We start from the raw sequence: 53,531 nt of genomic DNA, 5'->3' as shown, positions 1-53,531 counted from the left end.
AAAGTCGCGGCAGAGGGCTTCGAGATCCAGGGTTTCTTGGCCCTCGGGGCCGACGTGCTCGGTGCTCACCACCGTGGCCTGGACGAAGAAGAGGTCAGCTCCGGCTTCGGCGATGGCCTTTCCGAATTTGAGGGCCGCCACCGGAGTGGCACTCACCGCGGCGATGCCGCCCTTCTCCTTGATCTCGGCAATGCGCTGGCGGATCAGGTCTTCCCGCACCGGTTGGCTGTAGAGCTCCTGCATCAGGGGAACGAACTCGTCCTTGCCAACCGCGGCAATGCGGTCCAGCGCTGGGTTGGGGTCGTCGTAGCGGCACTGGACACCCTCCAGGTTGAGGACCCCTAGGGCCCCCTGCTTGGTGAGTTCCACGCACATGCCCCCGTCCACCACGCCATCCATGGCACTGGCAATGATCGGGATCTCGCGAGTGATGCCGCCCAGGGTCCAGCTGCTGTCCGTTACAGCAGGATCCACTGTCCGGCCACCCGGCACTAGGGCAATTTCATCGATGCCGTAGGCGCGGCGAACGGTACGGGAGCGGCCGAGCTGAATGTCCACCGGAGACCTTGACGCAATCGGGCCAAGCTATCAACCGGCCCGACCAGCCACTCCCTGCCAGGGGAGCTGTTCTCAGCGATTGCCGCGAAACGCAGCCCAGCGGCCTTTCACGTTGGCGATCACCTTCCCGCGGTCGCTACTGCGCACCAGATTGCTGAGGCTGAAGCGCACCACGGCCACCAGGCCGGCGAGTTCCAGCAGGCCTGGTAGCAGCGGCAGGCTATCCAACACCCCCAGCAAAGCGCCGTAGATGCGTAGCACCAGCAGCAGGCCGATCAGGCCGGCGGCGGCTGTGAGTGGTGTGCGGGATGTCTGCCAGATCTGCTGCAGCTGGCCGCTGGCGATCCACTGGCGCAGCTTGTCAAGCAGCAGGTCCCATTCGCCTCCTTCCGCGTCGCCGCCGCTGGGCCGTTCCAGGGCTGGCACCTCCATGGTGCTCACCACCGTGGGCACCTCGGGCACGGCCACGGGTTCAGGAGCCGGTTCCGGAGTGGGTTCAGAGGCGGGCTCTGCCTCCGCCGTAGGGCCACCCAGGTGCACAACCTCCATGGCTCGAGCTGTCTCGGTGGCGAAGGGCTGCTGGAGGGTCGGTTCAGGCTGCGGGTCTGCCGGCTGCTCCACCAGTTGCTCCGGCTCTTGCTGCGGCTGCGGCAACGGGGAGGAAGCGTCAGCCATGGGTCCGCAGTGGATTCAACGATGGGGGAGCTTACGGCCGTTTCCGTGCTGAGGGTGGTGCGGAGAGCCGGTGCTTCAGTCTGTTCATCCCTCCAGGGGCACCAGGGCGGGCCGCTGGCTCAGGGGAAGCAGGGGGAGGCGCAGGGGGAACTGTCCGGATTGCAGCTGGTTGCACAGTTCGGCGGCGATGGAGGCGGCCAGGCGCGGACTGTGGGCCGGAGCGCAGCGCAGCGGGTGCCCATTCAGCAGCAGGTTGCCCTGCTTGAGCTGGGCGTAGCTGATGGAGCCAAAGCTGGGTTTGATCCGGCGCGGGATGGCGAAGTCCAGCACCGGGGCTTCCAGGTCTGCATTCGTGCTGGCCACCTGCTGGGCCACGCTCGGGTTGATCAGGGGAATCGGAGCGGCGATGGCCACCAGCAAACTGGTGCCGTGGCCCTCCATAGCAGCGGCGCGCACCCACTCCGGCCGCAGGGCATGCAGGTTGACCTCCAGGCTGCAGCTCATGCCCGGGCTGGCGGCATGGCCGCTGACCAGGCGCCGGACAGCCGGATTGTGGCCGCTGCCGCAGCCGGTGACCCAGCCGATCGCTCCCCCCACCAGTACCGGTGAACCGGGGCCTAGCAGCGAGAGGCCCGGCATGGCCAGCCCGATGCTGCCGCTGCCGCCGCAGCTGTAAAGGGCCGTGGCGAAGGGCCCCAGCAACGGCCCCCAGGGGGTGCGGGTGAGCCCTTCGGCGCTGCTCACCGCTACCACGCCGTTTTCGCTGATGCCGCGGTGGAGCAGCAGCCGGCCTGCGCCGATGCGATCCAGGCTGAGCCTGGTTTCCAGCTCTTGACGCGGCTGCAATGCCGTGGGGTCTCCGCTGGCACTCAGGGGGAGATCGTGCCCCGCCAGCAGCGAGGCCAGCACCTGGGCGCCTCCTCTCCCCAGGGGCAGCACCAGATCCGTGCTGCCGTGCCCGCCGATGCCCTCGGCTCCGCCCAGACGAAAACGGCGGATGCGGATCGGGGGATCGCTGGGCCCCAGCTGCAGCACCAGGCTGGCTTGGTCGTGGAACTCCGCATTGGCGGCCACCACCACATCGGTGGCCTCGAAGGCCGCCGTGATCCCCGCTGCGGCCACCAGCTGCTGGAAGGCCGCCACCGTGCAAACCCGCAGCGTTCCCTGCCGCTGGCGATCCTGCAGGTCAACTTCAGTCCGCGGTGACGAGGTCATTGGCGGAACAGTCGATAAAATGCGTTCTAACGAAGGCGGTCTTGAATGGCGGATCCAAGCGGACCCGGAGAACTCACTCCCGGAGACTCCGACGGGCGGATCATCCAGGCGGACCTGCGCAACGAGATGTCGCGCTCCTATCTGGAGTATGCGATGAGCGTGATCGTGGGCCGGGCCCTGCCCGATGCCCGCGACGGCCTCAAGCCGGTGCATCGCCGCATTCTGTACGCGATGTACGAGCTGGGCCTCACTAGCGACAGGCCCTACCGCAAATGCGCCCGTGTGGTGGGTGAGGTGCTGGGTAAGTACCACCCCCACGGCGACACGGCGGTGTACGACGCCTTGGTGCGGATGGCGCAGGACTTCTCCATGCGCATGCCCTTGATCGATGGGCATGGCAACTTCGGCTCGGTGGACAACGATCCGCCGGCGGCCATGCGCTACACCGAGTCGCGGCTGCGGGCCCTCACCACCGACAGCCTGCTCGAGGACATCGAGAGCGAGACCGTCGATTTCATCGACAATTTTGATGGGTCCCAGCAGGAGCCCACGGTGATGCCTGCCCGCATCCCCCAGCTTTTGCTGAACGGCTCCACGGGCATCGCCGTGGGGATGGCCACCAACATCCCACCCCACAACCTCACTGAGCTGATCGACGGCCTCTTGGCCCTGATCGCCAACCCAGGCCTTGAGGACCGGGCACTGACGGCACTCATCACGGGGCCGGACTTCCCTACCGGGGGGCAGATCCTCGGCCGGCGGGGGATCCGCGAGATGTACAGCACCGGCCGCGGTTCGGTGACCATGCGGGGCGTGGCCCAGATCGAGACCGTGGAGGGCAAGGGCCGCCCCGACCGCGATGCGGTGATCATCACCGAGTTGCCTTACCAGACCAACAAGGCGGGCCTGATCGAGCGCATCGCCGAACTGGTGAACGACAAGAAGCTCGAGGGCATCGCCGACATCCGCGATGAATCTGATCGCGATGGCATGCGGATCGTGATTGAACTGCGGCGGGATGCCTACCCGCAGGTGGTGTTGAACAACCTGTTCAAACTCACTCCTCTACAGAGCAATTTCAGTGCCTACATGCTGGCGCTTGTGAAGGGGGAGCCGGTGTTGCTCACCCTGCGCAAGATGCTCGAGGTGTTCCTTGAGTTCCGCGTTGAGACCATCGAGCGCCGCACCCGTTATCTGCTGCGCAAAGCCGAGGAACGCGACCACATTCTGCTCGGCCTGCTGATTGCGCTCGATAACCTCGACGCGATCATTGCCCTGATCCGCAGCGCGGCGGACACCGCCACCGCCCGCCAGGAGCTCCAGGACCAGTTTGGCCTCAGTGAGATCCAGGCCGACGCCATCCTGCAGATGCAATTGCGGCGGCTCACGGCCCTGGAGGCCGACAAGATCCGCCTGGAGCACGAGGACCTGCTCGCCAAGATCACCGACTACAAGGACATCCTGGCCCGCAAGGAGCGGGTCCTGGCCCTGATCACCGAAGAGCTGCAGTCGATCCGCACCCGCTACGACTCGCCCCGTCGCACCGAGATCCTCGACCTCGAGGGTGGGCTCGAGGACATCGACTTGATCGCCAACGAGCGCTCAGTGGTGCTGCTCACCGAGAACGGCTATCTCAAGCGGATGCCGGTGAGTGAGTTTGAGGCCACGAGCCGCGGTACCCGTGGCAAGGCCGGCACCAAGAGCCATGGTGAAGAGGCCGTGAAGCTGTTCATCAGCTGCAACGACCACGATTCCCTGCTGCTGTTCAGTGATCGCGGTGTGGTGTACTCCGTGCCGGCCTACCGGGTTCCGATGTGTAGCCGGGCGGCCAAGGGCACGCCGATCGTGCAGTTGCTGCCCATCCCGCGGGAGGAGTTGATCACCTCGCTGCTGGCAGTGAGCGCCTTCGAAGACAACATGGTGCTGGTGATGCTCACCAGCGGTGGCTATGTGAAGCGCACGCGGCTTTCCGCCTTTGGCAATATCCGCTCCAACGGTTTGATCGCCATCTCCCTCGAGGAGGGCGATGCCCTCACCTGGGTGCGCCTGGCCCTCCCAGGCGACAGCGTGTTGATCGGCTCCCGCAATGGGATGACCATCCACTTCCGCCTCAGTGATGAGGAGCTCCGTCCCTTGGGCCGCACGGCCCGCGGCGTTCGTGCCATGAACCTGCGGCCGGGCGATCAGTTGGTGAGCATGGATGTGCTGCCGGTGGAACTCGCCGATCGGGTGGAAGGTGCCGCCGCTGGCGAGGATGACGAGGGCGACAGCGAGGAGCTGGCTCCCAGCGAAGGCCCCTGGGTGCTGGTGGCCTCGGCCAGCGGCCTGGGCAAGCGGGTGCCGGTGGATCAGTTCCGGCTGCAGAAGCGGGCGGGTATGGGCCTGCGCTGCATGAAGTTCCGGCGCGATGGCGACGTGCTCGTGGGCCTCAAGGTGCTGGGGGCCGGTGAGGAGCTCCTCTTGGTGAGCGAGCGGGGTGTGATTGTGCGCATGCAGGCCGATGCAGTGCCCCAGCAGTCGCGAGCGGCCACCGGCGTTCGGCTGCAGAAGCTGGATTCCGGCGACCGCCTCTCCGAAGTGGTGCTAGTGCCCCCCGCTCCCGAGGAGACCGAGCTGGAAGCCCCTGCGGCTGCCAGCGCCAGCACCGAGGCCTGATCGCGGATGGCGGTCGAGTTCTGGAGCGCCAACACAGTGAGCGACCTGATTCAGCGGGACGTGCTGGGCCTGGCCACCACCAGCATCGACAAGGGCGAGCTCACCTTCTCGCAGCAGCCTTGTGGCGATACCACGATCTGGAAAGGCCAGGCCAGTGATAGCGGCATCCGGGCCCTCCGCTCCCGCGATGCCAGTGTCCACTTTCCCTATTTGTGCTTCTGCGGTGACGCCACCGCCGTGTTTACGCCCGTGGATCTTGCAGCCCTGGGCACAAGCCAGGGGCGGCCCTTGCAAGAGCTGGTGGCGGAGGCGGCGAGCCTGCAGGCCAACAACAGAGCCGTATGGGAGCTGGCCCTGTGAGGCAGCCTGCTGAGCCTGTTGAGGTGCTGGTGATCGGCGCAGGGCCTGCTGCCCTGTGCATTGCCGGCGCTTTGGCTGAGCGCGGTCTGGCCGTGCAGGGTCTGGCCCCGGACGACCCTGCCGCTCCTTGGCCCAACACCTATGGGGTTTGGGGGCCTGAGGTGGATGCGTTGGGCTTGCAGCATCTCTTGGGCCATCGCTGGAGTGACACCCGGAGCTACTTCGGCGATGCCGTCGCCAGTTCCGCCGTGCAACACGGCATCGACTACGGCCTGTTTGATAAAACCGCCCTGCAGCAGCACTGGCTTGCGCAGTGTCTGCGCGGCGGTGTGGATTGGCAGCGTGGTGTGGCGGCATCCATTGAGCACGATGCTCGCGGCTCCAGGGTGCTCACCGCGGATGGCGCGTTGATCGCGGCCCGTTTGGTGATCGATGCCAGTGGCCACAGGGCGGCCTTTGTGCAGCGTCCCGATGAGGGGCCGGTGGCAGGCCAGGCTGCCTACGGCATCGTGGGCCGCTTCTCACTGCCACCGGTGAATCCCGGGCAGTTCGTGCTGATGGACTATCGCTGCGACCACCTCAGTGAGGCGGAGCGCCGCTGCGGCCCTCCCACCTTCCTCTATGCGATGGATGTCGGTGAGGGGATGTTTTTCGTGGAGGAAACGTCCCTGGCGCTGGCGCCAGCGGTTCCTTACGACCTGCTCAAGGACCGACTGCTGCGGCGATTAGCTCACCGCGGTGTCGATGTCCTGGACGTGCAACACGAGGAGCACTGTCTGTTTCCGATGAACCTGCCGCTGCCGGATGTTCGGCAGCGGGTGCTGGCCTTTGGCGGTTCCGCCTCGATGGTTCATCCTGCATCGGGCTATATGGTGGGTTCGCTGTTGCGCCGAGCTCCTGCCCTGGCTGAGGCGATCGCCGCTGGATTGAGGCAGCCTGAGCTATCGATTGATCAGCTGTCGCACCAAGCCTGGCAGGCCCTTTGGCCCCTCGAGCTGCAACGCAAGCATGCGTTGTATCGCTTTGGCCTGGAGAAGCTGATGCGATACCCCGAGGATCAGCTACGGGCCTTTTTCGCCACCTTCTTCAGCCTCCCGGCGGAGCAGTGGTTTGGCTTCCTCACTAACACCCTCAGCCTTCCCCAGCTCATTGCTGCCATGTTGCGATTGTTCGTCGTGGCCCCCTGGCGTGTGCGCTGGGGGCTGATGCAGCAGCAGGGACGCGAGCTGGCGCTTCTGGGGCGCTTGATCAGGCCATAAGGTCCCCAGTTGGCTTTTCTCTTGGGGAGGGTTGGTGGTGTTTTACGACCTCACGCTGTCCACCGATTGGGTTGAGCCCGCACACGAGCTCCCTTGGCCAGCCGTGCAGCCAAAGCAGTGGTTGCCCCACGCAATGGCGCGGTCCTCGAGATGGTCGGCTGTGATGGTGGCAATCGTTGGATGCGTTGTGTTGCCGAGCGGGCTGATTGGCAGATGCAGCATCTGGTTGAAATCGCAGTCATACAGATGACCGTCGGGTGCTACGGAGAGGGTGTCGCGGCACATCAGCCCGCAGAGCGCCAAGGGGTTAAAGGCTTCTTGCAGCACGCTTAGGTAGTTCGATACTTGGCCTTCGCTGTCCAGTTGTTGCAGGAAGCGGGCAATCGGCATGTTGTTCAGGCCGATCAAGTTGTCGAAGCTCACGCCAGCCTCGGCCTGGAGACGCTGTTTCCAGGCCTGTTCATCGCAGGCCGTGAGGTGTTGCAATTGGGTGCCGCTGGGATTGCTCATCAAGGTGAGCGGCAGGTTGGGATGGCCCAGGCCATAGCCCAGGGCATTGAGCCGCCGCAGCGCTTCAATTGAGGACTCCCAGGTGCCCTCACCCCGCTGGGCGTCGGTGGCGGCGGCCTCGGGCTTGGGCAGGCTGGCCACGATCTCCACCTGCTGCTCCGCCAGGAAGCCGGCCAGATCGGCCAGTGCCGGCAGTAGCAGAACCGTGAGGTTGCAGCGGTCGATCACGTGGCAGCCCTGGTCGCGTGCAGCCCTCACCAACTGCCGAAACTGCTGGTGGAGCTCCGGCGCTCCGCCGGTGAGGTCCACCACGGCGGGCCGCAGGCGTTGGATCGCCGCGATGCACTGCTCCACCACCACTGCGGGCATCTGGGTATGCCCCTGATGGGGCCCCGCCTCCACGTGGCAATGGCTGCAGGTCATGTTGCAGAGCTTGCCCAGGTTCAGCTGCAGCACCCGCAAGCGGCCCCGGCGGGGCACCTGCAGGTCCCGGTCCTGCAGATGGGCAACAAATCCGGCCCCAGGGGGAAGCCCCGCTCCCAGCAGAGCTCGTTGCTCCTGGGGTTCCAGCACGGGCCGGGGGATCGTGGTCATGGGGCAGGCAGCCGGGCCCAGTCGGCCGCGTTCACAAGGGGGAACAGACCATCTTCGCGGGCCACGGCTTCCAGCCAGTCCGCGGGGGGAGGATTGTTGGTGTCGATCGCCTCCAACAGCCGCCAGAAGCGGGTGAGGTGCCGCTGGATGCGTTCGCGGGCCAGTTCGGTGGTGGTGCCGGCCCGCAGGATGAAGCTCCAATCCGAGCTCTGGGATAGCAGAAGTTCGCGGGCCGCCTGATGCAGCAGGTTGCGGGCTTCGGCACTGCCGACTCCCTTGGCCACCCGCGCCACCATGGCTCGGGATGCACGGTGCCACTCGGGGATCACCCAGGCATTGCTCTCGTTTAACCAGTAGTGGTGGTAGCCCCCTTGCCCCCAGCTGGAGGGGGAGGGCTGGCAGAGCTGCAGGGTATCGCCGCGGCTGAGGCTCTCCCGCAGGGTCACCAGGCCCACACCGGCTGCCGGGGCCTGACGGAACAGTTCCCCGAGGAATTGCGGTCCTTCAAACCACCAGTGGCCAAAGAGCTCCGCATCGAAGGGGGCCACCAGCAGGGGGCGGCGCTCCATGGCGGTGCCCAGCGCCTGCAGGTGCTGGGACCGACCCTCCAGGTAGTGGGCCGCGTCGCGGCGGACAGCGGCTAGGGCAGCCGCGGGGTCGTAGGCCTGTTTCTGATCGAGGGGGCACTGACGCCCGCTCACCCGGTGCAGCTTGAGGCCGAGGGGCCGGGGGCAATCGATGCCGCGCTGGCTGAGTTCGTCTGGGGGTAGATCCCAGCCCAGGTCGCGGTGGAACTCGCGGTAACTGGCATCGCCGGGGTAGCCCTCGCGAGCGCTCCACACCGGCAGGGTGGATTCGCTATCGCGGGCGAAGAACGCCATGCTCGCGGGGGTGCAGATGGGTGCATACACCCCGTAGCGGGGACGCGGCAAGCCGTGCAGCAGGCCGTGGGCGTCAAGGATGGCGTAGCGCAGCCCGCAGCCCACCAGCAGCCGATCGAGCCCCTCGTAATAGGCACATTCCGGCAGCCAAATCCCCTGGGGGCGTGCCCCCAGCAGGCGTTCGTGCTCCCGCACTGCCGTGAGCAGCTGGGCCCGCACCGCTTCAGGACAGTCGCGCAGCAGGGGCAGGTAGCCGTGGGTGGCGGCACAGGTGAGCAGATCGAGCACGCCCGCCTGTTGCAGCAGGCGGAAGCGGGGCAGCAGATCGCCGTTGCAGCTTTGCCAGATGGCGGCCGTGTGCTCCAGCCGCTCGGCCAGGGCGGTGGTGGCCGCGCCATGGCTGCTGGGAGCTTGCTGCAGCAGCTCCAGCCGCACCGTGAGCCACGGCCCGAAGCGGCGGCTGAGCTCCCCGCTGCTCAACAGCGACAGCAGGGTTGGCGAGAGGCCCAGGCTCAGCCGTGGGCTCTGGGCGGGATCGGCAGCTGCCGCCTCCAGGGTTTCCAGCAGGGGGATGTAGCACTCGAGCAGGGCCTGGAAGTACCAGTCCTCCTCCAGGGAGCCAGGCTCGCTGGAATGCACATAGGGGAGGTGCGCGTGAAGCACCAGGGCCAGGTCGCCGGCGGCCAAGGGCCCACCTCGCAGTTCAGCAACTTTAGGTGCAGCTTCTAGGCTCAACTTCAGTAATGGGGTGCCGATGCAGCTGGCTCTGGCGGTCGATGGCCACAGCATGTTCTACGTCCAGCAGAAGCTGGGCTGGTTCTTCGACCCGCGCCGGCTGCTGGAGTACGCCACGGCCACTCCTGGTCTGGAGATCGGCAGTGCCTTCTGGTACACCGGCCTGAAGGATCCCACCGACCAGCGGCCCTTCCGCGATGCCCTCACCAGCCTGGGCTTCACGGTGCGGGCCAAGCCCCTGCGGGAATTCGGCAACGACCCGGAGCAGCGCCAGTTCGCCAGGGCCAACTTGGACGTGGAGATCGCCATCGACCTGATGGCCGTGGCCCACCGCACCGATGAGGTGTGGTTGCTGAGCGGCAGTCGCGACCTAGAGCGCCTGGTGGAGGTGCTGCGGGCCCGGGGCCTCAAGATCGTGGTGATGAGCACCGATGGCATGGTGCCGCGCGAGCTGCGCAACGCCGCCGATCGATTTGTGGATCTGGCCAGCCTGCGGCCCCAGCTGGAGAAAGCTGAGGCCCTCCAAGCACCCGTGTTCAGCCGCTCCAGCTGACCACAGCAGGCCGGAAGCACGCCACACCCCTAGACTGGGGCTAACTCATAACCATTCCGACTTGTAGCCGCCATGGCCCGCGATCCCGGCCGGGTATTGATCTTCGATACCACCCTGCGCGATGGGGAGCAATCTCCGGGCGCCAGCCTCAATCTTGAGGAGAAGCTGGCGATCGCTCAGCAGCTGGCTCGCCTCGGGGTGGACATCATCGAGGCGGGCTTTCCCTTTGCGAGTCCCGGTGATTTCAACGCCGTGCAGCGCATCGCCGCCGCGGTGGGCACGGCCGATGGCCCGGTGATCTGCGGCCTGGCCCGGGCGGCCCAAGGCGACATCAAGGCCTGTGCCGATGCCGTGGCCCCCGCTGTGCACAAGCGGATCCACACCTTCATCGCCACCAGCGACATTCACCTCGAGCACAAACTGCGCAAGAGCCGCGCCGAGGTGCTGCAGATCGCTGGCGAGATGGTGGCCTACGCCTGCTCTCTGGTGGACGACGTGGAGTTCTCCTGCGAGGACGCCGGCCGCTCCGATCCGGAGTTCATGTATCAGGTGATCGAGGCGGCCATTGCCGCTGGGGCCACCACCATCAACATCCCGGACACGGTGGGTTACGCCACCCCCGTTGAATTCGGGGCCCTGATCGATGGCATCAACCACCACGTGCCGAACATCGATCAAGCGGTGATCTCGGTGCACGGTCACAACGACCTGGGCCTGGCCGTGGCCAACTTCCTCGAGGCGGTGAAGAACGGTGCTCGCCAGCTGGAGTGCACCATCAACGGCATCGGCGAGCGGGCTGGGAATGCCTCTCTCGAGGAGCTGGTGATGGCCCTCTATGTGCGCCGCAGCTACTTCAATCCCTTCCTGGGCCGTCAGGCTGAGAGCAGCGAGCCGCTCACGGGTGTGCGCACCGAGGAGATCACCAAGACCTCCCGGCTGGTGAGCAATCTCACCGGCATGGCGGTACAGCCCAATAAGGCGATCGTGGGGGCGAATGCCTTTGCTCATGAGAGCGGGATTCACCAGGATGGTGTGCTCAAGAACCGCCTCACCTACGAGATCATCGACGCCCGCACGATCGGCCTGGCCGATAACCGGATCTCCCTGGGCAAGCTGAGCGGTCGCAGTGCCTTTCGAGCTCGCCTGGAGGAGCTGGGTTACACACTGGAGCGCCAGGCCCTGGATGATGCCTTCGCCCGGTTCAAGGAGCTGGCGGATCGCAAGCGCGAGATCTCCGATCGCGATCTCGAGGCGATCGTGAGTGAGCAGGTGCAACAGCAGGATGAGGCCGTCTACAGCCTCAAGCTGGTGCAGGTGAGTACGGGCACAAATCTGCAACCCACGGCCACTGTCACCCTGGTGAACAGCGATGGCGCTGAGCTCACCGAGGCTGCCATTGGTACAGGGCCCGTGGATGCGGTCTGTCAGGCCCTCAACCACCTGGCGAGGGTGCCCAATGAGCTGGTGGAGTTCTCAGTGAAGAGCGTCACCGAGGGCATTGATGCCATGGGCGAGGTGACCATTCGCCTGCGGTCCGATGGAGTGCTCTATTCCGGACACGCCGCTGATACCGACATCGTGGTGGCTGCGGCCCAGGCTTTCGTGAATGCCCTCAACCGCTTGGTGGCAGGTAGCCAGCGAACGCCCTTGCATCCCCAGAAGGGGCCCCTGCCGGTGGGGGATCTGGCGCCCGCCGACCGACCCAGGCTCTGAACCGGTCCGAGAGTCTGTCGTTATGAGCGAACTCACCAGCGGGAGATCCCGCAGCCTCGCGGCCAGTGCCCTGCAGCTGGTGCTGTTGTTGCTGGTGGCCCTGGCCATGCTGGTGCCCCTGTTCTGGCTGGTGAGCACCTCGCTGAAGGGCCCCGCCGAGGACATTTTCACCACGCCGCCGGCCCTGCTGCCCAGCCAGCCCAGCCTGGAGGCCTACGGGCGCTTGTTCCGCGATAACCCCATGCTGGGCTACATCGTGAACAGCACCATCGTGAGCGGGCTGGCGGTGCTGGCCAACCTGTTGTTCTGTTCCCTGGCGGCCTACCCCCTGGCGCGGATGCGCTTTGCCGGCCGAGGGTTGGTGCTGGCCCTCGTGGTGGCCACGATCCTGATTCCTTTCCAGGTGGTGATGATCCCGCTCTACCTCTTGATGGTGCAGCTGGGGTTACGCAACACCCTCTGGGCCCTGATCTTGCCCCAGGCGGCCACGGCTTTCGGCATCTTTCTGCTGCGTCAGAGTTTCGCTGGCGTGCCGGTGGAGCTCGAGGAAGCGGCCCGCATCGATGGCTGCACCCCTGTAGGGGAGTGGTGGAACGTGATGATCCCTGCTGCCCGGGCCGATCTCATCACCCTGGCGATGTTTGTGTTCATCGGCACTTGGAGTGATTTCCTCTGGCCCCTGGTGATCCTCGACGACCCCAAGCTCTACACCCTGCCCCTGGGGCTGCAGCAGTTGGCCAGTAGCTTCTCGCTCGACTGGCGACTGGTGGCGGCGGGATCGGTGGTCTCGATTCTGCCGGTGCTGCTGCTGTTCATTGGCCTGCAGCGCTACATCCTGCCCAGTGCCAGCGGCGATGCCGTGAAGGGCTGAGGGCTGAGGGCTGCGCTGCGCAGAGCATCTTCATTCGTTGTGGCTCGGATCAGCGCTGGGCCCAAGCCCACACCAGCAACACTGCATAGCCCCCCAGGCTGGCCAGTTGTAACAGCACCTCCAGTCGCTCAGCCCGCCGTTGCATGGGAGCGGTGTTGCCTGTGGCGTACCGGTCCATGACGTTGGCGCACCAGATGAATTCGCAGAAAAAGATCAGCGTCGCCAGATAGGAAAACGCATACAAGCCGTCGAGCACCGTGAGGTATGGCAGGGAGGGCAGGCTGTCGCGGTAGGCCTGTTGCATGAACACCAACGTCAGCAGGACGACCGGTGGAATGGCGAGGCGCTCTGAGCTGAAGCTGGAGCGCAGATTTGGGGTGAGCAGCATCACGGTCATCGTGATGGCCAGGGGCATCAGCCACTTCACCAGGGCTGCCCAGCCAATCGGCTGGTAGGTGAGCTCCATTCTGACTCCCTCGGTCTCGTTGTAGAGGCGCCAGCTCGCGAGTTTGTAGCCATTCATGTTAGTGCGCTTGCTAACGCCGGAGCCCTCTTGGATGGCCTCTAGGCGAATGGCTGGTGGATCGGCAATGGCAGTGGGAAAACTCGGATCAGGTGCTAGGTGGAGTGTCAGTGGTAGGGCGCCAAAGGGATAGCTGCGATAGTCGATCTCGTCAGAATAAAAACTGCCGTTGAAGCGATAATTCTTGCCCAGATTGCTTCCCGCACGAATTGCGCTGCTTGTTGGTTCCACCGCAGAGTTCCATGGCTGCACCATGTTCTGAAAGCGCAGCAGGCTGATCGGATCGATTCCGGCTGCGAGCCACTGCCCCATCTCTGTTTCTGGCGCTGTCACCTGCAGGGTGCCTTCCACCGTGTAGGTCTTGTCACGGGAGGAGAAGCCGTAGACGTTGTCCACATCCATCGACACGGACAAGGGGACCAGGCGCGGCTGAGAGGGTGGCGGTGCTGCGGCCTCAGAGGCCTGTGGCCATGCCAGTAGGAGTGTCAAGGAAAGAGCCACAAACCATCCTGCTGCCCAATGCCACCAGGATGGTTTGTGGGGCTTGATGACCCGTGGTTGGTGCTGGAGCACGCCTGCTGTCTGGGATCTCACGCTTGTGCTGACGGTTGGCTGAGCAGGGCCAGGGCCCGTCGATGGTCCCATGCTGCCAACGTCTTGAGGCGTTGGCCTCGCTTGCTCTGCTGGGTGTCTATCTTCTGGATAACATTTTCAGTGGTCTGGCTGACGATAGCTTTACCGCCGTGGTGCTGTTCAGTTCAGTGCTCGGGGTGCTGCTCTAGGGTGTCGATAACAAGGGCCGGCTGCTCGAGCCTCTGGAGGTGATGCGCCAGCTGTTTGCGCGCCTTAGCAAGCTGGTGGCACTCGTCATTCTCTACGGCATTTTTCCCATTACGGCTCTCAATGTGGTGCGGCTTGACTGGCCGCAGCTGTTGCGTATTCACGGCTTTTTCAGCACTCGCTGGTGGCCTTTCTGCTGCTGAGCCTGCTGTGCGTTCGAGCGGTTCTGGTACTGACCCCCTGGCGCTCAAAGCCAGCAGTGCGAACTTGCTGATGGCCCTGCCGCTGTTGGTCGCCAACCTGCGCCAGGAGTTGCCGGTGGCACTGGATCCCCAGCAGCATCATCCCGAGGCTGTTGATGAAATCGTTCCCCTGGTGTCGCTCGGATTTGCCCTGCCCACCTTGGGGCAGGTGGCCGCCCTGTGGTTCATCCCGTTTGCGGGCTGGTACGTGGACCAACCGCTTCAGCCCAGCGAAACAGCTCGTATGTTGCTCACGGCCATCCCCGCTGCTGTGTTAAGCCTGAAGGCGGTAATGCGCCAGGAGTTGCAGACCCGTGGTTTGTCCATGGACCTACTCCAGCTCGTGTACATCAATGGTGAGTGGCTCTACCGCTTCGAGAAGGTGTTGGCCCCCGAGGGGTTGGTGGTGCTTGCGGTTCTGCTGTACGCACGCGTAGTGGGCGCCCTGCGGCTCAATCCCCTCCGGCCTCGGCGCGGCGGCCCGTGCCTATTTGGCGCGTTCCCTTCAGGGCACCTACCGCAACGACCAGAAACTCCTGGGTCTGCGTTCCGCAGCCGCTCGCCCGCAATCGGCTGCGCTCCGCCAGCTCATCCCTGAGCCTGTTTCCCTGGCGGCGATCCTCAAGCGCGGTGTGCTCCGGGTTGGGGTGCGGGCCGATGGTTTGCCCTGGGCGTACCGCAAAGCCCGCGGTGAGCTGGTGGGCTACGACATCGATCTGGTGGAAGGCCTTGTGCGCAGCCTGGGGGTACGGCTCGAGGTCCGTGAGGCCTGCCTGGAGGCCCTCGAGAGCTGGCTGGATTCCGGCCGCATCGAGCTGGCGGTTGGCGGGATCCAGACCAGCCCACAAAGGGCGGTGCGCCATCAGTTAAGCCAGGGCGACCAGCGGGTGCATCTGGTAGGCAGGCCGCTGGTGCTGGCGGTGAGTGATCCGCAACTGCTCACGGGCGACCTCAGGGATCAGCTCCGCAGTGAGCTGGTGGGACCCTCGGGCCAGCTCAGCCTGCAGCTGTTGCCCCTGGCCGACAAGCGCCAGTTCTTCTCCGCCGCCGGCCCGGCCTGTTTCGATGGGTTGCTCATCTCGGCGGAAGCTGGATCGTCCTGGGCCGTGCTGCACCCGCGGACCAGCTTGATCGCTCCCTTTGCAGATCGCCTTGCCGGGGAGTTGGTGTGGGCGATTGCCGGGGATGACGTTGCCCTGTGCCGTTACATCAATGCCTGGCTGGCCCGCGGCCAGATGGAGGCGCTGTTCAGCCACTGGGTGCGCATTGAGGGCTGAGCCTTACGCCTGTGCCATCGCCAGCAGTCCCTGGGTGAGCCGATCCAGGGCCTCCTGCAACTGGGCCTCATCGAGCATGCCGTAGCTGAGTCGCAGGCAGCAGCCGCGCAACCCGAAGCTGCTGCCGCTTACCAGGGCCACCCGGTGCTCCCGGATCAGTCGTTCCATGGCCCCATCGCTGCTGAGGGGCGTGCTCACATTCAGCAACGCATAGAAGGCCCCCTCCGGTGGGGCCATCAACCGCCAGGGTGCTTCGGGTTGCTCGAGAGCGTGAAGCACCTGGGTCCGCCGCTCCGCCAGGGTGGCGATCCGTTCCAGGCACCAGCCATTGCCGGCCTCCAGGGCGGCCAGGCCGGCGTGCTGGCTGAGCTGGGGAGCGCAGATCAGGATCGTGTCCTGCACCTTGGCCAGCTCCGCCATCAGCGTTCTGGGGGCCGCGGCGTAGCCCAGGCGCCAACCCGCCATGCCGTGGCTCTTAGACAGCGAGCCGAGGGTCACGGTGTGGGCGCCGCTGCCAGGGGTACTGCCGGGGCTCCAGTGCTCGGCGGTGCCGTAGCTGAACAGGGCATAGGCCTCGTCGCTGATGTGCAGCAGGCCGCGCTCAGCGCAGAGCTGGTTGATCGCCTTCAGCACCTCACGGGGAAACACGGCCCCGCTTGGGTTGTTGGGTGACACCGTCACGATGGCGCGGCTGCGCGGGGTGATCGCGGCCGCCAGCCGCTCGGGATCCGGGATCACCCCTGCTTCCACCGCCACCGGCACGCCGCCCGCCAGGCGGATCGCCATCGCGTGGTTGAAGTAGTAAGGCACCGGCAGGATCACTTCATCGCCGGGGTCGCACAGCACCTGCACCACGGCGTTGAAGGCCATGTTGCTGCCGGCGGTCACGAGCACCGCGCTGGCCTCGAGGTCGAGCCTGTGCTGGTGGTGCAGGTGGTTGGCGATGGCGGCCCGCAGGGGCGGCAGCCCCTCCACCGGGCCATAGCGATGGATCTGGGGATCGCTCTGCAGGGCCTGCAGGGCGGCCGAGATCACCGTGTCCGGTGGGCCCCAGCCCACCATCCCCTGGCCGAGGGAGAGGGTGCCCGGGGTCTGGGCGATCAAGGCCCCCATCACGGGAATCACGGGGCTCTGCACCGCCGCCAGGCGCTGGGCGGCGGTGGGGGCGGTGCCACTCATTCCGGACTGAGGGGCTGGGGGGGAGCTTTGGGTTTGGCGGGAGTGGGCGCCGGCAGCAGCCCGGCATCCGCCGGCGGCAGGCTCAGCTCGGGGCGACTGCTGATCTGCTGTCGCAGGGCCTCTTGCTCCCGGCTCAGGGCCTGCACGGTGGTGTCGAGGGTCTCGAGCCGCTGCAGCCGCTGCACGGTGCTGCGCAGCTGCTCCTCGAGGGCATTGGTGCGGCCAAGGTCGTTGGCGTTTTCGAGGGTTTGCAGACGGTTTTGCAACGTTTGAAGCCGTTGGCCCTGCTCGCGCACCTGCAGCAACAGCACCACAAACAACACCGCCACCAGGGCGGTGAGGCCCGCCCCTCCCCAGCGCATCCAGTTGGGCAGGGACCTGGCCAGCTCAGGCGTCTGCGGGCTGGATGCCATGGTTCGGCAGATCTGCTGATCCAAGTCTGCGGGCTCATGGCCGGCTTGGCGAGCCCTCATCCCTGGGCCCCGCCCGCTAGGACAGATGGAACCGATCGCAGCTCCGTTGTCGCTCGCCCAACTCGACGCCTTTCTGGCCCACGCGCGTTCCACGCCGGACCTGGCGCAGCGGTTACGCCAGCCCGTGGAGGTTGAGGAGTTGTTGGCCCTGGCCGCCAGCCATGGGTATGGGCTGGAGGAGGCCGATGTGATCGCCGCCCAGGTGCGGGCCGAAGCGGAGCTCAGCGATGCCGAGTTGCAGCGCCGCGCTGGCCTGGAGGCCCGCAAGCTGCGCAGCTTCATCCCCGGCTGAGGGGCAGGCCCCATGGCCCTGGAACACGTCAGCGACTATCCGCGTCCACCTGCCCTGGTGCCCTGTGCCGACCATGTGGTTGTGAGGGTGCTGGGCCAACTGCTGTGCGACACCCACCACAGCCTCAGGGTGCTGGAAACCTTCCATCCCCCCACCTACTACCTGCCACCCGAAACGATGGCGCTGTCCTTGCTGCGGCCGGCCGCTGGCCGCAGCTTCTGCGAGTGGAAGGGACTGGCCCGCTACTTCGATGTGGTGGTGGCCGGCCAGGCCTTGCCGTGTGCCGTGTGGCAATACCCCGAGCCCACGGCTGCGTTTGGGGCGCTGGCCGGTTGGTATGCCCTCTACCCGGCCCAGATGGATGGTTGTTGGGTGAATGGGGACCGGGTGATTCCCCAGCCGGGTGGTTTCTATGGCGGCTGGATTACCTCTGCCGTGGTGGGCCCCTTCAAGGGGGATCCTGCCCATCCTCAGCTGATTTAGAGCGATACAGAGCTGGCGCCGTGAAGCTGGCGTAATGGCCTTCATCCCTGAACCACAGCCCTGATTCCTGCTTCAGGTCTGCGGGGTTCAGTTGCCACTGCTGCGTCAGATAAGCCGCAAAGTTTGGTGGGCTGGTGAGGGGAACTCCATCCCAGAACACCACCGCAAAGCGAAGGGCCCGCACCAGATAGCCACCGCCTTGGAGGGCTTCAGGTTCTTCGATCTCCTCTTCCATTAAATGGGTGCGAAAGGGTGCTGCACCCTTGCCCTCGAGGGGATATTTGTGGAAATAGAGCGCTCGAGCCCGGGGGAAAATCGGGCCGGGTGCCAGCCGCAGTAGATCCCGGAAGGCAGTATCAAACGATGTCATCAATGGCGGATGTTCTCAGGTTCCCAGCAGGCGGCAGCCGATCTGAATGCGGCCTTCATCCAGCAGCCGACCAAGCTTCAAGGCCGTGGCTTCCTCTTGGCGATTGAAGCTGGTTTGATGCCGAGTGATCCAGGCGATTTCTTCAGCGGTGATCACGCCTGTGGAGAGGCTTTCCAGAAACACTTCGCCGACGACCATGGCTGTGCAGCAGCTCTGGTGGAGACGCTATCGAGCCCATCGATCCTGACTTTGCCGTGCAATGAGTTGTTACCCACAGGAGTGAATGCCCCTCTCGGCAAGGGCCAGGCTTCAGGTGGTCTGCTCGCGGTGAATGGCCAGGGCCGCCACGACGCCGCCCGCAAATCCCGACACGTGGCCAATCCAGCTGACGCCGGCCGGCGAGGCAAACGGCAGCAGGCTGGGCAGCACGCCTCCCCAGGTGATCAGGCAGAAGCCTGACAGGGCCAGGGTGCTGAGTCGCCGCTCCAGAAAGCCGATCACCATCAGGTAGCCGAGCAGGCCGTACACAATGCCGGAGAGGCCATGGCTGCCCTGGGGCCAGACCAGCCATACGGGAATCGCGCAGGCATACACGCCAAGCCACACGGCGAGGTAATCGCGGCGGCTCTTGGCCAGCACCAGCCAGGAGAGCGGCAGGAATAACAGGCTGTTGCTGAGCAGATGGCTGAAATCGCCGTGGCTGAAGGGCGCCGTGAACACGCCCACCAGGCTGCCGCCGCTGGCCAGGGGGAGCATGGGCAGGTTCCAGCGACCGCCGAACAGCAGTTGGTCCACCAGTTCCTGCAGCCAGGGCACCGCCAGGATCAGCAGAGGCAGCTTTAGCCGAGCTGGAAGCCAGCGGCCCATCACAGGGGGAGGCGCGAGTTGGAGATGATTCTGCTGACCTTTCGTGGGCGAATGTTGTGGACTCCACCGGGGTGCGCGAGCGGCTGATGGGCCCCAATGGTGGCCGCTGGGATGGCACCTTCATCCGCTGCGGTGCCGATGGCCAGGAGCAGGAACGCTTCCCCACCAGCCTGCAGGTGACGGACAACGGCGATGCGATCGAAGCCGCCCTCACCTACTGCCACACGGGCCAGGTGCGCAGTATGCGTTTCCAGGAGCCCCCGCCCGAGATGCAGATTGCCCCCAGCGGCCACTGGAGCCTGGGGCCTGATCGCATTGGCCCGTGGCCCTGGTTTGCGGAGCTGTGCCTCGTGCACGGGGATCGGCGCCGCCGGGTGGTGCTGCGCCATGGCAGCGCCGACCTGGAGACGTTTGTGCTGGTGGTGGAGGCGCGTCCTGGTGTTGCAGATCCAGCTCCAGAGCCGCCGCTGGCGGTGCCGTTGGTGGGGCCAGGCCATTGGTGCGTGCAGCCTGGTCTGGAGCTGGTCACGGTGATGGGGCGGCAGCTGGGGGATCCCGTGGCCTGTCTGTTGCGCTGGCAGCCTGAGCCGGGGATCGCGTTGGAGCTGGTGCGTCGCTATGGCGCCAATGGTTTGCTGGAGCCGCTCAAGACTTGTTGAAACGCCAGGACACCCGGATCCCCGTGGGCAGAAGCAGCACCCCCCGAGCCTCCATAGATTGAGGCTTTCGCCGGTTCTGCCATGACGTTCTTTGAGCTGCTCTGGCAGGGCGAGGGATTCAGTGATGCCGGTGATCTTGCCGAGGCGCTGGCTGGATTTCAGGAGGTGAAACCCAAGGAGCTGAGCTGGCAGGAGGTTTGCGCCGATCCCAGCTACACCCCCACGATCCGCCGCTATCGCTCCTTCGAGGCCTTTCTCGATAACGAGGACGAACTCGAGACGATCCTTCCCACCGCGGAGATGCTCGAGCAGGCCTGCCCTGCGGGGACTGGCGCTGAGGCCGAGGAACCGTCACCTTGAAGGGATGGATTCCCTGCCCCCCGGATTTGCGCCGGATCCCCACGCTTGGGGAGCGGAGGTGGTGGTGATGCATCCCACCCGTCTTGAAGATGTGCAGGAGGCCGTGATGGCCCTGCGGGATCACGCCACCGTGTTGCTCAACCTCAGTGCCATGCCCGCGGCGGAGGTGCAGCGGGCTGCGGATTTCATGGCGGGCGGGGCTTTTGCCCTGGATGGCCAGCAGCAGTGCCTGGGTGAGCGGGTGTTTCTGTTCGCTCCCCATTTCGTTCAGCTCAGTCGGGCCTGAGGTGCAAGCTGGAGGCTCGAATGATCGCGGGCAGGCCATGCAGGCAGCGGAGCTGGATCTGGTGGCGGCGACGCCCGTGAATCACCTCTGGCCCCAGCTGGTGGAGCGCCTGGGCAGTGAGCGGGCTGTCCAGGCCGCTCGCCAAGCCCTCGATCTGCAGGCCATGCGCGGGCAGCCCGGCACCCTGCCGGTGTTGCTGGTGGAAACCTGTGGCGTGGGTCTGGTGGAGCGTGCCCAGCTGCGGGTGGCCACCGGCCTGCCCCTGCCCGAGGATTCCGCTGGCTTGCTGCTGCTCAGTCGGCGAGAGGGAGCCCTGCAGCTGGTTTGGGTGGAGGGTGGCCCTGCGGGGGATTTCAAGCCTCGAAGCGACAGTCCGGCTTGAGACCGGGCACTGTGAACTCCATGAACCAGAGGTATTCGCGGCTGCGCCAGCCCAGGTCGAAGGGTTCGGTGGCCTGCCACTCCTCGCTGGTGAGGCCGTAGGCCGCCTCGAGGAAGGGAGGCACCAGGGCTTCCACCGCCTCCTGGCCTGGCTCGCCTTCGTCGAAGAGTTTTGCGGTGTAGATCGCGGCGAAGATTTCATGGTCTTCATCGCAGATCACCACTTCGAAGCCCTCGCCGCCGCTGGCCGGCAGGGTGTGGAGCTCGAAGTACTCGTCCCGCTCCAGTGGGTCGCTTGGGGCCTGGTCTAATAGAGCTGCCAGGGCCTGCTTGAAGCGATCCAGTGCCATGGCCCTGCTGTGTGCTGCTGGCAGTGTGGCCAAGGCGGCGGTCCCTGGCCACCGGTCAGTGGCGCTTGGCGTTCGTAGGCTGATCTGCAAGGCCAGGAATCCCGTGCCGCCTTTTCCCGATTACCCCATCCCTGGGGATGAGGACCAGCGTTTGCGGGATCTGCAGCGCCACGGTGTGCTCGATACGGCCCCAGACCCCCACTTTGATCGCATCGTTCAGTTGGCCAGTGAGGCCCTGGAGATGCCGATCGCCCTGGTGTCGCTGGTGGATCGCGATCGTCAGTGGTTCCTGGCTCGCCATGGTTTGGCGGTGAACCAGACCCCTCGGGAGATGGCCTTCTGTGCCCATGCCATTGCGGCGGATGGGGTGCTGGTGGTGCCCGATGCCCTCGCCGATGAGCGCTTCAACACCAACCCCCTGGTGCTCACGTCCCCCCACGTCCGCTTCTACGCCGGCGCGCCGTTGCAGTCGTCCGAGGGACACAAGCTCGGCACTCTCTGTGTGATCGATCAGAAGCCCCGCAGCCTCAAACCGGATCAGCTGGAGATGCTGCAGTTGATGGCGGATCTGGTGATGCGCGAGATCGAATTGCGCCGGGTCAGCAGTCTCTGTCCAGTAACGGGGCTGTTCAACCGGGCCAGCTTCTTCCGCTTAGGAGAGCAGGAGGTGGAGCGGGCCCGCCAGCAGGGGCATGGGCTGTTCCTGCTCAACTTCGACATCGACGACTTCCGCCAGATCAATCAGCGCTGGGGACACCAGGCCGGTGATCAGGTGCTGGTGGATGTCTGCAAGCTCACCCAGCTGCGGCTGCGGGAGCAGGATCTGTTCGGCCGCATTGGCGACGAGGAGTTCGCCGTGCTGCTGGTGGATGGCGACGACAGCAGTTCCATGGCCATGGCCGAGGTCATTCGCAGCGATGTGGCAGCCATGGGTGGAATCTTCAGCCATTCCGATTACCACCCCCAGATCAGTGGTGGGCTCACCAACCTGGTGCCATCGGACCACAGCTTTGCCGATCTCTTCTATCGGGCCGATCAGGCCCTCTATTTGGCCAAAGGCAACGGCCGCAATCAAATTGCTCGTTTGATTGCGGAGTGAAGGGCCTGTCGCCGGCTCTGGAGGCCTCGCTGATCGCGGTGGATGGTGATCTACTGGTGGTGAACAAGCCCTCCGGCCTGCTGTGCCAGCCGGGGCTCGGCCCGGCCCTGGCCGATTCCCTGCTCACTCGCCTGCGCTGCACCTGGCCCACCGCCCAGCTGGTGCATCGCCTGGATCGCGACACCTCCGGTCTGCTGTTGCTGGCCCTTACCCCGGAGCTGCACCGGGCCCTGAGCGGCTTGTTTGCCCAGCGGCTGGTGTGCAAGACCTACCGGGCCGATGTGGCCGGCGTGCCGCTCGAGCAGGCGGGCAGCATCACCCTGGCCATCGCCAAGCGCAGCCATCGACCTCCCCTCTACGGTCCGGATCCGACGGGCAAGCCCTGCCGCACCGATTGGCGGTTGCTGGGGGTGGCGCCGGATCGGGGTTGGAGCCGCCTGGAACTCACGCCCCACACCGGCCGCTCCCATCAGTTGCGGGTGCACCTGGCCGCTCTAGGCCATCCGATCCTGGGGGATCCTCTCTATGGCTCGCCATGGGCACCCCGATCGGATCGGCTGCGGCTGCATGCCTGTGGCCTGGCCTTCCAGCATCCCTTCAGCGGCGAGCCGCGGCTGTTTCAGGCCCACTGCCCCTTCTGACTGTCCCTTCTGAGCGCACCATCACTGTGAGTCCCCATCCCCCCGCTATCGCCGCCCTGGGCTACGTGGCCGCCAGCCTCACCACCGTGAGCTTCATCCCGCAAGCGCTCAAGACCATTCGCAGCGGCGATACCCGTGGCATTTCCCTGCGCATGTATGCCCTGTTCACCGCCGGTATTGCCCTGTGGGGGGTGTACGGCCTGCTCACGGGGGATGGCCCGTTGATGGCCGCCAATGTCATCACCCTGGTGACGGCTGGCCTGATCTTCGAGCGCAAGTTGCGGGCTATGTTGGCTGGGCGGCGCTGAGGCTGGTTCAGCGATTGCGGGGCGCCAGGCCACTGCCACGGCGCAATCCCGTGATCCAACGGCTGCATTGCCAACGCAGCCCCACGGCTGCAGCCGCCACCAGCAGCCCTACGGCACCTGCGGGGCTCGCCCCCATCCAGGCCGTGAGTGCCAGCCCCAGCCCCGCCAGCACCAGGCCGATCTGGTGGAGACGCTGCAGTTGCCGCAGGGCAGCGGAGCAGCTGCGGCAATGGCAGGTGTGGGCCTCGTAGCGATCCATCAGCTGGTCGCGGTTGAGGCGTGGCTTGAGCGGTTGCCCCGGGAATGGCTCACCGGCGTAGCGGTTCTGCCAGTCGTGCAGCGCGCGCACGTAGCGATCGGCGCTGGTGGCGAAATAGCAGTTGCGATTGGCCGCTTGGCTGCCACCGCGCTGTTCCAGCACCCGCTCCTGCCAATGCAGGAACACCTGGTCATCCTCCAGCACGGTGTGGTTGCCGATGTGCTGCAGCCACTGGGGCCGGAGCCGCAGCAGCTGGGCCGGCAGGGCCGACTCGAACTGAAAGGGAAAGCGGGCAAACAGCCGGCACTCGCCCCGGCGGATCGGGGTGGCGTACACCACCGTGAGAATCCGCGCGAAGCCTTTCGCGGTGAGGTCGTGCCACATCAGGCCAGGGGCCGAGAAGGTGGTGAACTGGCTGCCGAGCTTTCCGCGGCGGGGGCCTTCCTGCCAGAGGCCCGTGAACCCCTGTGGCCCGAAGCTGGTGAGCTCCAGCTCCACCGGGCCGGCATTCTCTCGCCGCCCCACGGTGGCGTGGTGGGTGAAGGGCACATGGCTCACGTCCAGCACGTTCTCCAGCAGGGTGAGGGCATCCATCGGCAGGTCGCGGAAGGTGTCCTGCACCAGCCAGCCCTCCTCTTCCAGCACCGGCACCAGCGGCAGGGGCTCCGAGCTGGCCAAGGCGGCCTCCCCCGCAAACACGAACAGCAGCCCCTGGGCCTCAGCTGTGGCGTAGCGGCGGCACTGGCTGCGTTGCGGGCTGGAATTGCTGTCTGTGGGCGCCTGGGGGATGGCGGTGCAGCGGCCCTCACCGTTGAAGCTCCAGCCGTGATACGGGCATTCCAGCTCTCCAGCCCCGTTCAGGCGCCCCTCCGAGAGGGGCACCAGCCGGTGGGGGCACACATCCGCCAGCGCTCGCCACCGGGCGCTGCTGCCTTCGAACCACAGCACCAGGTCCTGCCCCAGCAAGGTGAAGGGCGTGGGCCGGGTTGGATCGAGATCCTTGAGGTAGGCCACCGGATACCAGGCGTTCTGCCACAGGCTTGGCTCCAGGGATCGTGTTGTCATCAGGCGCTGTAGCCCTTGCGGGCAGGGATGGGATAGGGAATGCGGCGATGGCGCATGCGCCGCCACACCCGCACAAAGGCCCGCACCAGCAGTTCCAGTTCCGCCAGGCTGAGGCCGCTGCTGGCCAGTTGGCCGTCCTGCCAGCGGGCGTCCACGATGCGGCGCACCATGGTCCGGGCCTGCTGTTCGCTGGTGTCGGGGGGAAGGGAGCGCAGGGCAGCCTCACAGCCATCGGCCAGCATCAGCACAGCCGTTTCGCGGCTGCGGGGGTTGGGGCCCCGGTAGCGGAAGGCGCTTTCCGGCACCTGGGGATTCCGCCGGCGGGCCTCGTGCAGGAAGTAGCCCATCTTGAGCGTGCCCTGATGCTCGGGGATGAAGTCCGCCAGGGGTTTGGGCAGGCGGTACCGGCGGGCCAGCTTGAGGCCTTCATCCACATGGGCCTGCAGGATGCCGGCGCTGAGCTGGGGATCGTCGAGGGTCTCGTGGGGGTTCTCACCGCTCTCCTGGTTCTCGATGAACCACTGGGGAGCGTGCAGCTTGCCAACGTCGTGGTAGAGGGCGCCGGTGCGAATTAGGTCCACGTCCGCCTGGATCGCCCGGCCTCCTTCCTCGGCCAGGCCACAGATCATCAGCGTGTGTTCAAAGGTGCCTGGGGCCTCACAGGAGAGTCGCCGCAGCAGCGGGCGTTCCAGGTCGGCCAGTTCCAGCAGGCGGGTGCGGGTGAGCAGATCGAAGAAGCTCTCCACCATCGGGCTCACCAGCAGCACCCCGAGTAGCAGGCCCCCCAGCAGCAGGGCTTCACCGGGCAGGTCCGCACTGATCGGCAGCTGGCCATTGCCCTCGCCGCTGGCTGCCGCCAACTGGAGCAGCAGCCACTCCGCCGCCAGGGCCCCCACCGGCAGCAGCAGTGCCAATTGGAGCAGTTGGGCGCGGTTGCGCTGGCGGCCCGCCAACACGGCCGCCACCACCGCCACGCCGGCCGCCACCAGGATGCGCTCGTCGTTGAATGCCGCCATCGGCAGCGGCCAGAGCAGGCTGGCCATGGACAGCCAGGCCAAACCAGCCGTGGTGCCGAGGCCCTGGGTGAGCAGCAGCGTGGGGGGCACTAGCAGGGCCAGGGGGCTCGCGGCTCCCCCCAGCCAGAGCTTGAACCCCTGCACCACCAGCAACATCCCGAGGGCCAGCAGGGCCTGGCGAGGTTCCAGGCTGGCCCGGCGGCGCCGGATCAGCAGCACCATCACGCCACAGGCGGCCATGGCCTCGCTGAAGTGCAGCAGCCAGGCCCCGATCAAGGGTCGACGGTTCACCAGACCGAAGTAATCGAGCACCGCATAGGCCTGGGGGCTGATGGGTTCACCCTGGCGGGTGATCAGTTCGCCCTGGCGCACATTGATGGTGGGGATGCCCTGCTGGGTGAGCAGTTCTTCAATCAGTCGCTGACTCAGCCCTGCATCGATGCGCAGGTTGGTGCGCCCCTGCAGGGAGGTTGCCACCACGCGGCTGCCGAGGCTGCGGCCCGGTTCCCCCAGGTTGTCGAGCTGAAGCTGGGCAGCGTTTTCCAGCTGTTGCCGGGCCACACTGCCCACCACGCCCTGTTGGAGCATCCGTCGCTGCACCTGGCGTAGTTCCGCCTGCCAGGTGTCCAGTTCGGCGGGGGGCAACTGGCTCAGCCAGTCCCGTTCCTGGGGGCTGAGATTCAGGGGAGCCACCTGCTCCTGGCGGCTGCCGGCCAGGCGGGTGATGGCCTGCAGCTGGCGGTCGAGCCGCTGTTCCAGCTCCTGGCTGATGCGCGGGTTCACCACCTGCACGTGGGTCCTGGGGCCCAGCTGGGTGCGGCGCTGGTCAAGGGCGTCGGAATCCACCACCGTGGCGGCCTTGGGGGCCCGCGCCGTGAAGGGGGCGGGGATGCCGGGCCTGAGGCTGGGCTCCACCAGCCAGGGCCAGCTGGAGAGCAGGGCCACCAGCACGCACACCAAGGTGATGGCCACGCTGTCGCGCCATCGCCAGGGGGCCAGCACCTGGCGGGGCATTTCCAGCCGCAACAGCTGTCGCCAGAGGCGATGGGCGGGGCCCGGGCGCGTCACCGCAGCGGCGAAAGGGATGCCCAAGCTAGCGATGCCCAGGCATGCTGAAGCCAGATGTGCCCTTGACGCTCCATGGCCACGCATCTGGACGGCCGCCAGCTGGCGGCGGAGATTGAACAGCGCCTCTCGGCCGTGGTGGCGGAGCGCCTGGTCAAGGCCGGACGGCCTCCGGGACTGGCGGTGCTGCGGGTGGGTGACGACCCGGCCAGTGGCGTGTACGTGGCCAACAAGGAAAAGGCCTGCAGCCGCATCGGCATCACCAATCTGGGTGCCCATCTGCCCGCCGACACCCCCGCGGCCGAGCTGCTTGCCACGATTCAGCGCCTCAACGCTGATCCTGCTGTGGATGGGATCCTGCTGCAGCTGCCACTGCCGCCTGGGCTGGAGGAGGGGCCCCTGCTCGCCGCCATGGATCCTCAGAAGGATGCCGATGGGCTGCACACCCTGAACCTCGGTCATCTTCTTAAAGGAGAACCCGGCCCCCGCAGCTGCACCCCCGCCGGGGTGATGGCGCTGCTCGCCGCTGGCGGCGTGGAGCTGGCCGGCAAGCGGGCCGTGGTGGTGGGACGCAGCATCCTGGTGGGCCAGCCCATGGCGTTGATGTTGCAGGCGGCGAATGCCACGGTGAGCGTGGCCCACTCCCGCACGCAGAACCTGGCGGAGCTCACCCGGCAGGCCGACGTGCTGGTGGTGGCGGCCGGGCGGCCCCGCATGATCGGCGCTGAGCATGTGCGGCCCGGCGCCGTTGTGGTGGATGTGGGCATCCACCGCAAGCCTGAGGGCGGGCTCTGTGGTGATGTGCGCTACGAGGAGGTGGAGCCCATCGCGGCGGCCATCACCCCGGTGCCGGGCGGGGTTGGCCCGATGACGGTGACCTTGCTGCTGGTGAACACCGTGGCCAGCTGGTGCCAGCGCTGCGACCTGGATCAGCCCCTGGCAGACCTGCTGCCCTGACTGTTGCGGGCTTACGGCCTGGGGCGACGATCGGAGGGCACCGCCTGAGAGAATCCACCCGAGACCAGCGGCCCCAGGCCGAGCCCCCATGACCGCGGCGGTGAGCACCACGTTTAACTTCGCCGCTTATCTGGAGGCAGCCCGCGTGCGGGTGGAGGCGGCCCTCGATGGTTCCCTCGGCCCCGAGCGGCCCGAATCCCTGCGAGAGGCGATGCGCTATTCGCTGCTGGCGGGGGGCAAGCGGCTGCGGCCGATTCTCTGCCTGGCGGCCTGCGAGCTGGCCGGTGGCAACGGCGATCTGGCCATGTCCACAGCCGTGGCCCTGGAGATGGTGCACACCATGTCGTTGATCCATGACGACCTCCCCGCCATGGACAACGACGACCTGCGCCGTGGCCGCCCCACCAACCACAAAGTGTACGGAGAGGCCAACGCGATCCTGGCCGGTGATGCCCTGCTCACTCGCGCCTTCGAGATGGTGGCGCTGCGCAGCCCCGGCGTGCCCGCCGAGCGCTTGCTGGCTGTGGTGGGCGAACTGAGTCTGGCCTCCGGCGCCCCCGGGCTGGTGGGCGGCCAGGTGGTGGATCTGGAGTGCGAGGGCAAGGATGTGAACCTCGACACCCTCGAGTACATCCACCTCCACAAAACCGGCGCCCTGCTGCGGGCCTGCGTGCTTACCGGTGCCCTGATTGCGGGCGCTTCCGAGGAGCTGCTGGCCGCCCTGCGCACCTACGCCCGCGGCATCGGCCTGGCCTTTCAGATCATCGACGACATCCTTGATGTGACCGCCAGCAGCGAGGTGCTCGGCAAGACCGCCGGTAAGGACCTCACCGCCGACAAGACCACCTACCCCAAGCTGCTGGGCCTGGAGGAATCCCGCCAGCGGGCCGATGCCCTGGTGGCCGAGGCCAAGGCCGCCCTCGCCCCTTGGCAGGACACGGCTGCGCCGCTGCTTGCCCTGGCCGATTACATCACCAACCGCGATCGATGATCCACTCCCTCTTGGATAACGGCGTGATGTGGTGGGGCCTGGCCGCTTGCGGCCTGGCCCAACTCTCCAAGTTGCTGATCGAGCTGGTGGTCCATCGCCGCTGGCGACCGGCAGTGCTGGTGGAAACCGGTGGCATGCCCTCGAGCCATTCCTCCCTGCTCACCGGCACTGCCGCGGGCATCGGCTGGCAGCAGGGTTTTGACGGTGGCCTGTTCGCCCTGGCGGCCACCATGTGCTTCGTGGTGCTCTATGACGCCGCTGGCGTGCGCCGCGCCGCCGGCATCACCGCCCAGCGGGTGAACGGACTGCCCGATGGCCTCTGGGATCCCCATCCCGATGCCTCTAAGGGCGATGCCGCGCCCCAGTTCAAGCCCCTCAAAGAGAACCTGGGGCATACGCGCCTCGAGGTGCTGATTGGTGCCCTGCTGGGCCCGCTGGTGGCACTGCCCGGCCTGGTGCTGGTGGGATCCCCCTTGGTGTTGGCCCAGCACTGGGGCCTGCTGCCCATTGGCTGAGGCGCCGCGGAAGGGGCTGACGCCCGGCCAGCAGGCGGCTGCCGAGACTTTTTCCGCCTGGTTGCAGGCCCCCTACGACGGCACGCCCTTCGTACTGAGTGGCTATGCCGGCACAGGCAAGACCTACCTCTCCCGCCATCTGCTGGAGCGGGTGGAGAGCACGGGTCTGTGCTGGACCGTAGTGGCCCCCACCCATAAAGCGGTGGGGGTGATCCGCCAGCAGTTGAGCCTGGCGGGGCTACAACCCACCTGGTTTCCCTCCACCATTCACCGCCTGCTGCGCTTGAAGCTCAAGCGCCAGGGGGATCTGGAGCGCTGCGAGGAAACCGAGCAAACCGCCGGCTCCCTGGAAAACCTGGGGCTGGTGCTGGTGGATGAGGCCTCCATGGTGGATTCCACCCTGCTGGAGATCGCCCTGCGCTGCGCCCATCCCTTTCGCACCCGCCTGGTGTTCGTGGGGGATCCGGCCCAGCTGCCCCCCGTGGGGGAGCCCCAGAGTCCGGTGTTTGGCATGGGCCGTGCGGCCACGGCGGCCCTCACCGAGGTGGTGCGCCACCAGGGCCCCGTGCTGCAGCTCGCCACGGGGCTGCGCAACGGCCTGCTGCCCTGCCGTCAGCCACCGGCCTGTCTGCCGGTGCGCACGGCCCAGGGGCTGGTGGCGATGGCCCCGCGGCAGGAGTGGCTGGCGGCGGCTCAGGCTGCCCTGCGGCGGGCCGTTGAGCTTGATAACCCCGACCATGCCCGCATCCTCTGCTACACCAACCGCGCCCTGGAGCAGCTGGTGCCCCTGGCCCGGCGTGCCATCCATGGGGAGATGGCCGACCAGCTGCCGGTGCTCCCCGGGGAAGTGCTGATCACCCGATCTGCTGTGATGGCCCCCGCCTGCCGTGCTGGAGAGGAGGCGGCCGAGGAGCCCGACATGGTGCTGGGCTCCAACCGGGAACTGGTGGTGCGGGACGTGACCCCCGATCGCTGTGACCTGGCGGATTTCGGAGTGGGGGCTGGCGATGCCTGCCCGCCCGCCGTGATCGACACCCTCACCGCTGAGGTGGAGGCCGGCGAGACCCGCCTTGCCCTGCGCCTGCTGCCGCCGGCCGGCAGCGCGGCCCGCCGGGATCTGGATGCGGTGTTGCAGCACCTCCGCCTGCAGGCCCGGGAGGCCGGCAAGAAGGATGGTCGCGGCCTCTGGCGCCGCTACTTCCTGGTGCGCGATGCCTTCGCCTCCCTGGGCCCGGCGGCCGTGCTCACGGTGCACCGCAGCCAGGGCAGCACCTTCGGCGAGGTGTTCATCGCCGGGGATGTGTTCTGGCCGAGCGATGCGGTGCTGCGTCGCCAGCTGGTGTATGTGGCGGTGAGCCGGGCCAGCCAGGCGGTGTGGCTGGTGGCCGATAGCCGCTCGTCTGCAGGGAGTGCAGCCGACCGGCAGCTCTGGGCCGATGGGCTGGGCCAGGGGGCCTGAGGCTCAGCCCAGCTGCAGCCCGTCGATGCCCTGCCAGCCCAGGTAGCCCGCCAGCACCAGGCTGAGGCCTCCCACCAACACATCGCCGTTGCTGAACAGCAGCTGTTTGCCTTTCTCGAGCAGGGGCACCACCTGGTGGCGGCCGATCACCACCGCCAGGAAGGGCAGCAGCAATGCCAGGCTGGAGGCCACGGTGAAGCCAGCGGTGTAGAGCACTTCCTGGGTGCTGGTGAGGCCGGCGGAGAGCAGGGCTGAGGCCGTCTTGGCCATCAGAAACAGATCGTCCGGGCTTACGGCCTCAATGGCGCAGCTGGCCCCCAGCAGCAGCGGCAGGGGCATGGCGCAGAAGCGGTCCAGTTGCCGTGTCCAGCCCGGGGGTTCCTTGCCGTCTTCGCGGCTTTCCAGCAGTTCCTTCATGCCCAGGGCCAGCAGGGCCCCGGCGGCCAGCAGATCCAGGCCGGTGCGGTGGCTTGAGCCCTGCTGCATGGTGAGCAGCAGGCTGTGGCCCACCGTGAGCAGCAGGGTCACTATCAGGGCGATCGTGGCCAACCAGCTGAGCAGCAATAGCCCACCGCGCCGCAGGGGGTTGGGGCCCAGTAGCAGCAGCAGCATCAGCCCGATGTGGATCGGACTGATGCTCACACCACTGCCGTAGGCCAGCAGCTCGGCCCAGAGGCTGGGGTTGATCATGGCTGGAGTGCTGGCAAGGGGGCCGTTCAGGCCCGGATTTCGAACCAGTCTTCCCTGCTGGGCGTTAGCTGTGAGGTGATCACCTGGGACACGCTGGCGCTGCGCGGCCCCCGTTCAGCCCAAAGTTGCAGTTCGGTGAGCTGATGCACCGGGCCCTCCACCTGGATTTCCACGGAGCCATCGGGGCTGTTGCGCACCCAGCCGCTCAGGCCCATCTGTTTGGCGGTGTGGCTGCAGGCGGCGCGGTAGCCCACCCCCTGCACCTTGCCCCGCACGATCAGTCGCCAGCGCTCGATGTACTGCACGGGTCTGGGCTCGCCCCGTTCCACCCGCCGCCATTCCTTGAGGCGCTCGGCCCGGCTGCTGCGCACCAGGGGGCTCATGTCCGCGAACAGCCAGCCCGGGGCCTGGGAGCCCATCTGTCGGGGCAATTTCTTGTGCACCATGGCTGCCCTCCTGGCTGGGGAACGCGGAACTGAGGCTCCACGATCAACCTGCCACAGCGCTCGGATTCCGGCTACGTGGGATCGGCCACGGGGGCGTTCCAGCGCAGCAGGGTGTGCTGCTCCCGTTCCTGGCCGAGCACGCTGAAGGTGCCTGTGCCCAGCACCAGCAGGGCCCCGCCGGCGGCACCGAGCCCGAGCCACGTTCCCGCCAGGCTGCGCAGCAGATGGCCGTGGGCGAACAGGGCCACGCGACCGTCGGCTCCCGTCAGGGCGAGGCACTGCTGGATCAGCCGCTCGCAGCGCTCCTGCACCTGCTGGCGGCTCTCGCCGTTGGGGCAGGGATGGCTCCACACCGTCCAATCCGGCACCGACTGGCGGATCTCGGCCGTGGTGATGCCCTCATAGGCGCCGTAGTCCCATTCCTGCAGATCGTTGCTGATGACGGCTTGATCCCCCAGCCCCGCTAGCTCGCAGGTGCGCCGGGCCCGCTGCAGCGGACTCACCAGCACGGCCGAGAAGCTCTGGGCGGCCAACAGGGGGGCCAGGGCTCGGGCTTCCGCTTCCCCCTCCGGCAGCAGCGGGATGTCGGTGCGGCCGGTATGGCGGCCGCTCTGGGCCCATTCGGTGGCGCCGTGGCGCAACAGCCAGAGCTCAGGCGAGGCAGTGGTCACGGTGGTAGGTGCGGGCGGCTAGAGCAAACCGTTGGGGCACCTGGCTGCAGCCCGCCCAGTGCAGATGCAGCCAGCTGGCATGCAGGCCAGGGTGGGTCCAGCCCTCGGGCCGGATCGGCGATCCCCAGCCCTCAAGCTGCCACAGTTCGCCATGGGCGGCCACTGGATCTAGCTGCCAGCGATGGAACTCATGGCCGCAGAGGCGCTCGCCGGGCCGCACCACCAGCCCCTCGCGGCCCACGCTTGCATCGCGGTAGCCCAGGCTGAGGCTGCCGCGGCGGGCGTGAAAGGGCAGCACCCCAGCCATGGGCTGGGCCACACCGGCCTGATCACAGAGGCTCTGGCCCAGCAGCAACAGCCCGCCGCACTCCGCATAGATCGGCAGCCCCTCGGCAGCCGCAGCGGCGATGGCGCTGCGGCTGCGCTGGCTGGCTGCCAGTTGGGCGGCGTGCAGTTCGGGGTAGCCCCCGGGCAGGATCAAGCCACGGCACTCCGCCGGCAGGGGAGCATCGGCCAGCGGTGACCAGGCCTCCACACGGAGGCCGTGGGCCGCCAGCAATTCCCCCGCCTCCGGATAGCGGAAGTGGAAGGCCCGATCACTGGCGATGGCGATGGTGAGGGGCGCGTGGCCTCCGGGGGCGGCCGGGTGTGCCTGCAGGCACCAAGTGATCGGATCGAGGCCATCGGCTGGGGGGCTGGGGGCTCCCAGCAGGGGCCACAGCTGCTCGAGGTCTAGGTGGCGTTCTGCCAGGTTGGCCCAGGCCCCCTGGCGCTCCTCTAGGTCGGAGAGTTCGTGGGCTGGCAGCAGGCCCAGGTGGCGGGAGGGCAGGCTGAGGGTCTCGTGGCGGGGCAGGGCCCCTAGCAGCGGCATACCGATGCTCTGCAGGGCCTCCCGCAGCAGGGCATGGTGCCGATCGCTGCCCACCCCGTTAAGCACCACCCCGGCGATCTGCAGGTGGGCTTGGTGGTCGCGGAAGCCCCGCACCAGCGCCGCCAGTGACCCAGCCTGGCGGCTGGCCTCAACTACCAGCAGCACCGGCAGTCCCAGCTGGGCGGCCACGGCTGCGGAACTGCCCTCGCTGCTGGGCCCCTTGCCATCAAACAGGCCCATCACCCCCTCCACCACCGCCAGGTCGGCGCCGCTGCCGAAACCGCGGTAGCTGCGCTCCACCCAGGCCTCCCCGCAGAGCAGGGGGTCGAGGTTGCGGCAGGGCCTGCCGCTGGTGGCTGTGAGCAGCTGGGGATCGAGGTAGTCGGGCCCCACCTTGAAGGTCTGGATGCTGCGGCCGCGGCGGCGGGCCAGGGCCGTGAGTGCCAGGGTCACCAGGGTCTTGCCGCTGCCGCTGGCCGGGGCGGCGATCAGGCAGGCCATGGGGACTGGAGGATGGGGCTACTGGGGCAGCAGCTTGGCAGCCAGGGGGGCCGCAGCCGCCAGCAGGGGGTTGGTGCTGTCGTGGCCGCCCCCCAGCAAACGGGCCATTTCCATTTCCTCGCTTTCATTCGGCAGGGGCACCACCTCCTCCGCCAACTCCATCGAGGCCGCACCGCCGGCCTCCAGGCGCATGCAGCCGCCCGATTCCGAGCAGAGAATCACGCACAGGGGGGCCTGGCCCGGGGGCGCACAGATCAGCCGTAGGCCCACGAGGGCCCCGGGGTGGGTCTTGGTGATGCCCACGGGCACGGGCATCAAACGCACCTGCACGCTCTCGCCATCGTTGCGCTCGAATTCGGCGCCAATGCCCTGCTGGCCCTCGTCGCCCGGGATCCAGTAGCTGCTCTGCAGGTGCCAGCCCAGCCGGTCGGCGATCCAGGCGGCCAACAGCAGCCCTTTCACGGGGTGGTGGCCTTCCATGTCGATGTCCAGCTGTACGACCCGATCGAGGGCGCTCTGGCGGCTGGGGGGGTCGAAGGCCATCGCCAGCGATTCGCGCCAGCTACGCAGCCGCAGCCAGTTGAGGTCGTTCACGGCCTGGCCCGTGGCGATGCGCTCCACCAGTAGATCCAGGCAGCGGCGGGGATCGCCGCTGGAGCTGTCCACCACCAGGCGGCGCGGCGGCACGGCCAGGGCCTCCAGCAGCTCGGGCGATTCATCCATCGAGCCGTTCCACCACACCCAGCAGGGCAGATCGGGTTCGATCAGGGGCTGCAACATGGCCAGCCCCTGATGCAGGGCACCCATGCCCCCCCGCAGCACCACCACATCGCCGCAAGCATCCTCGCTGCCGCTGCGTTCCTCCGGCAGGGGGCAGTAGGCCGCTACCAGGGTTTCCAGCGGCTTGTCGGCCGCCAGGGTGGGAGCCAGGGTGATCAGGCGCCGCGGCCGATGGGCGCTAATGGCGCGATCCACGAATTGGCCGCGCAGGTCGTCGGCCGTGTGCTCCCCGGGCTGCTGGCCCAGGGCCCAGGCCAGCTCTGTGGCAGTGGGCGCCGTGCTGCAGGGCAACCCGCAGGCGGGAATGGCCTCGCGGGCAGCCTCCAGCAGCTCCTCGTTGAGCAGGCCGCTGATGGGGCCATCGATCCGGCCCGTGCGGATCAGCTGCTGCTGCAGCCAGGAGGGTTCCCACACCAGCAGGGTGAAGGTGGCAGCCCCGGCGGATCCCAGCAGCCCCTCACTCCAGAGGTTGTTGAGGTAGCCGGGCACCTCGCTGGGGGGCAAGGCAAGGGGGGCCTGAAGAGTGAGCTGGGGAGCCATGGCGGGCGGTACGGCGAAGGTGGGGGAGGGATCGGCAGGCAATTGGCGAACGCGCGCAGATCAGGGGCGGCGCCACATCAGGCCCTCCTCGGCCATCAGGTTGTCGGCGGCGCCGGGGCCCCAGGTGCCGGCCTCATAGGGGTGGATCGGCAGCTGCCAGGGAGCGTCCTCTATCAGTTCCAGCAGTGGGGTGTACAGACGCCAGGCCGCTTCCACCTCGTCGCTGCGGGTGAACAGGGTGGGATCACCCAGCATGGCGTCAGCCAACAGGCGCACATAGCCCTCGTCCGAGGGCTCGCCGAAGGATTCGTCGTAGCTGAAGTGCATGTCCACCGGCCGGCTGCGCATGCCGGAACCGGGGGCCTTTACCTCAAACACGAATCCGGCCCCCTCATCGGGTTGGATGCGCAGGATCAGCTGGTTGGCGGTGGGGCTGCCGCCGGCCGCATCGAACAGGTGAACTGGCGCTTCGCGGAAGGTGAGCACCACTTCGCTGAGGCGCTTGGGCAGCCTTTTGCCGGTGCGCAGATAGAAGGGCACGCCCTGCCAGCGCCAGTTGTCGATGAACAGCTTCATCGCCACATAGGTTTCGGTGGTGCTGTTGGGATTCACCCCCGGTTCGGCTCGGTAGCCGGTGAGTGGCATCGCCGGACTTCCTCCCTCGCTGTACTGGCCTCGCACGCAGCACTTCCAGGGCTCCTCTTCATTGGCCAGGCGTGAGGCCTGGAGCACCTTGGCCTTTTCGTTGCGGATGGCCTCTGGATCAAAGCGGCCGGGGGCTTCCATGGTGGTGAGCGCCAGCATCTGGGTGAGGTGGTTCTGCACCATGTCCCGCAGGGCACCGGAGCTCTCGTAGTAGCCGGCTCGCTCTTCCACCCCCACCGTTTCCGCGGCCGTGATCTGCACGTTGGCGATGTAGTTGCGGTTCCAGATCGGCTCGAAAATCGTGTTGGCGAAGCGCAACACCAGGATGTTCTGAACCGTTTCTTTGCCGAGGTAGTGGTCGATCCGGAAGATCTGCTGCTCCTGGCCACAGGCCTGCACGATGCGGTTCAGCTGTTCGGCACTGCCGTAGTCGCGGCCGAAGGGCTTCTCGATCACCACGCGGCTGCGGTTGGGATCCTTGAGCAGGCCGGCATTGGCCAGGGTTCGGCAGCCACTGCCGTAGAAGGCGGGCGACACCGAGAGGTAGAAGGTGCGGTTACCGCGGGTGGCCTTGAGGCGGTCGATGGCCTCCAGTCGGGTTCCCAGCCGCTCCACGTCCTGCTGCTGCTGCAGATCCACCGGCTCGTAGAAGAGGCAGGCTGAGAACTGGCTCCAAGCGCTCTGGTGCTGGCTCACCTCCTCACTGAGGGCCTCGGCCATGCGGGAGCGGAACTCCTCATCGCTCCAGGGGCGGCGGGCACAGCCGAGCACGGCGAATTCACTGGGCAGCCGCCGCTGGCGGAACAGCTCGAACAGGGCCGGAATCAGTTTGCGATGGGTGAGGTCGCCGCTGGCCCCGAAGATCACCAGGCACTGGGGTGAGATCACCCGCTCTTGGCGCAGGCCAACGCGCAGGGGGTTGGTGAGGGTGTGGGCCATCTCGATTGCGCGCTTGCCCATGGTTTAACGGTCCTGGCGGGGAAGCGCCTGGGTCGATGGCGTTCTCAAGGCTTTTGTGCGTGATCAGTTAAAAAAGCGCCGTCTGGCAGGCCTCGTGAGCTGCCCATGAAAAAAGCCCGCCGGTGGGGCGGGCCTGGACAGCCTGGATGGGCCATGAGCCAGGGCTCAATAGGTTTCCACGTGCCAGCGTTCGGCCTTCTTGAGCTGGGGACGCAGCTCGGCCCAGTTCAACCCCTTGGCGGCGGCGGCAGCGGTCATCGCCTCGTCGATGCCCGGCTCCATGCCCCGCAGGCCACACATGTACACGTGGGTCTTGGGGTTCTCAATCCAGGAGAAGATCTCGTCAGCGTTCTCGCTGACGCGGTCCTGGATGTACATCCGGCCGCCCTTGGCGTTCTGCTGCTCGCGGCTGATGGCCTTGGTGTAACGGAAGTTGTCGGGGAACTGGCTCTGGTAGTGGTTGAAGTCCGCGTCATAGAGCAGGTTCGCGGTGGTGGGAGAGCCCATGAACAGCCAGGCCTTGCCCTTGAAGTGCCAGCCGTTTGCCTCGCGTTCGGCGGGTTCGAACATGCGGCGCAGGTAGGTGCGCATCGGTGCGATGCCAGTCCCGGTGGCGAACATGATCACGTTCGCGTCCTCATCGGCAGGCAGCAGCATCTCTTTGCCCACGGGGCCGGTGATCTTCACCTTGGCGCCCGGCTCGATGTCGCACAGGAAGGTGGAGCACACCCCGTTGATGGTCTCGCCGTCCTTCTCGTATTGCAGCTGCCGCACGCAGAGCGAAACGGTGTGATCCGCCATGTTGTCGCCGTGGCGGGTGCTGGCGATCGAATAGAGGCGCAGCTTGTGGGGCTTGCCGTTGGCGTCTGTGCCATCGGGAATGATGCCGATGCTCTGGCCTTCCACGTAGTGCAGCTGGGGGTTGCCGCCGGAGAGGTCGAAGGTGATGTGGTTCACCCGGCCGATGGCCCCTTCAGCCAGGAGGCTGTAGTTCTCGGTCACCGTGCCGATGAACGGATCCTTGGGCTTGTAGAGGTTGACGGGAACGTCGGCGTGGGACACGGCGGCTGGTTTCGAGGGGGCGGCTTTGGTGGAGGCTGCAGCAGGGGGTGCGCCGGTGGCGTCCGCAGCTGCGGGGGCGCTGCCTTCTGAGGCGGCATTCACCGACACAATGCGCCCACCGAGCTTGCTGATGGATTGCATCAGCGCTTGCAGGCGGGAGAACGGAACGGAGATGGAGCGCTCAGCACGGCGCGCGCCGGCGGCTCCATAGCCCTGCACCACAACGGTGAACATGCGGGCATCGCTTCGGCTGGAAGTCGCTGTCGAAACACGCATGAACAAGGGCGGCTTGAGAATGCGCGCGATCATAGGGAACTCCCACCGAAAATTTTCTCGGCCGCCTTGGAGCAATCGGAGCTAGGTTTGGCCACCGCAGACCACCGCCCAGCCCTAGTCGTTCCTTGACGCAGCTCTCGGCTCCCAACGGCAACGGTCTGTTGCAGACCCAGGCCCTCACCATGGGCAGTGCCCCTCTGCAGTTGGAGAGCTGTTCCCTGGACACGATCCAGCAGGACATGGAGCGGTTGCCCGGCGGATGCCGCAGGCTTGCGGTTCAGTTGCGGATTGGCCTCGATCCCGATGCGATCTGGGCGGTGCTTACCGACTACGACAATCTCAGCCGCTTCATCCCCAATTTGCAGAGCTCGCGCCAGCTGTGGCGGCGGGACGACGTGGTGGGTCTGGAGCAGGAAGGCGCCCAAACCTTCATGGGGCTCCGCTTCAAGGCCAGGGTTCAGCTGGAGCTCACCGAGCACCGGGAGCAGCAGCGGCTCAGTTTTGTGATGACCAAAGGGGATTTTCGGCGTTTCGAGGGGTCCTGGCAGATCGGCGGCGTCAGCACGGAAGCCACAACCCTGCTCTATGAGCTCACGGTTCAGGGCTGCGTGGGCATGCCGATCGGACTGATTGAGCAACGTTTGCGGGAAGACCTGGCCGCCAACCTGCGGGCTGTGCAGCAGGAAGCCCTGCGTCGCTTCACTCGGGTGGCCAGGGCCTGAGGGCCTACCGTCACCTGACATCCCCCATCCAGGGTTCGCCAGATGGAGCCGTAGCCCTGCGGAGTGATGGCAATAAAAAAGCGGCTGCTGGAGCCGCTCGATTGGTATACCCCCAAGGGGATTCGAACCCCTGTCGCCTCCGTGAAAGGGAGGTGTCCTAGGCCTCTAGACGATGGGGGCTAGGACTCGGACAACAACAAGAGAGAAAGTCTCTCTTGCCTTGCGGGATCTGCCTTTTGGCGTCCCTCTGCCGATGAGAAGAAGTTACGGGCCAGAGCTGCCCTTCGTCAAGACACGCCCTGGCCATCCCACACGGGGACGGTGAAGTGGAAGCAGGCCCCCTCCCCGGGTTCCGAGGCCACCCAGATGCGGCCGCCGTGCACCTCGGTGATGCGGCGGCACACCGAGAGCCCCACCCCAAAGCCCGATGTGGTGGCGGAGGTCTGGGGTAGGCGCACCCGCTCCTGGAAGATCCGCTCCTGCTCATCGCGGGGGATGCCGGGGCCGGAGTCGCAGATGCTCACCTGTAGCCACTGGCTGGTGCGGTGCAGCACCGTGAGGCTCACCATGCCGCCGTCGGGGGTGAACTTGAAGGCGTTCTCCAGGAGGTTCAGCAGCACCTGGCGCATGCGGCGCTGGTCGGCATACACATCCGGCAGGTCGGTGGGGATGTCGGTGATCAGCTCCAGGTCCCGGCCCACCCACAGCTTCTCGAGCTCGAGGATGGCTTCGGCCGCCACGGGGGCCAGGGCCAGGCGTTGCGGGTTGAACAGGGCTTCCCAGCGGGTGGTGCCCACCTCCAGCAGGTCCTTGGAGAGCTGCTCAATGTCGTCGAGCCGGCGGCCGAGCACGTCGCGGAAGCGGGCCTGGTCGATCTGGCCGAGGTTCATGCTCTGCAGCGCCAGTTTGGAGGCGGTGAGCGGGGTGCGCAGCTCGTGGGCCACCATGCGCAACAGCCGTTCCTGCACCCGCAAGCGCTCGATCAGAGTCTCATTTTCCTGGCGCAGCACCAGCACCTGGTCCTCCAGCTGCAGTTCCCGTTGGGTGCGGCTGCCATCGCTCTCCGGAGGGCGCAGGCTCATGCCCAGGCCACTCACCACCTCCACCTGCTGCCAGCGGGGCAGCCAGCTGCGCAGTTGCTGCAGCAGGGTGTTGCCGGCAAACACCTGCTTGGGGGTGGGCTCCAGCTTGATCAGGGCCGGGGTGGCCACCAGCCGGTGCAGTTCCAGCAGTTCGGGCCGCTTGGCGGGGTCAGCCACCTCCAGGGTCACCTCGAAGCCGAAATCCTCACTTTCAAGGAACCCCACCAGCCCGCGCAGGTCGGGGGTGGAGCGGTGATGGGGGGCGGCGATCAGAAGCAGTTTTAGGTGGCGTAGCGGCGGAGGATCCGCAGGGTTCAGCACAGCAGGGCGCGTTGATGCATTCCGCTGGCGAGACGCGCCTGCGGTGCCGGAGGGATTCGGGTCGGCGGGGCTGAGTTCCCCTGCAACGGGCACCGGTGTGGCGAATCCTGAGAAAAGTGTGCTCACCCTATGGTTTTCGGGCAGCTGGTGGTGTCGCCGCTATGACGACTGTGATGAGTCGTTGTTCGAGGGGTTGCTGTGAGCCATCACCATGAATTGGCTACGAGGCCTCACCCTGTGACCGGCGGACCCGCAGTGGGTGGCAGCCGGATCAAATTGGACAACAACCTGAGGCGCTGGTTCAATCGTAATCTGGGTTTGTGGCGCTCCCGCCGCCAGTACTTCTTTCCAGACGACGAAGTGCTGCGGGTGGACATGTTGTTGCGCGTCGAGACCTTTGAGGACTGTGCCGACGCCGAGGTGCGCTATCGCTTCAGCTGGTGGCCCGAGAAGGAGTACGACTTTTTTGAGAAGAAAACCCGCTACGTGCGGGAGGGCACGATGGAAGCTACCCTCTGCGGCCATCAGTTGCGTCGCAGCCGGGGTTACCTCTGTGGATCTCCCACCCGCAGCCAGATCCGCCAAGTGGATGAGCACGAGTTGGTGTTCGAATCCCATTATCTCGAATGGGACATCCTGGAGCACATTCGCCTGGTGGATCAGGACCGTTACCGGGCCCGCTCCATTTATTCCTGGTGCGATGGCAACCTGGAATTGGCGGAGATTCATCACGAGATCAGGCTGGAGGGTGCGGGCACTCCCCTACCGGCAGACGCCTGACGTGGCTCGGTCCGCTGGTTCTGCAGCAGGATTGGGGCTCATTGCCCGTTCTGCGCGTGCGCAAGACCGCCGGCCGTTTCGGCCTCCTGCTTCTTCCCCTGGCCCTGCTGCTGGCTCCGGCTGCTGCATGGGCAGGTCCCGCCACGGAGGCGGACATGAGCCTCTACACCCGCATTTCGGCCTTGAATGTCTGCATCTCCCGTGCCGCTGGGATCGAGTTTGATAAGTCGGTGGCCGTGGCCGGCGAAACCCTGGCCCAGGTGATTCAGGGTCAGCACGATGGTGTGATCCAGCAGGTGGGCCCCAAGCCCCTCAGCCTGGATGAATTGCGCAAGGGGTCGATTAACTCGGCCGTGCTTGGGGCCGTGGAGGTGTGCCCCAAGGACGTTCCTGCCGATGTGCTCAAGAAGGTGCAGGACGTGCTCAAGAGCCGCACTGGCCAGGCCCAACCGGCTCCCGCTGGCCAGCCTGGCGCCAAGCCGGCTGCAGGCTCCAAGCCGCCGGCGAAGTAGCCGCACGGCCAGTTGCAGTTGGTCGCAGGTTGGGCTGAAGCCTGTAGGGACTGCGTGGTGCTGCGGGGCTTTTCTAGCGAAAGGCCCCCAGGGCCTTCCTCACTCCTCCAGCTGTCATGACCTCGCTGCGTTATTTGCCGGCCCTTCTGGTGGCCCCCCTGCTGGCCTTGCCTGTGGGGGCCTATCCCCGTGCTGTGGGGGTAGCCCCCTACGAGCGGGCGCCCAATCCCTGGGCCTATGGCGATACCTACAGCGATGGCAGCGATGGGCCCCCGCTTCCCCCACCGGTGTCCCGGGCTCCCTACGGCAGAACCCCCTCCCCCGCCCAACCCCTCAGCCTCGAGCAGCTGGCTCAGCGCTGCAACACAGGCCGGCTGGTGGGCGGCTTGATGGGTGGGGGCCTCGGCTACGCCCTGTCCCGCCAGGATGGACGGGCATGGGCGATCCCCCTCGGGGCGCTGCTGGGCTCCCAGGTGGGCTGCAGCACCGCCGCCGGTCGGGGGCCCGTTCCCTGGTGATCTCTTCTCCTTCCCATGGCCACCGTTCGCCTTGCTGACTACCGCCCGGCCCCCTGCCTGATTGAACGCACGGATCTGCGCGTTCAACTGTTCGCAGACCACAGCCTGGTGGAGGCGGAGCTGGCCTTCACGCCCAATCCGGCCGGCGAGCCCGGCCCCCTTGAGCTGCGGGGGGAGGAGCTGGAGTTGCTGGACCTGGCCCTCGATGGCGAGGCTCTGCCTGGGGCGGCCTATCGCCTCGAGTCGGGTCGACTGGTGCTGCTGCACCCCCCGGCCAGGCCCTTCCAGCTGCGCTCACGGGTGCGCATCCACCCGGAAACCAATACCACCCTCGAAGGCCTCTATGTGAGTGGGGGCCTGTTCACCACCCAGTGTGAGGCCGAGGGCTTCCGCCGCATCACCTTCCATCCGGATCGCCCCGATCTGCTCAGCCGCTTCCGGGTGCGGATTGAGGCGGATCGGGAGAGTTGCCCCGTGCTCCTCTCCAACGGCAACTGCCTGGAAACCGGCGAGCTGCCCGGTGATCCCTCCCGCCACTACGCCATCTGGGACGATCCCTTCCCCAAGCCCTCCTACCTGTTTGCCCTGGTGGCGGGGCGGCTGGATGAGGTGCGGGAGGTGTTCACCACCCGTAGCGGCCGCGATGTGCAGTTGCGGATTCACGTGGAGCCGGGCGATCTGCCCTTTACCGCCCATGCCATGGCCTCGCTGAAACGCTCGATGGCCTGGGATGAGGAGGTGTATGGCTTGGAATACGACCTCGATGAGTTCAATATTGTGGCGGTGCGCCATTTCAATATGGGCGCGATGGAGAACAAGAGCCTCAATATCTTCAACTCCAAGCTAGTGCTCGCTGATGCTGCCACTGCCACCGATGCCGAGCTGGAGCGGATTGAGAGTGTGATTGCCCATGAGTATTTCCATAACTGGACCGGCAACCGCATCACCTGCCGCGACTGGTTCCAGCTCTCGCTCAAGGAGGGCCTCACGGTGTTCCGGGATGCCTGCTTCACCGCCGATCTGCATTCGGCTGCCGTGAAACGGATTGAGGATGTGTCGCTGCTGCGCAATACCCAGTTCCGTGAGGATGCCGGCCCCACAGCCCATCCGATTCAGCCGGATCACTACCAGGCGATCGACAACTTCTACACCACCACGATCTATGAAAAGGGTGCCGAGGTGATCCGCTGTCTCCACACCCTGCTGGGGGAGGAGACGTTCATGCGCGGCATGGCTCTCTATGTGAGCCGTCACGATGGCACCGCCGCCACCTGCAACGAGTTTGTGCAGGCCATGGAGGACGCCGCCCAGCAGTCCGGCCAGCCCCGCTTCGACTTCCAGCAGTTCCGGCGTTGGTACGGGCAGGCCGGCACCCCCAGCCTGGCGATTCAGCGCCACTGGGATGGTGAGGCCGGCAGCCTCAGCCTCCAGGTGCGCCAGAGCACCCCGGCCACCCCGGGCCAGCCCCATAAGGATCCGCTGGTGATTCCCCTGGCCATGGGCCTGGTGGGTCAGGGCGGTGATCCTTTGCCGCTGCGCCTTGCGGGGGAGGGGGAAGCGGAGGCGGCTGCCGCGGTGCTGGCACCGTCCTGGGGGCAGGGCAGCCGGTTGCTGGTGATGGACCAGCCAGAGCAGAGCTTCCACTTCGTGGGCCTCGAGCCCCATAGCCATCCGCCGGCCCTCTCGCTGCTGCGTGGTTTCTCGGCGCCGGTGAAGCTGGAGCTGGAGCGCTCCGGCAGTGAGTTGCTGCATCTGCTCGCCTGCGACAGCGACCCCTTTGCCCGTTGGGATGCGGGCCAGACGCTGCTGCGCCAGGCGGTGCTGGAGCGAGCGGCGGGGCAGCCCAACGATGAATTGGAAGAGGGGCTGGTGGCGGCCTTTGAGCGCATCCTGCTGGAGGTGGGGCTCTGTGATGCCAACCGCAGTGCGCTGCTCGCTCTGCCGGGGTTGCCGGAGTTGGAGGACGCCGCCCTGGCGCTGAGCGGCTTGGCGGACCCCCCGGCCCTGTTTCAGGCCTTACTCGATCTGCAGGCCCGCTTCGGCCGCGAGCTGGAGCAGCCGCTGCATCAGAACCTGCATCGCTGCCGGCAGCAGTGGGGGCTCGCCTGGCCCCAGGGCAACGGTGATCGCCAACTCACCGGCACGATCTGGGCCTGGCGGGTGGCGGCTGGCGATCAGCTCCTGCGCGCCGAGGCCGCTGACGCGGTGATGGGTCCTTCGATGACCCTGGCGCGGGCGGGGCTGCGGGCCTTGCAGTGCCACAACACCCCTGAGCGCGCCGCCGCCATGGCCGCGTTCCACGATCGCTGGCAGCACAAGCCGGTGATCCTGGATGCCTGGTTTGGCCTGGAGGCCGCAGCTCCCTTTGGCGATGGGGTGGCCCGGGTGCGGCTGCTGATGGAGCATCCCCGCTTTGATCCCGCGGCACCGAATTCCCTGCGGGCGGTGCTGGGTGGCCTGGCCGGCAACGTGCCCGTGTTCCATGCCCTCGATGGCTCGGGCTATCGCTTCATGGCCGAGCAGATCGCTGCGGTGGACCAGCGCAATCCCATCACCGCCTCCCGCATGGCCAAGGTGTTTAGCCGGTGGCAGAGCTATGGCCCCGAGCGCAGCCTGCGCCTGCGCGAGGCCCTAGAGCAGTTGGCGCTCGCACCGCTCTCGCCCAACACCGCCGAGGTGGTGGGCCAATGCCTGGCCTAGCGCTGGCTGCTGGAGCGGGGGAAGGGATCGGGGAACAGGCTGTTGTGCAGTTGGCGCAACCCCGCCTTGCGGGCCTCGCCACCTTCAGGGCCGGCATGCAGGCCCCACAGCCCTTCCCAATAGAAGTAGATGACGCCGTGGTTGCGGTCTGCCGCCAGGCGCACCTTCTGATTCAGGGTGGGGATTGGGGTGGTGCGTCCGCCGAAGCCCGAGAGGATGCCGATCTCCACGGGGATGCCCCAGCTGCTGGCCTTCACTAGGGCGGGCTGTTGCAGATCCTTGGCGAACCCCTGCACGGAGTAGGCGTAGTTCTGCACCACCAGCTCCTCGATCAAGCCGCCCAGGGCCCAGATCTCCCAGTCCTGCAGCCAGTGGTTGTAGGCGAAGCGAAAGGGCCCGGGTGAGAGGCTCACATAGGGGCTGCTCTGGCCCTTTTGCTTGAGGGTGTTGCGCAGCTCCCGCAGCAGGCCACTGAGCTGGTGGCGCCGCCAGGTCATCCAGGCGCGATCGGTGTGGTTGTTAGGGGGATCGCTGCCCTTCTCCTGGCGATAGAGGGCGCGGGTGTAAGGGTCGTAGCCCAGTTCCACGGGCCAGGCGAAGTGGTCGTCGAGCTGGATGCCGTCCACGCTGCAGCGCTGCACGATCTCGCCGATCAGGCCGATGAAGCGCTGGCGTACGCCGGGATGGGCCGGGTTGAGCCACACCATGGCCTTGCCATGCATGATCAAGTCGGTGCTGCCGTCGCGTTTCTGCAGAACCCACTCGGGGTTCTGGCGTACCACGGCCGCCTCGGCGGGCTCCATCAGCCCGTACTCGAACCAGGGGATCACCTTGAGCCCCCGGCGATGGGCCGCCTGGGTCATGCGGCAGATGGGATCGAAGCCCGGGTTGGCCTTCGCTAGGGCCGGCTCCATTGGTGCCCAGCGGCTGCGATGGAACGTGGTGCCGCGGCTCCACACGTTGGGATAGAGGGTATTGAAGCCGGCAGCCGCCAAGTCCGCCACGGCCTGATCAATGCGCGCCGGCTCGTAATAGAGGGGGCTGGGGCTGTTGGTGAGCCAAACCCCCACCCGCCGCTGAGTGGCTCGAGCCTCTAGGGCGCCAAAGGTCTGCAGCCCCGTTGTCACGAGCGCCGTGAGCAGGGCTGGTAGGGCCCGTTTCAGGCGCGTGGAGAGGCGAAAGGGATGGGTCTGGGCCGGTTCAGGCGCGGAGCCCTTCAACGGAACATCGAGCTCACGGAGCTCTCCTCGTGGATGCGCCAGATGGCTTCGCCAAGCATGTTGGCCACGGACAACACCTGCAGTTGGGGGAAGCGGCGATCGTCGGTGAGGGGGATCGAATTGGTCACGATTACCTCCTCAAACAGCCCCTGTTCGGAGAGGCGCTCCACCGCCGGAGGTGAGAACACGGCATGGGTGGCGCAGGCCAGCACGCGGGTGGCGCCGCGCTGACGCAGCAGCCGGGCACCGGCACAGATGGTGCCGCCGGTGTCGATCATGTCGTCGATCAGGATCGCCGTTTTGCCGGCCACATCACCGATCACCGTGAGGCTCTCGGCCACGTTGTGACCGGAGCGGCGCTTGTCGATGATCGCTAGAGGGGCATCGTTCATCTTCTTGGCGAAGGCGCGGGCCCGGGCCACACCGCCCACATCGGGAGACACCACCACCACGTCGCCGAAGTCGCGGCCTGCCAGGTAATCCACCAGCACGGGTGAGCCGTAGATGTGGTCGCAGGGAATGTCGAAATAGCCCTGAATCTGGGCGGAGTGCAGGTCCATGGCCAGCACCCGGTCCACGCCACTCTTGGCCAGCAGGTTGGCCACCAGCTTGGCGGTGATCGACTCGCGCCCCGCGGTCTTGCGGTCGGCGCGGGCATAGCCGTAGTAAGGGATCACGGCGGTGATCTGGCGTGCCGAGGCCCGCTTACAGGCGTCCACCATGATCAGCAGCTCCATCAGGTGGTCGTTCACCGGAGCGCAGGTGGGCTGAATCAGGAATACGTCGCAGCCGCGGATCGATTCCTGAATCTGGATGTAGAGCTCGCCGTCGGCGAAGCGCTTGATCACCCGTGGGCCATCGGGCACGCCCAGGTAGGCGCCGATTTCCCGGGCCAGAACCTGGTTGGCGGTGCCGCTGAACAGCCGCAGCCTGCGGGTGTCGTGGGGCAGGCTCGCCTGTTCCACCCGTTCTGCGGTCAGGAAACTGGTCACGGCGGCCGCTGGCGTGATCGGTTGAGACCCGATCGTAGAAGCCACTCGGTTCCCAGGCTGCAAATCACCATGAAGAGTTCCCAGCACTGGCCAGGACCCGGGCTTGTTTTGGTGGCCCCCGCAGGCGTGTTAGCTGCTGCTGACCAGGCCCTGGCCCAGCTGTTGCAGCTGGAGTGTCTGCCGCCCCTTCAGGATCCCCGGGCCGATCCCGCCACCGCCCTGGCGGCCTTGGCCCAGCGGCCTGGCCCAGCGGCCTGGTTGCAGCCCCTGGGGCTTGATCCCGGGGCCTGGTTGGGCTCTGGCGGTGGTTGGGCCGATGCCCTCGGGGCCTGGCGCCAGCCCACGTTGCTGGTGGTGTCGGGAGCGGCCGCCGGCTCCGGCCCTGCGGCTGCCTACCGGGCCTTGCTGGCCATGGCCGGGGTGCCGTTGGTGGGCCTGGTGCAGTGGGGTGGTGCGTGGCAGCCTGGCGAGCGGCGCTCTGATGGATTGCCCTGGCTGGGTTGGCTACCCCTGGCGGATGGCGAGGCCGATCAGGCAGATCTAGCGGCCCTGCGCCACCACTGCCTGGTGCGCTGGCAGGCCCTGGCGGAGCCAGGCGCGCTTCAGTTGGGCCAGGGCTGATCTCGGGCCTCAGGGGCGAGTTGGCGCAGGGAATCTCCCGGCTTGACAGGGGGCTTCAGGGGCAGGCTGCGGAAGCGCACGGGTTCGCTCTGCTGCAGGGCCGCCGCTAGCAGGCTCAGCACCTCACCCTGGCTGAGGTTCGTGTCCACCTGGTTCTGGAGCTTGTTGATCAGGTTGGGCAGCTGCTGTAGCTGTTGCGGGTGGCCCATCTGCTTGAGCAGGCTCTCCACGGCCAGCTGTTGCCGCTCGCGCCGCCCCTCTTCCCCGCGCTCCTCATCACGGAAGCGCAACAGCTGTTCCAGCTGTTGCCCCCCCAGCCATTGCAAGCCGCCATCCAGCTTGATCGTGAGCTTCTGGGCCTTGTCGGTGTAGTTCATGGTGCGGTCGGGGGCGATTTCCACCCGGCCCAGGTCGTCCACCAGGGTGCGCAGGGCACCGCGGGGCAGCACCAGGTAGCGCTGGGGTTGGCCCTGTGGCAAGCCCACCAGCGCGGCCACCGCGCCCGCCACCAAGGCCGGGCCGCCGCGGCGGTAGAGGCTGCCCAGGGCCACAGGCTTCTGATCACCTGGCAGCTGCACGGCGGTCTCGATGGGGAGGGTCAGCACCTGCACAGGCCCCTGCGGGTTCACCCTTACCAGCAGCAGGGCATCGCTGTTGGCCTGGCCCAGTGGTGCCGCGTCGTTGCGCACCGTGCCAGGGCGATCGCCATCGGAGCCGATCAGCAGCACGGTGATGGCCTGGCTTGGCACTTCCGCCAGGGCCTTGGCAGTGGGAATGTCCTCTGGCTTGGCGGCCCGATCCGCTTCGGGCCACAGGAGGTTCACGGTTCCCATGCCGGCGGCTACCCCGAGGCCGGCAGCCAGCAGGCGCAGGGCGAGGCGCCGACGGGAGCCACGTGGGGTCTTGGGCCTTGCCCCTTTGGGGACCATGGCGCGCCAGTGGAAAATCGACCCACTTTGACGCAGCTGTTTGCATTTTGCCCTGGGTAGGCCGTCGAGGCCGATAGGTTGATGCATCCGGATTGGCCTGCAGGCCCACCCCGTTGACTTCCGCCCCCTCTCCCCAGCTCGCTCCCCACGAGCGCGCCCAGCCTCTGGCCAAGGGCAGCACCTACCCCGCCAAGGATCTGTGCAGCCAGTGCGGCTTGTGCGATAGCCGCTGGGTGGCTTATGTGAAGGATGCATGCGCCTTCCTTCACCAGCGTTTCGAGGCGATGGAAACGGCGGCCCATGGCCGCAGCCGCAACCTCGACAACGAGGACGAGCTCTATTTCGGCGTGCAGCAGCGCATGTTCAGCGCACGCCTGGCTCAGCCCATCGAGGGGGCCCAGTGGACAGGCATCGTGAGCCGCCTTGGCGTGCGGGCCCTGGAAACGGGCTTGGTGGACGCGGTGCTGTGCGTTGGGCAGAGCGAGCATGACCGCTTCACGCCGGTGCCCGTACTGGCCCGCACGCCGGAGCAGGTGCTGGCGGCACGGGTGAACAAGCCCACGCTCTCGCCGAATCTGGAGGTGCTGGAGCAGTTGCCCGGCAGTGGCATCAAGCGCCTGCTGGCCATCGGCGTGGGCTGTCAGATCCAGGCCCTGCGGGCCGTGCAGTCCACCCTGCCCCTTGAGCAGCTCTATGTGCTGGGGCTCCCCTGCGTGGACAACGTGAGCCGCGACGGACTGCAGACCTTTCTCGAGAGCACCGTGAGCTCCCCGGACACGGTGGTGCACTACGAGTTCATGCAGGATTTCCGCATCCACTTCCGCCACAGCGACGGCCGCGAGGAAACAGTGCCCTTCTTCGGGCTCGACACCCCCAGGCTCAAGGACGTGTTTGCGTCCAGCTGCCTCAGTTGCTTCGACTACACCAACGCCGGAGCCGATCTGGTGGTGGGCTACATGGGGGCCACTTTCGGGCGCCAATGGATCACTGTGCGGAACCCCAGGGGCCAGGAGCTGCTGGATCTGGTGGAGGCGGAGCTCGATGTGGCCCCGGTGATGAGTCGTGGCGATCGTAAGGCTGCCGTGCAGCAGGGCATTGAGGCCTACGACAAAGCGCTCAAGCTGCCCATGTGGCTGGCTGAGTTGATTGGTGTGTTCGTGCAGCGCTTCGGCCCCAAGGGGCTCGAGTACGGCCGCTTCTCGATCGACTCCCACTTCACCCGCAACGCCCTGTGGCTGCGCCGCAACCATCCGGCCAAGGCCGAAGCCCAGATCCCTGCCTTTGCCAAGAAAATTATCAGCCGCTATCGGTTGCCCAAAATTTGACCAGCCCTGCCCGCCGCTGCGGCGTTCTCCTGCATCCCACCGCCCTGCCGGGCACGCCCGGTTCCGGCAGTTTTGGCGCTGCCGCCGAGGAGTGGATTGATGCCCTGGCGCGGCAGGGCATCCACGTGTGGCAGCTGCTGCCCCTGGCGCCGCCGGATGGCACGGGCTCGCCCTACAGCTCCCCCAGTGGGTTCGCCCTGAACCCCTGGTTCTTGGATAGTGAGCGGCTGGTGGCTGATGGCCTGCTCGAAGCGGGCGATCTGGACGCTCTGCCCCGCGATGGAGTCAGCGATCGCCTGGATCTCAACCTGGCCAACCGTCGGGCCGAGGTGCTGGGTGCGCTTCTGTTGCAGCGCTGGCCCTCCCGTGGCACCGCGTGGCACGAGGCCTTCGAGCACTGGCGCGGCCAGCAGGACTGGCTGTTGGATCACTGCCGCTTCATGGTGTTGCGCCGTCTGCATGGCCAGACCCCCTGGTGGCAATGGCCGGCCCCGCTGGTGCGCCGCAGCCGCCGTGCCCTGGCGGCTCTCGACCGCGATCAGGCCGATGGGCTGCTGCAGGAAGCCCTGGTGCAGTGGCAACTTCAGCTGCAGTGGCAGCGCCTGATGGACCGGGCCCGCAGCCATGGTGTGCAGCTGGTGGGGGATCTTCCCTTTTATGTGGCCCACGACAGCGCCGATGTCTGGAGCCATCGCCGCCTCTTTTCCGTGCGCGCCTCCGGTTCTCTGGTGACCCAGAGCGGCGTTCCGCCCGACTATTTCGCCGCCACCGGCCAGCTGTGGGGCACCCCCGTGTACCGCTGGGCCCTGCACAGAGTCACCCGCTTCCGCTGGTGGGTGCGGCGTCTCCAGCGCCAGCTCGAGCTCTACGACCTGCTGCGCCTCGACCACTTCCGCGCCCTGGAGGCGGCCTGGTTGGTGCCTGGCACAGACCCCACAGCCGAGCATGGCGTCTGGCACCGCTCCCCGGGCCGGGCGCTGCTGGAGCGCCTGCACCGCCGCCTGGCGGGCGGCCACCTCCCCATGATTGCGGAAGATCTCGGCGTGATCACCGCTGGGGTGGAAGCCCTGCGGGATCACTACGCCCTGCCGGGCATGAAGATCCTGCAATTCGCCTTCGACGGCTCAACGGACAACCCCTACCTGCCGGAGAACTATCGCGGCAGCAACTGGGTGGTGTACACCGGCACCCATGACAACGCCACCTGCATTGGCTGGTGGCAGTCCCTCGGCGACCACGAGCGCCGCCGGGTGGAAGAACAGCTGGGCATGGCCGTGCATTCCCCCGGCTGGCAGCTGCTGGAGTTGGCCCTGCAGTCGTCGGCTGATCTGGCGGTGGTGCCCCTGCAGGATCTGCTCAACCTGGGCGATGAGGCCCGCTTCAACACCCCTGGCACCGCCAGCGGCAACTGGCAGTGGCGGCTGCATCGTTCGATCGCCTCGCTGGATGGGGCCCTGCAGGGCCTTGGGGAGATGGCCAGGCGCTACGGCCGCTGAACAGCCGGCTGCCGCGGCTGCGGCAGCCTGAACTGCCCCGGTTGCTGGGCCAAAGGCTGCAAGGGAACGCCGTTCCAGGTCACCTCACCGGCCTTGGGGGCTGGCTCGAGTTGCAGGCTGAGCGGCGCCTGGAGTTGAAGCACGAGCTCGCCGCTGGCCCCCTGCAGGTTGGTACGTTGGCCGCCCTCGCTGCTGAGTTGCAGGCGGCTGGGCTGGCTGAGGTTCAGGCTGAGGATGCCGCTGCTGCTGGAGGCCTGGGTTCGGCCCCGTTGCAGTTGTTGCACGGCCAGGCCCCGACTGACCTGCTGTAGCGGGCGCAGTTCCGGGTAGGCCCCCAGCAGGCTGGTGCCGGGCGCGGCGGGTTTGACCTGTTCCGTAGGAGGGAGCGGCGGGATCGGCCGCAGGCTGAGCAGATTGGCCGCGGCCAGCTGTTGCTGTTGCAGGTTCACCCCGTAGATCAGCGCCAGGGTCAGGCCGCCGTAGAGCACGGTGCCCTGCCAGGTGCTGAATACGTCGATTGATCCCGGCGTGAAGCGTTGCAGCAGACCGACCCTGCAGCTCCCGTTTGGTCCACCGTTCGCTTGTTGGGGAGGTAGGGCTACATCCAGGCTGCCCTTCGGCAGCTCCAGGCGCTGCTCGATCAGGGGCAGCATCGTGCGTAGGTAGGCCCCCTCTGGCAGCCGATCACGCCAACCCCGCTCGAGGGCTTCGAGCACGGGGGTGCTGATTCGGGTCTCGAGGGCCAGCTGGCGCAGGTTCAGGCCCCGGGCGTCGCGCTCCTGCCTGATCAGACGTCCCACCTGCAGTAGGGGATCCTCCGCTGCGGGTGCGCCGTTGGCCGCAGGGGGCATCGCTTGTTTACCCCGCTGCAGCCAGCGCCCCAGGCGATTGGAGAGGGGGAGCTTGGTGGCGAGCCGTGGCATCAACCCCTGGGTTCCTTGTAACCCCATTCTCGAGGATCAACCCGCCGCCAGCGCCCTTCCGGCAGCTCGCCCAGCTCCAGGGGGCCGATGCCGATGCGCTGGAGGTCGCGCACCCGGTGCCCCAGGAGTTCAGCCGTGCGCCGGATCTGGCGATTTCTGCCCTCGCTCATCACCAATTCCAGCAGGGTCTGGCCCCGCTCGCGCCCGAGGCGCCGCACCTGCACCGGCTGGCTCGGTTGCCCCTCTAGGGGCACGCCCCGACTCCAGCGATCGAGGCTGGACTGGCTTGGATCGCCCTCCACCCAGACCCGGTAGGTCTTGCTGTGTTGGTAGCGGGGATGGGTGAGGCGCAGGGTCAGGCTGCCGTCGTTGGTGAGCAGCAGGGCACCACGGCTTTCAAAATCCAGGCGCCCCACAGGGTGCACCCCCTGGCTACGGGCGAGGTCCGTGGGCAGTAAGTCGAGCACCGTGGGGCGACCCTCCGGATCGTGGCAGCTGCAGACCACCCCGGTGGGCTTGTTGAGCAGCACCACCACGGGGACGGCGGCGGCGGCGATGGGGTGGCCATCGAGGCAGATGCGATCGCGATCTGGATCGGCCCGATCCCCAAGGCCCGCCGGTGCTCCATTCACCTGAATCCGGCCGGCGCGCAGCAGATCTTCGGCGCGGCGCCGGGAGCAGAGGCCTGCCGCGGCCAGGACTTTTTGCAGCCGTTCGGTGGCCATGGTGGTGGGTATGCCTGTTGGCCGTTTGCCAATTCTGCCGAAGCCGGTTTCCCCGCCAGGGCAGCCCAAAAAGGGTGATAGTTTTACGAAACATTTGGGTTTCGTAACTCCGCGACGCCATGCCATCCCTGCCCGTCATCACGAGCCAGGCCGCTGCCGGCACTGATCTGGTGCGCTCCTATCTGCGGGATATCGGCCGCGTGCCGCTGCTCTCCCACGAGCAGGAGATCACCTTGGGCCGCCAGGTGCAGGAGCTGATGGCGATCGAGGAGATCCGAGAGGAACTCAGGCTGCGGGCCGGTGATCAGGACCCCACGGAAGCCGAGCTGGCCCAGGCCGCCGGACTCACCCTGCCCCTGCTGAAAAAGCGGGTCAATGCCGGGCGTCGCGCCAAGGAGCGGATGGTGGCAGCGAACCTGCGGCTGGTGGTGAGCGTGGCGAAGAAGTACACCAAGCGGAACATGGAGCTGCTGGATCTGATCCAGGAGGGCACCATCGGCCTGGTGCGGGGCGTGGAGAAGTTCGACCCCACCCGGGGTTACAAGTTCTCCACCTATGCCTACTGGTGGATTCGCCAGGGGATCACCCGGGCGATCGCCGAGAAGAGCCGCACGATCCGGCTGCCGATCCACATCACCGAAACGCTGAACAAGCTCAAAAAAGGCCAGCGGGAACTGAGCCAGGATCTGGGCCGCACCCCCACAATCACGGAACTGGCGGAGGCGGTGGATCTGCCGGAGGAGGAGG

General features: G+C 66.8%; 58 protein-coding genes and 1 tRNA gene (1 of these 59 running past the window's edge). 31 read left to right on the top strand and 28 right to left on the bottom strand.

Going from position 1 to position 53,531, the window contains the following annotated elements; genetic code table 11:
* From KBZ14_RS12050 to KBZ14_RS12040, 3 genes are all read right to left on the bottom strand, one after another.
* Positions 1-558 carry the beginning of a GuaB3 family IMP dehydrogenase-related protein gene (locus tag KBZ14_RS12050; protein WP_255118577.1) on the bottom strand. It extends 606 nt beyond the left edge of the window, so 558 of the gene's 1,164 nt are visible here — the first part of the coding sequence; it begins with the start codon at positions 556-558; its stop codon lies beyond the left edge, outside the window.
* Between the two features lie 72 nt (positions 559-630).
* On the bottom strand, positions 631-1,233 hold the full coding sequence (locus KBZ14_RS12045) for a CAAD domain-containing protein (protein WP_255118576.1): 603 nt from the start codon (positions 1,231-1,233) through the stop codon (positions 631-633).
* 84 nt (positions 1,234-1,317) lie between these two features.
* Entirely contained in the window at positions 1,318-2,448 is a 1,131-nt protein-coding gene (locus KBZ14_RS12040) for a homocysteine biosynthesis protein (protein WP_255118575.1), read from the bottom strand.
* Positions 2,449-2,493: 45 nt separating this feature from the next.
* On the opposite strand from KBZ14_RS12040, the gene gyrA reads away from it, so the two are divergent.
* From gyrA to crtL, 3 genes are read left to right on the top strand one after another with little or no spacing between them, the layout of a single operon-like run.
* On the top strand, positions 2,494-5,103 hold the full coding sequence (gene gyrA, locus KBZ14_RS12035) for a DNA gyrase subunit A (RefSeq protein WP_255118574.1): 2,610 nt from the start codon (positions 2,494-2,496) through the stop codon (positions 5,101-5,103).
* Between the two features lie 6 nt (positions 5,104-5,109).
* A complete protein-coding gene (locus tag KBZ14_RS12030) occupies positions 5,110-5,463 on the top strand; it encodes a hypothetical protein (RefSeq protein WP_255118573.1) in 354 nt (117 codons plus the stop codon).
* The gene (crtL, locus tag KBZ14_RS12025) at positions 5,445-6,722 is read left to right on the top strand and encodes a lycopene beta cyclase (RefSeq protein WP_399211233.1); all 1,278 of its coding nucleotides are present in this window, start codon (positions 5,445-5,447) and stop codon (positions 6,720-6,722) included. The genes KBZ14_RS12030 and crtL overlap by 19 nt, the downstream gene beginning before the upstream one ends.
* A 42-nt stretch (positions 6,723-6,764) precedes the next feature.
* On the opposite strand, the gene arsS is transcribed toward crtL, so the two are convergent.
* Together arsS and KBZ14_RS12015 are read right to left on the bottom strand one after the other, a co-directional pair.
* Positions 6,765-7,826, bottom strand: coding sequence for an arsenosugar biosynthesis radical SAM (seleno)protein ArsS (gene arsS, locus KBZ14_RS12020; RefSeq protein ID WP_255118571.1), 1,062 nt, complete (start codon positions 7,824-7,826; stop codon positions 6,765-6,767).
* Positions 7,823-9,394 carry a 1,4-alpha-glucan branching protein domain-containing protein gene (locus KBZ14_RS12015; protein WP_255118570.1) on the bottom strand — a complete coding sequence of 524 codons (1,572 nt, stop codon included), beginning with the start codon at positions 9,392-9,394 and terminating at the stop codon, positions 7,823-7,825. The genes arsS and KBZ14_RS12015 overlap by 4 nt, the downstream gene beginning before the upstream one ends.
* Positions 9,395-9,461: 67 nt before the next feature.
* Here KBZ14_RS12015 and KBZ14_RS12010 point away from each other — a divergent pair, with 67 nt between their 5' ends.
* The 3 genes from KBZ14_RS12010 (at position 9,462) to KBZ14_RS12000 (ending at position 12,579) form a co-directional block, all read left to right on the top strand.
* Positions 9,462-9,995 (top strand): LabA-like NYN domain-containing protein, encoded by a 534-nt coding sequence (locus KBZ14_RS12010; protein ID WP_255118569.1) that lies wholly within the window; start codon positions 9,462-9,464, stop codon positions 9,993-9,995.
* A gap of 72 nt (positions 9,996-10,067) precedes the next feature.
* Positions 10,068-11,708 carry a 2-isopropylmalate synthase gene (locus KBZ14_RS12005; RefSeq protein WP_255118568.1) on the top strand — a complete coding sequence of 547 codons (1,641 nt, stop codon included), beginning with the start codon at positions 10,068-10,070 and terminating at the stop codon, positions 11,706-11,708.
* A gap of 22 nt (positions 11,709-11,730) precedes the next feature.
* Positions 11,731-12,579 carry a carbohydrate ABC transporter permease gene (locus KBZ14_RS12000; protein ID WP_255118567.1) on the top strand — a complete coding sequence of 283 codons (849 nt, stop codon included), beginning with the start codon at positions 11,731-11,733 and terminating at the stop codon, positions 12,577-12,579.
* A 49-nt stretch (positions 12,580-12,628) separates the two neighbouring features.
* Here KBZ14_RS12000 and KBZ14_RS11995 read toward each other — a convergent pair whose 3' ends face one another.
* On the bottom strand, positions 12,629-13,516 hold the full coding sequence (locus KBZ14_RS11995; RefSeq protein ID WP_255118566.1) for a hypothetical protein: 888 nt from the start codon (positions 13,514-13,516) through the stop codon (positions 12,629-12,631).
* Between the two features lie 410 nt (positions 13,517-13,926).
* Here KBZ14_RS11995 and KBZ14_RS11990 point away from each other — a divergent pair, with 410 nt between their 5' ends.
* From KBZ14_RS11990 to KBZ14_RS11980, 3 genes are all read left to right on the top strand, one after another.
* The gene (locus KBZ14_RS11990) at positions 13,927-14,085 is read left to right on the top strand and encodes a hypothetical protein (protein WP_255118565.1); all 159 of its coding nucleotides are present in this window, start codon (positions 13,927-13,929) and stop codon (positions 14,083-14,085) included.
* 70 nt (positions 14,086-14,155) lie between these two features.
* Positions 14,156-14,722, top strand: coding sequence for a hypothetical protein (locus tag KBZ14_RS11985; RefSeq protein WP_255118564.1), 567 nt, complete (start codon positions 14,156-14,158; stop codon positions 14,720-14,722).
* Complete coding sequence (locus KBZ14_RS11980; protein WP_255118563.1) at positions 14,616-15,401, top strand: transporter substrate-binding domain-containing protein; 786 nt, start codon at positions 14,616-14,618, stop codon at positions 15,399-15,401. The genes KBZ14_RS11985 and KBZ14_RS11980 overlap by 107 nt, the downstream gene beginning before the upstream one ends.
* A gap of 3 nt (positions 15,402-15,404) precedes the next feature.
* On the opposite strand, the gene KBZ14_RS11975 is transcribed toward KBZ14_RS11980, so the two are convergent.
* Both KBZ14_RS11975 and KBZ14_RS11970 read right to left on the bottom strand, forming a co-directional pair.
* Positions 15,405-16,580 carry an aminotransferase class I/II-fold pyridoxal phosphate-dependent enzyme gene (locus KBZ14_RS11975; protein WP_255118562.1) on the bottom strand — a complete coding sequence of 392 codons (1,176 nt, stop codon included), beginning with the start codon at positions 16,578-16,580 and terminating at the stop codon, positions 15,405-15,407.
* Complete coding sequence (locus KBZ14_RS11970) at positions 16,577-16,993, bottom strand: hypothetical protein (RefSeq protein ID WP_255118561.1); 417 nt, start codon at positions 16,991-16,993, stop codon at positions 16,577-16,579. The genes KBZ14_RS11975 and KBZ14_RS11970 overlap by 4 nt, the downstream gene beginning before the upstream one ends.
* Before the next feature lie 85 nt (positions 16,994-17,078).
* On the opposite strand from KBZ14_RS11970, the gene KBZ14_RS11965 reads away from it, so the two are divergent.
* Positions 17,079-17,345 (top strand): Nif11-like leader peptide family RiPP precursor, encoded by a 267-nt coding sequence (locus tag KBZ14_RS11965; RefSeq protein ID WP_315856149.1) that lies wholly within the window; start codon positions 17,079-17,081, stop codon positions 17,343-17,345.
* Between the two features lie 12 nt (positions 17,346-17,357).
* A complete protein-coding gene (locus KBZ14_RS11960; RefSeq protein ID WP_255118560.1) occupies positions 17,358-17,828 on the top strand; it encodes a DUF427 domain-containing protein in 471 nt (156 codons plus the stop codon).
* On the opposite strand, the gene KBZ14_RS11955 is transcribed toward KBZ14_RS11960, so the two are convergent.
* The 3 genes from KBZ14_RS11955 to KBZ14_RS11945 all read right to left on the bottom strand — a co-directional run bounded on the left by KBZ14_RS11955 (position 17,794) and on the right by KBZ14_RS11945 (position 19,065).
* On the bottom strand, positions 17,794-18,198 hold the full coding sequence (locus KBZ14_RS11955; protein WP_255118559.1) for a hypothetical protein: 405 nt from the start codon (positions 18,196-18,198) through the stop codon (positions 17,794-17,796). The genes KBZ14_RS11960 and KBZ14_RS11955 overlap by 35 nt on opposite strands.
* A 15-nt stretch (positions 18,199-18,213) precedes the next feature.
* Positions 18,214-18,396, bottom strand: a complete 183-nt coding sequence (locus tag KBZ14_RS11950) for a hypothetical protein (RefSeq protein WP_255118558.1) — start codon at positions 18,394-18,396, stop codon at positions 18,214-18,216.
* A gap of 111 nt (positions 18,397-18,507) precedes the next feature.
* Entirely contained in the window at positions 18,508-19,065 is a 558-nt protein-coding gene (locus tag KBZ14_RS11945; RefSeq protein ID WP_255118557.1) for a rhomboid family intramembrane serine protease, read from the bottom strand.
* A gap of 56 nt (positions 19,066-19,121) precedes the next feature.
* Between KBZ14_RS11945 and KBZ14_RS11940 the strand changes: the two genes are divergently transcribed.
* The 4 genes from KBZ14_RS11940 (at position 19,122) to KBZ14_RS11925 (ending at position 20,752) form a co-directional block, all read left to right on the top strand.
* Entirely contained in the window at positions 19,122-19,724 is a 603-nt protein-coding gene (locus KBZ14_RS11940) for a DUF3598 family protein (protein ID WP_255118556.1), read from the top strand.
* 81 nt (positions 19,725-19,805) lie between these two features.
* Positions 19,806-20,084, top strand: a complete 279-nt coding sequence (locus KBZ14_RS11935; protein ID WP_255118555.1) for a hypothetical protein — start codon at positions 19,806-19,808, stop codon at positions 20,082-20,084.
* Between the two features lie 4 nt (positions 20,085-20,088).
* Entirely contained in the window at positions 20,089-20,370 is a 282-nt protein-coding gene (locus tag KBZ14_RS11930; protein WP_255118554.1) for a cell division protein SepF, read from the top strand.
* Between the two features lie 37 nt (positions 20,371-20,407).
* Positions 20,408-20,752, top strand: coding sequence for a hypothetical protein (locus KBZ14_RS11925; protein WP_255118553.1), 345 nt, complete (start codon positions 20,408-20,410; stop codon positions 20,750-20,752).
* Here KBZ14_RS11925 and KBZ14_RS11920 read toward each other — a convergent pair.
* Positions 20,724-21,101, bottom strand: a complete 378-nt coding sequence (locus KBZ14_RS11920; protein WP_255118552.1) for a hypothetical protein — start codon at positions 21,099-21,101, stop codon at positions 20,724-20,726. The genes KBZ14_RS11925 and KBZ14_RS11920 overlap by 29 nt on opposite strands.
* A gap of 103 nt (positions 21,102-21,204) precedes the next feature.
* Between KBZ14_RS11920 and KBZ14_RS11915 the strand changes: the two genes are divergently transcribed.
* Genes KBZ14_RS11915 through KBZ14_RS11905 form a run of 3 tightly spaced genes read left to right on the top strand, consistent with a single transcriptional unit; the run spans position 21,205 to position 23,149 of the window.
* Entirely contained in the window at positions 21,205-22,200 is a 996-nt protein-coding gene (locus tag KBZ14_RS11915) for a GGDEF domain-containing protein (protein ID WP_255118551.1), read from the top strand.
* On the top strand, positions 22,197-22,841 hold the full coding sequence (locus KBZ14_RS11910) for an RluA family pseudouridine synthase (protein WP_255118550.1): 645 nt from the start codon (positions 22,197-22,199) through the stop codon (positions 22,839-22,841). The genes KBZ14_RS11915 and KBZ14_RS11910 overlap by 4 nt, the downstream gene beginning before the upstream one ends.
* A gap of 26 nt (positions 22,842-22,867) precedes the next feature.
* Entirely contained in the window at positions 22,868-23,149 is a 282-nt protein-coding gene (locus KBZ14_RS11905) for a SemiSWEET transporter (protein WP_255118549.1), read from the top strand.
* A gap of 7 nt (positions 23,150-23,156) precedes the next feature.
* On the opposite strand, the gene KBZ14_RS11900 is transcribed toward KBZ14_RS11905, so the two are convergent.
* Together KBZ14_RS11900 and KBZ14_RS11895 are read right to left on the bottom strand one after the other, a co-directional pair.
* The gene (locus tag KBZ14_RS11900) at positions 23,157-24,473 is read right to left on the bottom strand and encodes an aromatic ring-hydroxylating dioxygenase subunit alpha (RefSeq protein WP_255118548.1); all 1,317 of its coding nucleotides are present in this window, start codon (positions 24,471-24,473) and stop codon (positions 23,157-23,159) included.
* Positions 24,473-26,503, bottom strand: a complete 2,031-nt coding sequence (locus tag KBZ14_RS11895) for an HDIG domain-containing metalloprotein (protein ID WP_255118603.1) — start codon at positions 26,501-26,503, stop codon at positions 24,473-24,475. The genes KBZ14_RS11900 and KBZ14_RS11895 overlap by 1 nt, the downstream gene beginning before the upstream one ends.
* A 126-nt stretch (positions 26,504-26,629) precedes the next feature.
* Between KBZ14_RS11895 and folD the strand changes: the two genes are divergently transcribed.
* The 4 genes from folD (at position 26,630) to KBZ14_RS11875 (ending at position 30,476) form a co-directional block, all read left to right on the top strand.
* Positions 26,630-27,511 carry a bifunctional methylenetetrahydrofolate dehydrogenase/methenyltetrahydrofolate cyclohydrolase FolD gene (gene folD / locus KBZ14_RS11890; protein WP_255118547.1) on the top strand — a complete coding sequence of 294 codons (882 nt, stop codon included), beginning with the start codon at positions 26,630-26,632 and terminating at the stop codon, positions 27,509-27,511.
* Positions 27,512-27,599: 88 nt separating this feature from the next.
* Positions 27,600-28,502 (top strand): geranylgeranyl diphosphate synthase CrtE, encoded by a 903-nt coding sequence (crtE, locus tag KBZ14_RS11885; RefSeq protein ID WP_255118546.1) that lies wholly within the window; start codon positions 27,600-27,602, stop codon positions 28,500-28,502.
* Positions 28,499-29,017: a divergent PAP2 family protein gene (locus KBZ14_RS11880; RefSeq protein ID WP_255118545.1), complete on the top strand. Its 519-nt coding sequence runs from the start codon at positions 28,499-28,501 to the stop codon at positions 29,015-29,017. Before crtE ends, KBZ14_RS11880 begins: the two co-directional genes overlap by 4 nt.
* On the top strand, positions 29,010-30,476 hold the full coding sequence (locus KBZ14_RS11875) for an ATP-dependent DNA helicase (protein WP_255118544.1): 1,467 nt from the start codon (positions 29,010-29,012) through the stop codon (positions 30,474-30,476). Before KBZ14_RS11880 ends, KBZ14_RS11875 begins: the two co-directional genes overlap by 8 nt.
* Before the next feature lie 3 nt (positions 30,477-30,479).
* Here the strand turns inward: KBZ14_RS11875 and KBZ14_RS11870 are convergent, their stop codons facing one another.
* The 7 genes from KBZ14_RS11870 to KBZ14_RS11840 all read right to left on the bottom strand — a co-directional run bounded on the left by KBZ14_RS11870 (position 30,480) and on the right by KBZ14_RS11840 (position 37,918).
* The gene (locus KBZ14_RS11870) at positions 30,480-31,166 is read right to left on the bottom strand and encodes a GAP family protein (RefSeq protein WP_255118543.1); all 687 of its coding nucleotides are present in this window, start codon (positions 31,164-31,166) and stop codon (positions 30,480-30,482) included.
* Between the two features lie 26 nt (positions 31,167-31,192).
* Positions 31,193-31,612 (bottom strand): acylphosphatase, encoded by a 420-nt coding sequence (locus KBZ14_RS11865; protein WP_255118542.1) that lies wholly within the window; start codon positions 31,610-31,612, stop codon positions 31,193-31,195.
* Positions 31,613-31,683: 71 nt separating this feature from the next.
* A complete protein-coding gene (locus KBZ14_RS11860) occupies positions 31,684-32,283 on the bottom strand; it encodes a histidine phosphatase family protein (RefSeq protein WP_255118541.1) in 600 nt (199 codons plus the stop codon).
* Positions 32,264-33,655 (bottom strand): cobyrinic acid a,c-diamide synthase CobB, encoded by a 1,392-nt coding sequence (locus KBZ14_RS11855; protein ID WP_255118540.1) that lies wholly within the window; start codon positions 33,653-33,655, stop codon positions 32,264-32,266. The genes KBZ14_RS11860 and KBZ14_RS11855 overlap by 20 nt, the downstream gene beginning before the upstream one ends.
* An 18-nt stretch (positions 33,656-33,673) precedes the next feature.
* The gene (locus KBZ14_RS11850) at positions 33,674-34,975 is read right to left on the bottom strand and encodes a glucose-6-phosphate dehydrogenase assembly protein OpcA (protein ID WP_255118602.1); all 1,302 of its coding nucleotides are present in this window, start codon (positions 34,973-34,975) and stop codon (positions 33,674-33,676) included.
* A gap of 60 nt (positions 34,976-35,035) precedes the next feature.
* On the bottom strand, positions 35,036-36,559 hold the full coding sequence (gene zwf, locus KBZ14_RS11845; protein WP_255118601.1) for a glucose-6-phosphate dehydrogenase: 1,524 nt from the start codon (positions 36,557-36,559) through the stop codon (positions 35,036-35,038).
* A 186-nt stretch (positions 36,560-36,745) separates the two neighbouring features.
* On the bottom strand, positions 36,746-37,918 hold the full coding sequence (locus KBZ14_RS11840; protein WP_255118539.1) for a rod-capping linker protein CpcD domain-containing protein: 1,173 nt from the start codon (positions 37,916-37,918) through the stop codon (positions 36,746-36,748).
* A gap of 182 nt (positions 37,919-38,100) precedes the next feature.
* On the opposite strand from KBZ14_RS11840, the gene KBZ14_RS11835 reads away from it, so the two are divergent.
* Complete coding sequence (locus KBZ14_RS11835) at positions 38,101-38,640, top strand: SRPBCC family protein (protein ID WP_255118599.1); 540 nt, start codon at positions 38,101-38,103, stop codon at positions 38,638-38,640.
* 107 nt (positions 38,641-38,747) lie between these two features.
* Here KBZ14_RS11835 and KBZ14_RS11830 read toward each other — a convergent pair.
* Positions 38,748-38,820 (bottom strand) — tRNA-Glu (locus tag KBZ14_RS11830).
* A 107-nt stretch (positions 38,821-38,927) separates the two neighbouring features.
* The gene (locus KBZ14_RS11825; protein WP_255118598.1) at positions 38,928-40,040 is read right to left on the bottom strand and encodes a histidine kinase; all 1,113 of its coding nucleotides are present in this window, start codon (positions 40,038-40,040) and stop codon (positions 38,928-38,930) included.
* A gap of 240 nt (positions 40,041-40,280) precedes the next feature.
* Between KBZ14_RS11825 and KBZ14_RS11820 the strand changes: the two genes are divergently transcribed.
* From KBZ14_RS11820 to pepN, 4 genes are all read left to right on the top strand, one after another.
* Positions 40,281-40,823: a hypothetical protein gene (locus tag KBZ14_RS11820; protein WP_399211076.1), complete on the top strand. Its 543-nt coding sequence runs from the start codon at positions 40,281-40,283 to the stop codon at positions 40,821-40,823.
* A gap of 41 nt (positions 40,824-40,864) precedes the next feature.
* The gene (locus tag KBZ14_RS11815; protein WP_255118537.1) at positions 40,865-41,335 is read left to right on the top strand and encodes a DUF8650 domain-containing protein; all 471 of its coding nucleotides are present in this window, start codon (positions 40,865-40,867) and stop codon (positions 41,333-41,335) included.
* A 116-nt stretch (positions 41,336-41,451) separates the two neighbouring features.
* On the top strand, positions 41,452-41,853 hold the full coding sequence (locus KBZ14_RS11810; RefSeq protein ID WP_255118536.1) for a glycine zipper 2TM domain-containing protein: 402 nt from the start codon (positions 41,452-41,454) through the stop codon (positions 41,851-41,853).
* A gap of 15 nt (positions 41,854-41,868) precedes the next feature.
* Positions 41,869-44,553, top strand: a complete 2,685-nt coding sequence (gene pepN / locus KBZ14_RS11805) for an aminopeptidase N (protein ID WP_255118535.1) — start codon at positions 41,869-41,871, stop codon at positions 44,551-44,553.
* On the opposite strand, the gene KBZ14_RS11800 is transcribed toward pepN, so the two are convergent.
* Together KBZ14_RS11800 and KBZ14_RS11795 are read right to left on the bottom strand one after the other, a co-directional pair.
* Positions 44,550-45,773, bottom strand: coding sequence for a glycoside hydrolase family 10-like protein (locus KBZ14_RS11800; protein WP_255118534.1), 1,224 nt, complete (start codon positions 45,771-45,773; stop codon positions 44,550-44,552). The genes pepN and KBZ14_RS11800 overlap by 4 nt on opposite strands.
* A complete protein-coding gene (locus KBZ14_RS11795) occupies positions 45,770-46,765 on the bottom strand; it encodes a ribose-phosphate pyrophosphokinase (RefSeq protein ID WP_255118533.1) in 996 nt (331 codons plus the stop codon). Before KBZ14_RS11795 ends, KBZ14_RS11800 begins: the two co-directional genes overlap by 4 nt.
* Positions 46,766-46,891: 126 nt before the next feature.
* Here KBZ14_RS11795 and KBZ14_RS11790 point away from each other — a divergent pair, with 126 nt between their 5' ends.
* A complete protein-coding gene (locus KBZ14_RS11790) occupies positions 46,892-47,386 on the top strand; it encodes a hypothetical protein (protein ID WP_255118532.1) in 495 nt (164 codons plus the stop codon).
* Here the strand turns inward: KBZ14_RS11790 and KBZ14_RS11785 are convergent.
* Positions 47,368-48,315, bottom strand: coding sequence for an LCP family protein (locus KBZ14_RS11785; protein WP_255118531.1), 948 nt, complete (start codon positions 48,313-48,315; stop codon positions 47,368-47,370). The genes KBZ14_RS11790 and KBZ14_RS11785 overlap by 19 nt on opposite strands.
* 113 nt (positions 48,316-48,428) lie before the next feature.
* Here KBZ14_RS11785 and KBZ14_RS11780 point away from each other — a divergent pair, with 113 nt between their 5' ends.
* Together KBZ14_RS11780 and malQ are read left to right on the top strand one after the other, a co-directional pair.
* The gene (locus KBZ14_RS11780) at positions 48,429-49,640 is read left to right on the top strand and encodes a Coenzyme F420 hydrogenase/dehydrogenase, beta subunit C-terminal domain (RefSeq protein WP_255118530.1); all 1,212 of its coding nucleotides are present in this window, start codon (positions 48,429-48,431) and stop codon (positions 49,638-49,640) included.
* Entirely contained in the window at positions 49,637-51,136 is a 1,500-nt protein-coding gene (malQ, locus tag KBZ14_RS11775) for a 4-alpha-glucanotransferase (RefSeq protein ID WP_255118529.1), read from the top strand. The genes KBZ14_RS11780 and malQ overlap by 4 nt, the downstream gene beginning before the upstream one ends.
* On the opposite strand, the gene KBZ14_RS11770 is transcribed toward malQ, so the two are convergent.
* Together KBZ14_RS11770 and KBZ14_RS11765 are read right to left on the bottom strand one after the other, a co-directional pair.
* Complete coding sequence (locus KBZ14_RS11770; RefSeq protein WP_255118528.1) at positions 51,124-52,059, bottom strand: helix-turn-helix domain-containing protein; 936 nt, start codon at positions 52,057-52,059, stop codon at positions 51,124-51,126. The genes malQ and KBZ14_RS11770 overlap by 13 nt on opposite strands.
* Positions 52,059-52,784: a pseudouridine synthase gene (locus KBZ14_RS11765; RefSeq protein ID WP_255118527.1), complete on the bottom strand. Its 726-nt coding sequence runs from the start codon at positions 52,782-52,784 to the stop codon at positions 52,059-52,061. The genes KBZ14_RS11770 and KBZ14_RS11765 overlap by 1 nt, the downstream gene beginning before the upstream one ends.
* A 119-nt stretch (positions 52,785-52,903) precedes the next feature.
* On the opposite strand from KBZ14_RS11765, the gene KBZ14_RS11760 reads away from it, so the two are divergent.
* The coding region (locus tag KBZ14_RS11760; protein WP_255118526.1) for a sigma-70 family RNA polymerase sigma factor at positions 52,904-53,531 on the top strand (628 nt) is incomplete at its 3' end.

The sequence above is a fragment of the Synechococcus sp. HJ21-Hayes genome, from assembly GCF_024345835.1.
Taxonomy (GTDB): Bacteria; Cyanobacteriota; Cyanobacteriia; order PCC-6307; family Cyanobiaceae; genus Vulcanococcus.
The sequence above is the reverse complement of the archived record's forward strand: the minus strand, read 5'-3'. Positions and strand labels throughout refer to the sequence as shown.

Coding starts and splice junctions, on each gene's coding strand:
- KBZ14_RS11865 (WP_255118542.1), bottom strand. CDS start 31,612: ATGGTGCACAAGAAATTGCCCCGACAGATGGGCTCCCAGGCCCCGGGC.
- KBZ14_RS11895 (WP_255118603.1), bottom strand. CDS start 26,503: ATGCCCCGCCAGGTGCTGGCCCCCTGGCGATGGCGCGACAGCGTGGCC.
- KBZ14_RS11835 (WP_255118599.1), top strand. CDS start 38,101: ATGGGCAGTGCCCCTCTGCAGTTGGAGAGCTGTTCCCTGGACACGATC.
- KBZ14_RS11935 (WP_255118555.1), top strand. CDS start 19,806: ATGACGTTCTTTGAGCTGCTCTGGCAGGGCGAGGGATTCAGTGATGCC.
- crtL (WP_399211233.1), top strand. CDS start 5,445: ATGGGAGCTGGCCCTGTGAGGCAGCCTGCTGAGCCTGTTGAGGTGCTG.
- KBZ14_RS11965 (WP_315856149.1), top strand. CDS start 17,079: ATGGAACCGATCGCAGCTCCGTTGTCGCTCGCCCAACTCGACGCCTTT.
- folD (WP_255118547.1), top strand. CDS start 26,630: ATGGCCACGCATCTGGACGGCCGCCAGCTGGCGGCGGAGATTGAACAG.
- KBZ14_RS11870 (WP_255118543.1), bottom strand. CDS start 31,166: ATGATCAACCCCAGCCTCTGGGCCGAGCTGCTGGCCTACGGCAGTGGT.
- KBZ14_RS11985 (WP_255118564.1), top strand. CDS start 14,156: ATGGCCCTGCCGCTGTTGGTCGCCAACCTGCGCCAGGAGTTGCCGGTG.
- KBZ14_RS11900 (WP_255118548.1), bottom strand. CDS start 24,473: ATGACAACACGATCCCTGGAGCCAAGCCTGTGGCAGAACGCCTGGTAT.
- KBZ14_RS11765 (WP_255118527.1), bottom strand. CDS start 52,784: ATGGCCACCGAACGGCTGCAAAAAGTCCTGGCCGCGGCAGGCCTCTGC.
- zwf (WP_255118601.1), bottom strand. CDS start 36,559: ATGGCCCACACCCTCACCAACCCCCTGCGCGTTGGCCTGCGCCAAGAG.
- KBZ14_RS11925 (WP_255118553.1), top strand. CDS start 20,408: ATGCAGGCAGCGGAGCTGGATCTGGTGGCGGCGACGCCCGTGAATCAC.
- KBZ14_RS12000 (WP_255118567.1), top strand. CDS start 11,731: ATGAGCGAACTCACCAGCGGGAGATCCCGCAGCCTCGCGGCCAGTGCC.
- arsS (WP_255118571.1), bottom strand. CDS start 7,826: ATGACCACGATCCCCCGGCCCGTGCTGGAACCCCAGGAGCAACGAGCT.
- KBZ14_RS11970 (WP_255118561.1), bottom strand. CDS start 16,993: ATGGCATCCAGCCCGCAGACGCCTGAGCTGGCCAGGTCCCTGCCCAAC.
- KBZ14_RS11920 (WP_255118552.1), bottom strand. CDS start 21,101: ATGGCACTGGATCGCTTCAAGCAGGCCCTGGCAGCTCTATTAGACCAG.
- KBZ14_RS12005 (WP_255118568.1), top strand. CDS start 10,068: ATGGCCCGCGATCCCGGCCGGGTATTGATCTTCGATACCACCCTGCGC.
- KBZ14_RS11850 (WP_255118602.1), bottom strand. CDS start 34,975: ATGGCTCCCCAGCTCACTCTTCAGGCCCCCCTTGCCTTGCCCCCCAGC.
- KBZ14_RS12045 (WP_255118576.1), bottom strand. CDS start 1,233: ATGGCTGACGCTTCCTCCCCGTTGCCGCAGCCGCAGCAAGAGCCGGAG.
- gyrA (WP_255118574.1), top strand. CDS start 2,494: ATGGCGGATCCAAGCGGACCCGGAGAACTCACTCCCGGAGACTCCGAC.
- KBZ14_RS11955 (WP_255118559.1), bottom strand. CDS start 18,198: ATGACATCGTTTGATACTGCCTTCCGGGATCTACTGCGGCTGGCACCC.
- KBZ14_RS11930 (WP_255118554.1), top strand. CDS start 20,089: ATGGATTCCCTGCCCCCCGGATTTGCGCCGGATCCCCACGCTTGGGGA.
- pepN (WP_255118535.1), top strand. CDS start 41,869: ATGGCCACCGTTCGCCTTGCTGACTACCGCCCGGCCCCCTGCCTGATT.
- KBZ14_RS11880 (WP_255118545.1), top strand. CDS start 28,499: ATGATCCACTCCCTCTTGGATAACGGCGTGATGTGGTGGGGCCTGGCC.
- KBZ14_RS11770 (WP_255118528.1), bottom strand. CDS start 52,059: ATGCCACGGCTCGCCACCAAGCTCCCCCTCTCCAATCGCCTGGGGCGC.
- crtE (WP_255118546.1), top strand. CDS start 27,600: ATGACCGCGGCGGTGAGCACCACGTTTAACTTCGCCGCTTATCTGGAG.
- KBZ14_RS11950 (WP_255118558.1), bottom strand. CDS start 18,396: ATGGTCGTCGGCGAAGTGTTTCTGGAAAGCCTCTCCACAGGCGTGATC.
- KBZ14_RS11990 (WP_255118565.1), top strand. CDS start 13,927: ATGCGCCAGCTGTTTGCGCGCCTTAGCAAGCTGGTGGCACTCGTCATT.
- KBZ14_RS12030 (WP_255118573.1), top strand. CDS start 5,110: ATGGCGGTCGAGTTCTGGAGCGCCAACACAGTGAGCGACCTGATTCAG.
- KBZ14_RS11785 (WP_255118531.1), bottom strand. CDS start 48,315: ATGGTCCCCAAAGGGGCAAGGCCCAAGACCCCACGTGGCTCCCGTCGG.
- KBZ14_RS11945 (WP_255118557.1), bottom strand. CDS start 19,065: ATGGGCCGCTGGCTTCCAGCTCGGCTAAAGCTGCCTCTGCTGATCCTG.
- KBZ14_RS11975 (WP_255118562.1), bottom strand. CDS start 16,580: ATGAGTGGCACCGCCCCCACCGCCGCCCAGCGCCTGGCGGCGGTGCAG.
- KBZ14_RS12040 (WP_255118575.1), bottom strand. CDS start 2,448: ATGACCTCGTCACCGCGGACTGAAGTTGACCTGCAGGATCGCCAGCGG.
- KBZ14_RS11855 (WP_255118540.1), bottom strand. CDS start 33,655: ATGGCCTGCCTGATCGCCGCCCCGGCCAGCGGCAGCGGCAAGACCCTG.
- KBZ14_RS11960 (WP_255118560.1), top strand. CDS start 17,358: ATGGCCCTGGAACACGTCAGCGACTATCCGCGTCCACCTGCCCTGGTG.
- KBZ14_RS12010 (WP_255118569.1), top strand. CDS start 9,462: ATGCAGCTGGCTCTGGCGGTCGATGGCCACAGCATGTTCTACGTCCAG.
- KBZ14_RS11840 (WP_255118539.1), bottom strand. CDS start 37,918: ATGCGTGTTTCGACAGCGACTTCCAGCCGAAGCGATGCCCGCATGTTC.
- KBZ14_RS11810 (WP_255118536.1), top strand. CDS start 41,452: ATGACCTCGCTGCGTTATTTGCCGGCCCTTCTGGTGGCCCCCCTGCTG.